General features: G+C 42.8%; 55 protein-coding genes and 4 pseudogenes (2 of these 59 cut by a window edge). 48 read left to right on the forward strand and 11 right to left on the reverse strand.

The window, feature by feature from the left end; translation table 11 throughout:
• The 6 genes from STO1_RS01230 to STO1_RS01255 all read left to right on the forward strand — a co-directional run.
• Window positions 1-215: the end of a nucleotidyltransferase family protein gene (locus STO1_RS01230; protein ID WP_096421619.1), read on the forward strand. Its footprint begins 370 nt before the window's first position; 215 of the gene's 585 nt are visible here — the last part of the coding sequence; the start codon falls outside the window, past its left edge; the stop codon is at window positions 213-215.
• Between the two features lie 207 nt (window positions 216-422).
• Complete coding sequence (locus STO1_RS01235; protein ID WP_096421621.1) at window positions 423-1,181, forward strand: undecaprenyl pyrophosphate synthase; 759 nt, start codon at window positions 423-425, stop codon at window positions 1,179-1,181.
• Window positions 1,182-1,189: 8 nt separating this feature from the next.
• Window positions 1,190-1,993 (forward strand): phosphatidate cytidylyltransferase, encoded by an 804-nt coding sequence (locus tag STO1_RS01240; RefSeq protein WP_000159111.1) that lies wholly within the window; start codon window positions 1,190-1,192, stop codon window positions 1,991-1,993.
• A 15-nt stretch (window positions 1,994-2,008) separates the two neighbouring features.
• The gene (gene rseP / locus STO1_RS01245) at window positions 2,009-3,265 is read left to right on the forward strand and encodes an RIP metalloprotease RseP (RefSeq protein WP_096421623.1); all 1,257 of its coding nucleotides are present in this window, start codon (window positions 2,009-2,011) and stop codon (window positions 3,263-3,265) included.
• Between the two features lie 16 nt (window positions 3,266-3,281).
• Window positions 3,282-5,135, forward strand: a complete 1,854-nt coding sequence (locus STO1_RS01250) for a proline--tRNA ligase (protein ID WP_084939377.1) — start codon at window positions 3,282-3,284, stop codon at window positions 5,133-5,135.
• A 98-nt stretch (window positions 5,136-5,233) separates the two neighbouring features.
• Window positions 5,234-6,613, forward strand: a complete 1,380-nt coding sequence (locus STO1_RS01255; protein ID WP_084939376.1) for a glycoside hydrolase family 1 protein — start codon at window positions 5,234-5,236, stop codon at window positions 6,611-6,613.
• A 38-nt stretch (window positions 6,614-6,651) separates the two neighbouring features.
• Here the strand turns inward: STO1_RS01255 and STO1_RS01260 are convergent, their stop codons facing one another.
• The gene (locus tag STO1_RS01260; RefSeq protein ID WP_000264207.1) at window positions 6,652-7,065 is read right to left on the reverse strand and encodes an EamA family transporter; all 414 of its coding nucleotides are present in this window, start codon (window positions 7,063-7,065) and stop codon (window positions 6,652-6,654) included.
• 215 nt (window positions 7,066-7,280) lie between these two features.
• On the opposite strand from STO1_RS01260, the gene glmS reads away from it, so the two are divergent.
• A complete protein-coding gene (glmS, locus tag STO1_RS01265; protein WP_096421625.1) occupies window positions 7,281-9,089 on the forward strand; it encodes a glutamine--fructose-6-phosphate transaminase (isomerizing) in 1,809 nt (602 codons plus the stop codon).
• Window positions 9,090-9,199: 110 nt separating this feature from the next.
• Window positions 9,200-10,252 (forward strand): LLM class flavin-dependent oxidoreductase, encoded by a 1,053-nt coding sequence (locus STO1_RS01270; RefSeq protein WP_096421627.1) that lies wholly within the window; start codon window positions 9,200-9,202, stop codon window positions 10,250-10,252.
• A 229-nt stretch (window positions 10,253-10,481) separates the two neighbouring features.
• Here the strand turns inward: STO1_RS01270 and STO1_RS01275 are convergent, their stop codons facing one another.
• From STO1_RS01275 to STO1_RS09845, 7 genes and pseudogenes are all read right to left on the reverse strand, one after another.
• Window positions 10,482-11,339 (reverse strand): 5'-nucleotidase, lipoprotein e(P4) family, encoded by an 858-nt coding sequence (locus STO1_RS01275; RefSeq protein ID WP_000703383.1) that lies wholly within the window; start codon window positions 11,337-11,339, stop codon window positions 10,482-10,484.
• A gap of 388 nt (window positions 11,340-11,727) precedes the next feature.
• Window positions 11,728-11,955: pseudogene (locus STO1_RS01280) on the reverse strand (adenylate kinase); the annotation flags it as partial.
• A gap of 160 nt (window positions 11,956-12,115) precedes the next feature.
• Window positions 12,116-12,685, reverse strand: a complete 570-nt coding sequence (locus STO1_RS01285; protein ID WP_096421629.1) for a methyltransferase family protein — start codon at window positions 12,683-12,685, stop codon at window positions 12,116-12,118.
• 103 nt (window positions 12,686-12,788) lie between these two features.
• Entirely contained in the window at window positions 12,789-12,932 is a 144-nt protein-coding gene (locus tag STO1_RS01290; protein ID WP_080619106.1) for a phosphotransferase, read from the reverse strand.
• 3 nt (window positions 12,933-12,935) lie between these two features.
• Entirely contained in the window at window positions 12,936-13,100 is a 165-nt protein-coding gene (locus STO1_RS09675) for a hypothetical protein (RefSeq protein WP_021164627.1), read from the reverse strand.
• Window positions 13,101-13,198: 98 nt separating this feature from the next.
• Window positions 13,199-13,546, reverse strand: a complete 348-nt coding sequence (locus STO1_RS09840) for a GNAT family N-acetyltransferase (RefSeq protein WP_331712430.1) — start codon at window positions 13,544-13,546, stop codon at window positions 13,199-13,201.
• A complete protein-coding gene (locus STO1_RS09845) occupies window positions 13,528-13,686 on the reverse strand; it encodes a hypothetical protein (protein ID WP_231870002.1) in 159 nt (52 codons plus the stop codon). Before STO1_RS09845 ends, STO1_RS09840 begins: the two co-directional genes overlap by 19 nt.
• Window positions 13,687-13,894: 208 nt before the next feature.
• On the opposite strand from STO1_RS09845, the pseudogene STO1_RS01300 reads away from it, so the two are divergent.
• Window positions 13,895-14,323 (forward strand): annotated as a pseudogene (locus STO1_RS01300) (IS30 family transposase); the annotation flags it as partial.
• 75 nt (window positions 14,324-14,398) lie between these two features.
• Here the strand turns inward: STO1_RS01300 and STO1_RS01305 are convergent.
• Window positions 14,399-18,298 (reverse strand): pullulanase, encoded by a 3,900-nt coding sequence (locus STO1_RS01305; RefSeq protein ID WP_096421631.1) that lies wholly within the window; start codon window positions 18,296-18,298, stop codon window positions 14,399-14,401.
• 441 nt (window positions 18,299-18,739) lie between these two features.
• Between STO1_RS01305 and rpoB the strand changes: the two genes are divergently transcribed.
• The 9 genes from rpoB to recA all read left to right on the forward strand — a co-directional run bounded on the left by rpoB (window position 18,740) and on the right by recA (window position 31,958).
• Window positions 18,740-22,351 (forward strand): DNA-directed RNA polymerase subunit beta, encoded by a 3,612-nt coding sequence (gene rpoB, locus STO1_RS01310; RefSeq protein WP_096421633.1) that lies wholly within the window; start codon window positions 18,740-18,742, stop codon window positions 22,349-22,351.
• Between the two features lie 32 nt (window positions 22,352-22,383).
• Window positions 22,384-26,049 (forward strand): DNA-directed RNA polymerase subunit beta', encoded by a 3,666-nt coding sequence (gene rpoC, locus STO1_RS01315; protein ID WP_007520751.1) that lies wholly within the window; start codon window positions 22,384-22,386, stop codon window positions 26,047-26,049.
• A gap of 108 nt (window positions 26,050-26,157) precedes the next feature.
• Complete coding sequence (ndk, locus tag STO1_RS01320; RefSeq protein WP_007520750.1) at window positions 26,158-26,577, forward strand: nucleoside-diphosphate kinase; 420 nt, start codon at window positions 26,158-26,160, stop codon at window positions 26,575-26,577.
• Between the two features lie 136 nt (window positions 26,578-26,713).
• The gene (locus STO1_RS01325) at window positions 26,714-27,337 is read left to right on the forward strand and encodes a hypothetical protein (RefSeq protein WP_007520749.1); all 624 of its coding nucleotides are present in this window, start codon (window positions 26,714-26,716) and stop codon (window positions 27,335-27,337) included.
• Window positions 27,338-27,422: 85 nt separating this feature from the next.
• The gene (gene tsaE / locus STO1_RS01330; protein ID WP_007520747.1) at window positions 27,423-27,866 is read left to right on the forward strand and encodes a tRNA (adenosine(37)-N6)-threonylcarbamoyltransferase complex ATPase subunit type 1 TsaE; all 444 of its coding nucleotides are present in this window, start codon (window positions 27,423-27,425) and stop codon (window positions 27,864-27,866) included.
• Entirely contained in the window at window positions 27,856-28,377 is a 522-nt protein-coding gene (locus STO1_RS01335; RefSeq protein WP_021164629.1) for a GNAT family N-acetyltransferase, read from the forward strand. Before tsaE ends, STO1_RS01335 begins: the two co-directional genes overlap by 11 nt.
• Before the next feature lie 4 nt (window positions 28,378-28,381).
• A complete protein-coding gene (brpA, locus tag STO1_RS01340; RefSeq protein ID WP_061588622.1) occupies window positions 28,382-29,422 on the forward strand; it encodes a glycopolymer--peptidoglycan transferase LytR in 1,041 nt (346 codons plus the stop codon).
• A gap of 73 nt (window positions 29,423-29,495) precedes the next feature.
• Entirely contained in the window at window positions 29,496-30,752 is a 1,257-nt protein-coding gene (locus tag STO1_RS01345) for a competence/damage-inducible protein A (protein WP_096421635.1), read from the forward strand.
• 54 nt (window positions 30,753-30,806) lie between these two features.
• Window positions 30,807-31,958, forward strand: a complete 1,152-nt coding sequence (gene recA / locus STO1_RS01350; protein ID WP_096421637.1) for a recombinase RecA — start codon at window positions 30,807-30,809, stop codon at window positions 31,956-31,958.
• Between the two features lie 119 nt (window positions 31,959-32,077).
• Here the strand turns inward: recA and STO1_RS01355 are convergent, their stop codons facing one another.
• A complete protein-coding gene (locus STO1_RS01355) occupies window positions 32,078-32,632 on the reverse strand; it encodes a GNAT family N-acetyltransferase (RefSeq protein WP_000060287.1) in 555 nt (184 codons plus the stop codon).
• A 109-nt stretch (window positions 32,633-32,741) separates the two neighbouring features.
• Here STO1_RS01355 and STO1_RS01360 point away from each other — a divergent pair, with 109 nt between their 5' ends.
• Window positions 32,742-34,112: an MATE family efflux transporter gene (locus tag STO1_RS01360; RefSeq protein WP_061588624.1), complete on the forward strand. Its 1,371-nt coding sequence runs from the start codon at window positions 32,742-32,744 to the stop codon at window positions 34,110-34,112.
• Window positions 34,113-34,207: 95 nt separating this feature from the next.
• Window positions 34,208-34,924 carry a YebC/PmpR family DNA-binding transcriptional regulator gene (locus STO1_RS01365; protein ID WP_000532898.1) on the forward strand — a complete coding sequence of 239 codons (717 nt, stop codon included), beginning with the start codon at window positions 34,208-34,210 and terminating at the stop codon, window positions 34,922-34,924.
• A gap of 47 nt (window positions 34,925-34,971) precedes the next feature.
• Here STO1_RS01365 and STO1_RS01370 read toward each other — a convergent pair whose 3' ends face one another.
• The gene (locus STO1_RS01370) at window positions 34,972-35,658 is read right to left on the reverse strand and encodes a DUF308 domain-containing protein (RefSeq protein ID WP_045617726.1); all 687 of its coding nucleotides are present in this window, start codon (window positions 35,656-35,658) and stop codon (window positions 34,972-34,974) included.
• A gap of 193 nt (window positions 35,659-35,851) precedes the next feature.
• Between STO1_RS01370 and STO1_RS01375 the strand changes: the two genes are divergently transcribed.
• From STO1_RS01375 to rpsL, 28 genes and pseudogenes are all read left to right on the forward strand, one after another.
• Entirely contained in the window at window positions 35,852-36,313 is a 462-nt protein-coding gene (locus tag STO1_RS01375; protein WP_096421639.1) for a MarR family winged helix-turn-helix transcriptional regulator, read from the forward strand.
• Window positions 36,297-36,654: pseudogene (locus tag STO1_RS09850) on the forward strand (ABC transporter ATP-binding protein); the annotation flags it as partial. The gene STO1_RS01375 and the pseudogene STO1_RS09850, both read left to right, overlap by 17 nt.
• Before the next feature lie 14 nt (window positions 36,655-36,668).
• A pseudogene (locus tag STO1_RS09855) lies at window positions 36,669-36,932 on the forward strand (single-stranded DNA-binding protein); the annotation flags it as partial.
• A 276-nt stretch (window positions 36,933-37,208) separates the two neighbouring features.
• Complete coding sequence (locus STO1_RS01385) at window positions 37,209-38,195, forward strand: substrate-binding domain-containing protein (protein ID WP_007520714.1); 987 nt, start codon at window positions 37,209-37,211, stop codon at window positions 38,193-38,195.
• Window positions 38,195-39,511, forward strand: a complete 1,317-nt coding sequence (locus STO1_RS01390) for a sensor histidine kinase (protein WP_007520713.1) — start codon at window positions 38,195-38,197, stop codon at window positions 39,509-39,511. The genes STO1_RS01385 and STO1_RS01390 overlap by 1 nt, the downstream gene beginning before the upstream one ends.
• The gene (locus STO1_RS01395) at window positions 39,504-40,187 is read left to right on the forward strand and encodes a response regulator transcription factor (protein WP_007520712.1); all 684 of its coding nucleotides are present in this window, start codon (window positions 39,504-39,506) and stop codon (window positions 40,185-40,187) included. The genes STO1_RS01390 and STO1_RS01395 overlap by 8 nt, the downstream gene beginning before the upstream one ends.
• The gene (locus STO1_RS01400) at window positions 40,184-41,467 is read left to right on the forward strand and encodes an ABC transporter substrate-binding protein (RefSeq protein ID WP_084939357.1); all 1,284 of its coding nucleotides are present in this window, start codon (window positions 40,184-40,186) and stop codon (window positions 41,465-41,467) included. The genes STO1_RS01395 and STO1_RS01400 overlap by 4 nt, the downstream gene beginning before the upstream one ends.
• 220 nt (window positions 41,468-41,687) lie before the next feature.
• Complete coding sequence (locus tag STO1_RS01405) at window positions 41,688-42,125, forward strand: PTS sugar transporter subunit IIA (protein WP_007520708.1); 438 nt, start codon at window positions 41,688-41,690, stop codon at window positions 42,123-42,125.
• A gap of 43 nt (window positions 42,126-42,168) precedes the next feature.
• Complete coding sequence (locus STO1_RS01410) at window positions 42,169-42,663, forward strand: PTS sugar transporter subunit IIB (protein ID WP_004193690.1); 495 nt, start codon at window positions 42,169-42,171, stop codon at window positions 42,661-42,663.
• A 27-nt stretch (window positions 42,664-42,690) separates the two neighbouring features.
• Window positions 42,691-43,536, forward strand: a complete 846-nt coding sequence (locus tag STO1_RS01415) for a PTS mannose/fructose/sorbose/N-acetylgalactosamine transporter subunit IIC (RefSeq protein WP_007520706.1) — start codon at window positions 42,691-42,693, stop codon at window positions 43,534-43,536.
• On the forward strand, window positions 43,520-44,374 hold the full coding sequence (locus STO1_RS01420; RefSeq protein WP_025172565.1) for a PTS system mannose/fructose/sorbose family transporter subunit IID: 855 nt from the start codon (window positions 43,520-43,522) through the stop codon (window positions 44,372-44,374). Before STO1_RS01415 ends, STO1_RS01420 begins: the two co-directional genes overlap by 17 nt.
• Window positions 44,375-44,464: 90 nt before the next feature.
• On the forward strand, window positions 44,465-44,755 hold the full coding sequence (locus tag STO1_RS01425; protein ID WP_007520704.1) for a hypothetical protein: 291 nt from the start codon (window positions 44,465-44,467) through the stop codon (window positions 44,753-44,755).
• A 177-nt stretch (window positions 44,756-44,932) separates the two neighbouring features.
• Complete coding sequence (locus STO1_RS01430; protein WP_007520703.1) at window positions 44,933-45,394, forward strand: MarR family winged helix-turn-helix transcriptional regulator; 462 nt, start codon at window positions 44,933-44,935, stop codon at window positions 45,392-45,394.
• Window positions 45,378-47,147, forward strand: coding sequence for an ABC transporter ATP-binding protein (locus STO1_RS01435; protein ID WP_096421641.1), 1,770 nt, complete (start codon window positions 45,378-45,380; stop codon window positions 47,145-47,147). Before STO1_RS01430 ends, STO1_RS01435 begins: the two co-directional genes overlap by 17 nt.
• Entirely contained in the window at window positions 47,137-48,897 is a 1,761-nt protein-coding gene (locus STO1_RS01440) for an ABC transporter ATP-binding protein (RefSeq protein WP_096421643.1), read from the forward strand. Before STO1_RS01435 ends, STO1_RS01440 begins: the two co-directional genes overlap by 11 nt.
• A 97-nt stretch (window positions 48,898-48,994) precedes the next feature.
• The gene (locus STO1_RS01445; RefSeq protein ID WP_061588719.1) at window positions 48,995-49,498 is read left to right on the forward strand and encodes a phosphatase PAP2 family protein; all 504 of its coding nucleotides are present in this window, start codon (window positions 48,995-48,997) and stop codon (window positions 49,496-49,498) included.
• A 113-nt stretch (window positions 49,499-49,611) separates the two neighbouring features.
• Complete coding sequence (locus STO1_RS01450; protein ID WP_000776591.1) at window positions 49,612-50,058, forward strand: LytTR family DNA-binding domain-containing protein; 447 nt, start codon at window positions 49,612-49,614, stop codon at window positions 50,056-50,058.
• Window positions 50,059-50,063: 5 nt separating this feature from the next.
• Window positions 50,064-50,738 carry a LiaF transmembrane domain-containing protein gene (locus tag STO1_RS01455; RefSeq protein WP_045617716.1) on the forward strand — a complete coding sequence of 225 codons (675 nt, stop codon included), beginning with the start codon at window positions 50,064-50,066 and terminating at the stop codon, window positions 50,736-50,738.
• Window positions 50,739-50,844: 106 nt separating this feature from the next.
• Window positions 50,845-51,033: a 50S ribosomal protein L28 gene (gene rpmB / locus STO1_RS01460; RefSeq protein ID WP_001140948.1), complete on the forward strand. Its 189-nt coding sequence runs from the start codon at window positions 50,845-50,847 to the stop codon at window positions 51,031-51,033.
• A gap of 152 nt (window positions 51,034-51,185) precedes the next feature.
• The gene (locus tag STO1_RS01465; RefSeq protein WP_000216435.1) at window positions 51,186-51,551 is read left to right on the forward strand and encodes an Asp23/Gls24 family envelope stress response protein; all 366 of its coding nucleotides are present in this window, start codon (window positions 51,186-51,188) and stop codon (window positions 51,549-51,551) included.
• A gap of 2 nt (window positions 51,552-51,553) precedes the next feature.
• Window positions 51,554-53,221 carry a DAK2 domain-containing protein gene (locus STO1_RS01470; protein WP_061598053.1) on the forward strand — a complete coding sequence of 556 codons (1,668 nt, stop codon included), beginning with the start codon at window positions 51,554-51,556 and terminating at the stop codon, window positions 53,219-53,221.
• 124 nt (window positions 53,222-53,345) lie between these two features.
• On the forward strand, window positions 53,346-53,552 hold the full coding sequence (locus tag STO1_RS01475; RefSeq protein ID WP_000390701.1) for a hypothetical protein: 207 nt from the start codon (window positions 53,346-53,348) through the stop codon (window positions 53,550-53,552).
• Window positions 53,549-53,743, forward strand: a complete 195-nt coding sequence (locus STO1_RS01480; RefSeq protein WP_007520695.1) for a hypothetical protein — start codon at window positions 53,549-53,551, stop codon at window positions 53,741-53,743. Before STO1_RS01475 ends, STO1_RS01480 begins: the two co-directional genes overlap by 4 nt.
• Window positions 53,730-54,605, forward strand: a complete 876-nt coding sequence (locus tag STO1_RS01485) for an ABC transporter ATP-binding protein (RefSeq protein WP_045617712.1) — start codon at window positions 53,730-53,732, stop codon at window positions 54,603-54,605. The genes STO1_RS01480 and STO1_RS01485 overlap by 14 nt, the downstream gene beginning before the upstream one ends.
• A gap of 12 nt (window positions 54,606-54,617) precedes the next feature.
• On the forward strand, window positions 54,618-55,352 hold the full coding sequence (locus STO1_RS01490; RefSeq protein ID WP_061598051.1) for an ABC transporter permease: 735 nt from the start codon (window positions 54,618-54,620) through the stop codon (window positions 55,350-55,352).
• Between the two features lie 4 nt (window positions 55,353-55,356).
• On the forward strand, window positions 55,357-56,454 hold the full coding sequence (locus STO1_RS01495) for a sensor histidine kinase (RefSeq protein ID WP_096421645.1): 1,098 nt from the start codon (window positions 55,357-55,359) through the stop codon (window positions 56,452-56,454).
• A gap of 1 nt (window position 56,455) precedes the next feature.
• A complete protein-coding gene (locus tag STO1_RS01500) occupies window positions 56,456-57,055 on the forward strand; it encodes a response regulator transcription factor (protein WP_045617710.1) in 600 nt (199 codons plus the stop codon).
• Between the two features lie 316 nt (window positions 57,056-57,371).
• A protein-coding gene (rpsL, locus tag STO1_RS01510; protein ID WP_001142332.1) for a 30S ribosomal protein S12 crosses the window boundary here: on the forward strand, window positions 57,372-57,671 show its 5' portion. The gene runs 114 nt beyond the window's last position; the window shows 300 of its 414 coding nt (coding positions 1-300); it begins with the start codon at window positions 57,372-57,374; its stop codon lies off the right edge, out of view.

A 57,671-nucleotide genomic window follows, 5' to 3' on the forward strand; every position in this document is an offset into this window, starting at 1 on the left:
GTACGGCGATAGGGCTTCGCTTGCATGCCGACGCAACTTTAGAGCTCTTTGCGCCCTATGGTTTAGAGGATATTTTAAAGTTTCAAGTTTCCCCAACTCCTCATTTCTTAGAGAATGAGGACCGAATGAAGCTCTATCAAGAGCGGTTGCTCAAGAAAAATTGGCAAGAAAAATGGAAAAATCTGGCTTTCTCAAAAAACTTAAGAAAAATTTAAGTTAGGGGCGGTATACTAAATCCATAAGTTAAGAGAAACTTAACTTAAACTCCTAAAACTTTTTCATAATAATCTCCCTATAAAATAAAGTCGCCCAATCAGGCGGCTTATTTTTTTACTTACAAGTAATGATAGTAACTTAGCAATAGAAGAAAATAGGGAAGTATGGTATAATAAAACGATAGATTTTTGAATAGGAATAAGAACATGTTTGGATTTTTTAAGAAAGATAAAGCTGTAGAAGTTGAGGTTCCAACACAGGTTCCTGCTCATATTGGCATCATCATGGATGGGAATGGTCGCTGGGCTAAAAAACGGATGCAACCACGGGTTTTTGGTCATAAGGCGGGGATGGAAGCCCTCCAAAAGGTAACCAAGGCAGCTAACAAGATGGGGGTCAAGGTCATCACGGTTTATGCCTTTTCAACGGAAAATTGGACGCGCCCAGATCAAGAGGTCAAGTTTATCATGAACTTGCCAGTCGAGTTTTATGATAACTATGTCCCTGAATTGCACGCAAATAACGTTAAGATTCAGATGATTGGGGAGACAGACCGTCTGCCTAAGCCAACTTTTGAAGCTTTGAAAAAAGCAGAGGAATTGACCAAGAACAATACGGGCTTGATTCTCAATTTTGCGCTCAATTATGGTGGTCGTGCTGAAATTACGCAGGCTCTTAAGGGCTTGGCTCAAGATGTTTTAGATGCTAAAATCAACCCTGGTGATATCACAGAAGATATGATTGGGGACTATCTTTTCACGCAACACCTGCCAAAGGATTTGCGAGATCCTGATTTGATTATCCGCACGAGTGGTGAGTTGCGTTTAAGCAATTTCTTGCCATGGCAAGCAGCCTATAGCGAGCTTTATTTTACGGATACCTTGTGGCCTGATTTTGATGAAGCCTCCTTGCAGGAAGCTATTGCTGCCTTTAATCATCGCAATCGCCGTTTTGGAGGAGTTTAGGAGAAGATATGACCAAGGATTTACAAGAGAGAACACTTTTTGCTGGACTGGCTCTGGTTATCTTCCTTCCCGTCTTGTTTGTTGGCGGGCTCCTGTTGCAGATAGGAATTGGCTTGTTAGCAATGCTAGGCGTCCATGAGCTCCTGCACATGAAGGGACTAAAGACCATGACCATTGAGGGCACCTTGACCCTCCTTGCAACCTTTGCACTTACAATCCCCTTAGAAAATTACCTAACTTTTTTGCCGGTTGATGGCAATGTGGTTGCCTACAGTGTTTTGATTACAATTATGTTAGGGACGACTGTTTTCAGTAAAAGCTATACGATTGAAGATGCTGCCTTTCCAATTGCTGTGAGTTTTTATGTTGGTTTTGGTTTCAATGCCTTACTAGATGCTCGTATAGCTGGATTTGATAAGGTTCTTCTGGCTCTCTTTATCGTTTGGGCGACAGATAGTGCAGCTTATCTGACGGGGGTGAATTTTGGTAAGCATAAGTTAGCCCCGAGGGTTTCTCCTAATAAGAGTATTGAGGGCTTTGTTGGGGGTATTCTAGGTGCGGTACTGATAACAGTACTCTTCATGCTAGTGGACAGTACAGTTGCTCTTCCCTATGGAATTTATAGGATGAGTCTTTTTGCCGCCTTCTTCAGTGTGGCAGGTCAGTTTGGTGACTTGATTGAGAGTGCTATGAAACGCCATTTCGGTGTCAAGGATTCTGGGAAGTTTATCCCGGGGCATGGTGGAGTGTTGGATCGTTTTGACAGTATGTTAGTTGTCTTTCCTATCATGCACTTGTTTGGCCTCTTCTAAAGAAAGGAATATTGAATGATTGGATTGCTAACCTTTATCCTCGTTTTTGGGATTATCGTGGTGGTGCATGAGTTTGGACATTTTTATTTTGCCAAGAAATCAGGCATTTTAGTTCGTGAGTTTGCTATTGGTATGGGCCCTAAGATTTTTGCCCATATCGGTAAGGACGGCACTGCTTATACTATTCGGATCCTTCCTTTAGGAGGGTATGTTCGTATGGCTGGTTGGGGTGACGATGCGACGGAGATTAAGACAGGAACTCCAGTCAGTTTAACACTTGCAGAGGATGGTAAGGTCAAACGGATCAATCTATCTGGGAAGAAACTGGATCAAACAGCTCTCCCTATGCAGGTAACCCAGTTTGACTTTGAAGACAAGCTCTTCATTAAAGGCTTGGTCTTGGAAGAAGAAAAGACCTTTGCAGTAGATCACGATGCAACAGTTGTTGAGGCAGACGGAACCGAAGTGCGCATTGCCCCTCTAGATGTACAGTACCAAAATGCTTCTATCTGGGGCAAACTCATTACCAACTTTGCAGGTCCCATGAATAACTTTATCTTAGGTGTTGTTGTTTTTTGGATCCTGATCTTTTTGCAAGGTGGTGTTAGAGACACTCAGACCAATCTCTTTCATGTCATGCCAGAGGGAGCTTTGGCTAAGGTAGGCGTAGCTGAGACAGCTCAAATCACCAAGGTAGGCTTGCATGAAGTTAAGAATTGGCAAGACTTGATTCAGGCTGTGGAAGCAGATACCAAGGATAAGACCGCTCCGACCTTAGATGTGACCATTTCTGAAAATGGGAGTAAAAAACAAGTCACTGTTACTCCAGAAGAGAATCAAGGACGTTATATTCTCGGGGTTCAACCAGGGGTTAAGTCAGACTTTCTATCCATGTTTGTTGGTGGATTTACAACCGCTGCTGACTCGGGACTCCGTATCCTTTCGGCTCTGAAAAACTTGATTTTCCATCCAGATTTGAATAAACTCGGTGGTCCCGTTGCCATTTTTAAGGCAAGTAGCGATGCTGCTAAAAATGGAATTGAGAATGTCCTCTACTTCCTAGCTATGATTTCCATCAATATCGGAATTTTTAACTTGATTCCTATCCCAGCTTTGGATGGTGGAAAGATTGTGCTCAATATCCTAGAGGCTATCCGTCGTAAACCCCTTAAACAAGAAATTGAAACCTATGTCACCATGGCTGGTGTAGTTATCATGGTTGTCTTGATGCTAGCTGTGACCTGGAATGACATTATGCGACTCTTCTTTTAGATAATCGAGGAATATTATGAAACAAAGTAAAATGCTAATCCCAACGCTTCGCGAAATGCCAAGCGATGCTCAAGTTATCAGCCACGCCCTTATGTTGCGTGCTGGTTATGTTCGTCAAGTTTCTGCTGGTGTTTATTCTTACCTACCACTCGCTAACCGTGTGATTGAAAAGGCTAAGAATATCATGCGCCAAGAGTTTGATAAGATTGGTGCTGTTGAGATGTTGGCTCCTGCCCTTCTCAGTGCCGATCTCTGGCGCGAATCAGGTCGTTATGAAACCTATGGTGAAGACCTTTATAAACTGAAAAATCGTGAAAAGTCAGACTTTATCCTAGGTCCGACACACGAAGAAACTTTTACAGCTATTGTTCGTGACTCTGTGAAATCTTACAAGCAATTGCCACTTAACCTTTACCAAATCCAACCGAAATACCGTGATGAAAAACGTCCACGTAACGGACTTCTCCGTACACGTGAGTTTATCATGAAAGATGGTTATAGTTTCCATGCTAATTACGATAGTTTGGATGTGACTTATGATGAGTACAAGGCAGCCTACGAACGTATTTTCACTCGTAGTGGCTTGGACTTCAAGGCCATCATCGGTGATGGTGGCGCCATGGGTGGTAAGGATAGCCAAGAATTTATGGCCATCACACCAGCCCGTACAGACCTCGACCGCTGGGTTGTTTTAGACAAATCAGTTGCCTCATTTGATGAAATTCCTGCAGAAGTGCAAGAAGAAATCAAGTCAGAATTGCTCAAATGGATGGTTTCTGGTGAAGACACCATTGCCTACTCAAGTGAGTCTGGATATGCAGCTAACTTAGAAATGGCAACAAACGAGTACAAACCAAGCAACCGTGTTGTTACCGAAGAAGAAGTGACTCGTGTTGCAACACCAGATGTTAAATCAATCGATGAAGTGGCAGCCTTCCTTAACGTGCCAGAAGAGCAAACCATCAAAACCCTCTTCTACATGGCAGATGGGGAGCTTGTTGCAGCCCTTCTAGTTGGAAATGACCAGCTTAACGAAGTCAAGTTGAAAAATCACTTGGGAGCAGATTTCTTTGACGCTGCTAGCGAGGAAGAAGTCGCAAGTGTCGTCCCAGCAGACTTTGGTTCACTAGGACCAGTTGGTTTGCCAGAAAATGTGAAAATCATTGCAGACCGCAAGGTGCAAGATGTTCGCAATGCTGTTGTGGGGGCTAACGAAGATGGTTACCACTTGACGGGTGTGAACCCAGGTCGTGACTTTACTGCAGAATATGTAGACATTCGCGAAGTTCGTGAGGGTGAAATTTCACCAGACGGACAAGGTGTTCTTAACTTTGCGCGTGGTATCGAAATTGGGCACATCTTCAAACTCGGAACTCGTTACTCAGCAAGCATGGGAGCAGATGTCTTGGATGAAAATGGTCGTGCTGTGCCAATCATCATGGGATGTTACGGTATTGGTGTTAGCCGTCTCCTCTCAGCCGTTATAGAGCAACACGCTCGCCTCTTTGTTAACAAAACGCCAAAAGGTGAATACCGTTACGCTTGGGGGGTTAACTTCCCTAAAGAATTGGCACCATTTGATGTGCACTTGATCACTGTCAATGTCAAAGATGAAGAAGCGCAAGCCTTGACAGAAAAACTTGAATCCAACTTGATGGAAGCTGGTTACGAAGTCTTGACAGATGACCGTAACGAACGTGTCGGAGTGAAGTTTAGCGACAGCGACTTGATTGGGTTGCCGATTCGCATTACTGTTGGGAAGAAAGCAGCCGATGGCATTGTAGAAGTTAAGATTAAGGCGACTGGTGACACCATCGAAGTTCACGCAGACAACTTGCTCGAAACGCTTGAAATCCTTAGTAAGAAATAAAAACTATAATCAGAAGAAAAACAAGGCAAAAATGTAACTAGTTTTTACCTTGTTTTTTCTGTATAATGGGAAAAATGAGTAAACGAAGAGGTATAACAATGCTAAAATTTCCAAAGGATTTTGTTTGGGGTTCCTCCACTTCTGGACCACAGACAGAAGGACGAGTGCCAGATGATGGCAAGGGAGATAATCTCTGGGATTATTGGTATCAGGTGGAGCCAAACCGCTACTACAATGGGATTGGACCCGACAAAACATCGACTTTCTATGAAAACTGGGAAAAGGATATTGAGCTTCTGGTAGAGACTGGTCACACAGCCTTCCGAACTTCTATCCAGTGGTCTCGCATTTTCCCACAAGGCCGTGGAGAGGTCAATCCACAAGGGGTGGCTTTTTATCGTCAGGTCTTTGAAGCCATTAAGGCCAAGGGAATTCGTCTCTTAGTCAATCTCTATCACTTTGACCTGCCTTTTGCCCTCCAAGAAGATGGGGATGGTTGGGAAAATAAGACAACCGTCAAGGCTTATGAAGACTATGCTCGTTTTTGTTTTGAGACTTATGGTGACTTGGTGGACCAATGGATTACCTTCAATGAACCCATCGTTCCTGTAGAATTTGGTTATTTTTATGATGCCCATTATCCTCACAAGGTAGATGCTAAGGCGGCGGTTAAGGTTGCTTATCATACGCAATTGGCTAGCAGTCTTGCGGTTAAGGCCTGTCATGAGATTTTGCCTGATCCTAAGATTGGGATTGTCCTTAACTTGACACCAGCTTACCCACGTAGCCAGCACCCCGCGGATGTCAAGGCTGCTCGCATTGCGGATCTCTTCCAAGCACAATCTTTCCTAGACCCGTCTGTCTTGGGAGCTTATCCAGAAGAGTTAGTAGAGATTTTAGCAGAGCAAGATTTGCTGCCGGATTCTACAGCTGAAGAGTTGGAGCTCATTCGCGATCATACTGTGGACTTCCTTGGAGTCAACTACTACCAACCTTTGCGTGTTATGGCGCCGCGTTTTGCTAAACATCCAGACAGCCCTCTTTTGCCAGAGCATTTCTACGAACCTTATGTCATGCCGGGACGTAAAATTAATCCTCACCGCGGTTGGGAAATCTACGAGCAGGGGATTTATGATATCGCTCAAAATATCAAGAAAAATTATGGTAATATTGAGTGGATGCTGACCGAAAATGGCATGGGTGTTGAAGGGGAAGAAAAATTCCGTCAAGATGGGATGATTCAAGATGACTATCGTATTGACTTTATAAAAGGACATCTGCGTGAACTACATCGTGCGATTGAAGATGGTGCCAACTGTAAAGGCTACTTGATCTGGACTTTTATCGATTGCTGGTCATGGCTCAACAGCTATAAAAATCGCTATGGTCTGGTTGAGCTTGACTTGGAAACACAGGAACGTCGCCTGAAGAAATCAGGCCACTGGTTCAAAGAACTTAGCGACCATAATGGATTTTAAGAATAAAAAAAGTGAGATGGTGTTCATCTCACTTTTTATTACAATATCATCACCAAGGTTCCGATCGTAATCAGGATACAGCCAACAATTGTTTTAAACGTCAGGATATCTTGTAGAAAGAAAAAGGCTAGAACAAGGGTAATGACGAGACTGAATTTATCGACAGCAGATACCTCAGTCGCATTGCCCATCTGTAGGGCCTTGTAGTAGCAGAGCCAAGAGGCGCCAGTGGCTAAACCAGATAAGATGAGAAAGAGCCAACTTTTTCTACTGATGTTGACAATTTCGGTCTGACTGTTGGTCAAGAAAACCATGGCCCAGGCCATAAGAATGACGACGACTGTACGAATAGCAGTTGCTAGATTGGATGGAACTCCCTCAATCCCAATCTTAGCTAAAATTGACGTTAAGGCTGCAAAGATAGCTGATAAAAGTGCGAAGAAAAACCACATGGCAAATACCTCCTCTTTTTATTATAAGTAATTGATGCTGACTTGTCAGGTATTAAGTGAAATCTTGATAAAACACCAGATAGAAAAACTATACCAATTTTTATCCTTGACAAGTAAGAAAAACAAGTATATACTGTTTTTGCTGATTCCGTAAAGCGAGAATTAGACTATACCAATTTAAGGAGAAAGCACAGCTGGTCTGTGTCGTATATACTATGTGTGGAATTGTTGGTGTTGTTGGAAACACAAATGCAACTGATATTTTGATTCAAGGGCTTGAAAAGCTCGAATACCGTGGCTATGATTCTGCGGGGATTTTTGTCCTAGGTGGTGTTGAAAATCATCTAGTCAAGGCTGTCGGTCGTATCGCAGAATTGTCTGCTAAGACGGCTGGTGTTGAGGGAACAACAGGTATCGGACATACGCGTTGGGCGACTCACGGGAAACCAACGGAAGACAATGCTCACCCACACCGCTCTGAGACTGGACGTTTTGTCTTGGTCCACAATGGGGTCATTGAAAACTACCTTGAAATCAAGGAAGAATACCTTGCAGGTCACCACTTCAAGGGACAAACAGATACAGAAATCGCTGTTCACTTGATTGGGAAATTTGCGGAACAAGATGGACTCCCAGTTCTTGAAGCTTTCAAAAAAGCTCTTCACATCATCCGTGGTTCTTATGCCTTTGCCTTGATTGACTCTGAAAATCCAGATGTCATCTACGTGGCTAAGAATAAATCACCACTTTTGATTGGTCTTGGACAAGGCTACAACATGGTTTGCTCAGACGCAATGGCTATGATTCGTGAGACCAACCAATACATGGAAATCCATGACCAAGAGTTGGTAATTGTCAAGGCGGATAGTGTCGAAGTTCAAGACTATGATGGCAATCGCCGTGAACGTGCTAGCTATACTGCGGAGCTAGACTTGTCAGATATCGGCAAGGGAACTTACCCTTACTACATGCTCAAGGAAATTGATGAGCAACCAACGGTTATGCGGAAACTCATCCAAGCCTACACAGATGAGGCTGGTCAAGTAGTGGTTGCCCCTACTATCATCAAGGCTGTTCAAGATGCAGACCGCATCTACATCCTTGCAGCTGGGACATCTTACCACGCAGGATTTGCTTCTAAGAAGATGCTGGAAGAGTTGACAGATACACCTGTTGAACTTGGAATCTCATCTGAGTGGGGCTACGGTATGCCACTTCTCAGCAAGAAACCACTCTTCATCTTTATCAGTCAGTCTGGTGAAACAGCTGATAGCCGTCAGGTTTTAGTCAAGGCTAATGAAATGGGCATTCCAAGCTTGACAGTGACAAACGTCCCAGGTTCAACTCTTTCTCGTGAAGCCAACCATACCATGCTTCTTCACGCGGGTCCTGAAATTGCTGTGGCCTCAACCAAGGCCTATACAGCGCAGATCGCAGCTCTTGCATTCTTGGCAAAAGCAGTCGGAGAAGCAAACGGCAATGCCAAAGCGCAAGCCTTTGACCTGGTTCATGAGTTGTCAATCGTAGCTCAGTCTATCGAATCAACCCTTTCAGAAAAAGAAACCATTGATGCTAAAGTTCGTGAACTTCTTGAAACAACTCGCAACGCTTTTTACATCGGACGTGGTCAAGACTACTATGTAGCCATGGAAGCCAGTCTCAAACTCAAAGAGATTTCTTACATCCAATGTGAAGGTTTTGCGGCAGGAGAACTCAAGCACGGAACCATTGCCTTGATCGAAGAAGGAACACCAGTCTTGGCCCTCTTGTCAGATCCAGTCCTTGCTAACCACACTCGTGGAAATATCCAAGAGGTTGCAGCACGTGGTGCTAAGGTTCTCACTATCGCGGAAGAAAATGTTGCTAAAGAGACAGACGATATCGTCCTTACGACCGTCCACCCTTACCTTTCACCAATCTCAATGGTCGTACCAACACAATTGGTCGCTTACTTCGCAACCCTCCACCGTGGTCTTGACGTGGACAAACCACGTAACCTTGCAAAGTCAGTAACAGTAGAATAAACAAAGAAAGTCTAGTTGATCTAGGCTTTTTCTAATGAGCAAATTTATTGAAAATAAAACTAATTAGTGATAAAATGCCCTAAAACTAAAAGAGATAGCGAGGAAACAGGATGGTAGAATTAGGAATTTCAACATTTGGTGAAACAACAGCCCTGGAGGTGACTGGGCAGATTTACAGTCGTGATGAACGCATTCGTCAGTTGGTGGCAGAGATAGAGCTGGCTGATAAGGTTGGTTTGGATGTGTACGGGATTGGGGAGCATCATCGGGAGGACTTTGCGGTATCGGCGCCAGAGATTGTTCTTGCAGCTGGTGCAGTCAATACCAAGAAGATTCGTTTGACTAGTGCGGTCAGCATTCTCTCGAGTATGGATCCAATTCGTTTGTTCCAACAGTATGCCACTATCGATGCTTTGTCAAATGGCCGTGCAGAGATTATGGCAGGGCGTGGTTCATTCACCGAATCTTTCCCACTGTTTGGCTATGACTTGAAAGACTATGAAGCTCTCTTTGATGAGAAATTAGACATGCTCCAGTTAGTCAATGAAAAGACCGAGATAGACTGGCAAGGTCAATTGAACCAAAACATTGCTGGAAAAGAAGTTTATCCCCGTCCAGTTCAGGACAAATTGCCATTGTGGGTGGCGACAGGTGGCCATGTCGAATCAACAGTGAAGATTGCTCAGGCGGGGCTGCCGATTGTATATGCTATTATCGGTGGCAATCCGCGTTATTTTAAAAAGTTGATTCAAGCTTATCGTGAAATTGGTAGGGAAGCCGATCATGCGGATAAAGACCTGAAAGTAGGCGCTCATTCTTGGGGCTGGATTGCTGAAGATGGCGAGCAGGCTGTCAAAGATTATTTCCATCCGACCAAGCAAGTGGTGGATGCTATTTCCAAGGACCGTCCACACTGGCAAGAGTTGACCTATGAGCAATATTTGGTGCAAATTGGTCCAAATGGTACCATGTTTGTGGGAAATCCTGACCAGGTCGCAGAAAAATTGATTCACATGATTGAGGATTTAGACTTGGACCGTTTCATGCTCCATCTACCGCTTGGTTCCATGCCTCATGATCAAGTTCTGAGAGCTATTGAGCTCTTTGGCACGCAAGTGACGCCCAAAGTACGTGCTTACTTTGCCATAAAAGAGAGGATATAAAAAAATTCAATCAGTTGAGTCGATTGGTGAGGAACACCCATGGATTCAGCAACAGGTGGAAGTGGTACAAGGGGTAGAGCATACTATCTAGTGGAATATATACCAGTTTATACCAAGTACAAGATAAAATAGCAAAAAAGACGATTTCCGCTTGGAAGTCGTCTTTTTTGATATTCTCACAAATACGATATCTTATGGTTGGTGTAAACTGGTATATAGCTCTCTTATTTTATTTATCAAAACCTTGTAAGTTTTTTTGGCGCTCTTCAGTTTGACCCTTGGCATCCAATTTATTACCATTGTAAACAGTGCTTTCCCATGATCCGTACATTGGGTTAGGGAAAATGATGAATTTCTCACCAAACTCTTTTTGTAATTCCTCTAATTTTTGGTCGCGCTCAGTTTCAGAGGTCTTTGAAAACTCTGCAAAGTCCACAAGATTGTCTCCTAGTAGCATGACTAAGTTGGTTTTTTCTTGGACTGCTTGTCTACGACCTTCTTTAGATTTGACGCCTTTTTCTAAGAACATGAGATGATCGCGGCTTTGTACAGGAATTCCTTCATTCTCTAGGTTTTTGATCGTATCATCTACCTGATCTATCGTGCGGTCAGATACATAGTAAATTTGGACACCGTTTTGGTCTGCAAATTGGAGAAAGTCTTTAGCACCTGGTACAGCCTTGGCTGCGGCTTTTTTTACCCAGACATCCCAGTTTTCTGGGGTAAATGCTGTTCCATCTTTGACATTTTGCGCTTGATAAGGGCTATTGTCTAATACAGTTTCGTCCAAGTCCAAAACGATAGAGTAGGGTTTATCTGTCTGTGTTTTTAGTAGTTCTTTCAAACGATCAGTAGCGACATTGTAACCTTGTAGATAGAGTGCCTTGGTTTCAGCTGCTTTTTGATACCAAAGAGTTGACATAGTGTTCTCTCTTGAACGCAACTGATCATAGGTCATTGTAACCTGATTGTCAGATGTACTACTTTGTGTTGTCTGTGAATTTGCCGAATTTGTGCCACAGCCAGTCAGTAAAATGACGGAAGCAAGTGTAGAAGCAATTGTAATAGTAACTTTGGATATTTTCATAATCCGATCCCCCTAATAATAGTCTATTAACATTGTAGCGTTTTCATGGGATTTGTGCAAGGAAATATCGAGAAAAAATAAATTTTTCAGTAGTAATTTGGTATTAGGATAAAATTATGTACTTAATTTGGGAATGAAGATGGATATAAAAAAACTCAATCGGCTTGATAGAAAATCTATATCAGCTTCTTTTTGGAAAATAGATGAAAATAAAGTGAATCTTTGAAAGGCTAGTAACATCAAGCTTTTCAGGGATTTTTTCTTTATAGATCCCAATTTGTAAAATTAAGCTAGACAGAAAAAGCCATCTATGTTAGGTTCAGATAAACACCATACCAAGTTTTTCTGAGTTACATGAAAAATCTAACTTAATTTGACAATTTGGGTTTTCAAAAATCAAATGCTGCCGATTTTCAAGCGCTGTCTTGATGATTTCTTTGACAATAGACCACAAGTAATCGGTCAGTAAGTCGCTATCTGCCGCTGTCAGCTCCGTTTGCCCGCTTCTAATCAAACCCATTTTCAGCAAACCCACTGATAAATAAGGATAACCAAACTCTTCTAGTATTTTCTGCGCCAAAAGCGTCTTCCCCGTGTGAGAAGCCCCAATTATCAGGAAATCATTTGTTGAAAACCCTTTCTTCCCTACATTATAGAACTTTCTGATAACTATTCACATCTTATTATGAGAAAAAATCCGCTAGAATATCTAGCGAATCTCTCATTCAATCATTCTTTTCTATTCGTCTCATAAGATGTTGTATTCTGATATTGTCCTACCAAATAAAAGGGAAAATTCGATATTTAACCTTGCTACAATAATCTTGATAGGCTTGCCCGAAATGCTCTCCTAGGACCTTCTCCTCAACTCGTAAGCGAATAGCGTAGCCAACAACCAAAACTAAGAGAGACAAGAGAAAACTGTAGAGATTCAGTGTGATGAGAGACAAACCTAGCAGGGACAAGATGCTGCCTGTATAGGTAGGATTTCTCACAATCGCATAAGGTCCGCTATCTACCAGCTTTTGCTGGTCTGTCGTCTGCACCGCTAAGGTAAAAGCCTTGCCCAGGTAGTTGACCGCATACAGACGCAAGGCTATGGCAAAGATAGCCAAAGGAAAACCTAGAAAAAGAAAAATGCTTGGTAGTTCCACACGAAAAACTGCTAGATTGTCAAGATTAACCGATAGCAAGGACAAGACGACGCTAGCGATAATCACATAGCGTGTTCCGTCATCAGCTGAATGTTCAGCCTTATTCTTTTTAGTGTGATGTTTAATATATATTTCTGATAGCACAATAAGAACAAATATAAGATAGATAAAAATTGTTTGTATTGTAGACATTTTTTGACCTCCTCCCTCATTCTACTCTTTTCAACTGGGAAAATCTAGTGAAAGTCTAAAGAATTTTCAAAAAAAGCTCCTTTCCTAAGAAAAGAGTGTGAACTTAAAATTCAATGATACCAGGCTCCACTGCCGTATCGTGGTTGGCAATGACTTGCAGGCAGTTGGGGTCTTGGCTTTCTTCCTTGGCCCACTTGAGCGAGGTCATCTGCTTGTCCTTATCCAAGGAAATTCCCGGTAAAATCAAGCCCTACCATGATTTTTTAGCATAGCTAGCATCTGAGGCAAGAAGGACGAATTTCCCGTCAGCAATGTCGCTCAGGAAAGATGCCGCACGATCACTATACAAAAATTCATCAACAGTCGAAAAAGCCTGATAATCATTAAAATAAGGTGCATCAAAATCTTTCCACATAGGCTTCTCCTGACAAAAACCAAGTTGTCAGAGTGGTAGTAAATCATTTTTGTCTAAGCTTTTTAGCTGTATACTCATTTTATTACCTACTTTGCTAATTAGAATATTTCATTGATTTTCGCCATGACATACTCATCTCTATATTGCCCTTTAACCAACATTGTTTTAGTTTTTCTTCCCTCAACTTCAAAGTCATTCTTTTGATATAGATGAATAGCCACATCATTATTTGTTTCTATGCTCAACTCTAAACGGACTATTTTATTTTCTTGCACCCAAAAATCTAAACGTTTGAAAAATTCTGTTCCGATACCTTGTCCGCGATAATCTTTTAACACGCCTAGCACAATATAAGCCAAGTGGGCGGTACGATTAACCTTCTCTTTCTCAGCTGAAATATGGACAATGATTCTGTGATTGTCAATAGCTACCAGTTTATTAGCCAGCTTGCTATTTTCTCTTTACCAACTTTCAACTCTCGCTCTTTGGGCTCAAACATCATAAAATCAGTTTCAGTGTCCAACTGATTTAAGTAATCATAGTAATCGTCTATGTATTTTGAATATAATCTTCTATAAACAATCATGTACTTTCTACCCTTTACTAGCCAAATGCTTCGCAAGTGGCCACTACTCTTAGCATTTTGTACTGCACTCCAAAAGTTAGACAGAAAAGGCCATCTATGTTAGGCTCAGATAAACCACCACATTTGTCTGAAAGGAACTAACATAAATGACCTATACTCATCTTACTACAAACGAGCTTGTAATGATAGAGGCTTACTATCAAGAAAACACAGAAGAGCAATCATTACCTTAGTAGAATGCCTCTCAAAAGCCATCATCACACTGAAAACTGAGGGACAAAAAGCAAGTGATATTGAGGCCTCCATCAATCAATGGTTGTCTCAAGTTCCCAGTCATCTCTTTAAGTCGATAACTTTTGATTGTGGGAAATAATTTTCTAATTGGAAATCTATTTCGAATGCACATGATATTGATATTTTCTTTGCGGATTCAGGATGTCCTGGTCAACGAGGTCTCAATGAACATTCTAATGGCTTATTAAGACGAAATGGACTTCCGAAACAAATGGATTTTACGAATATTTCTCAAAATTATTTATCAGCTATAGCTGATAAAAGAAATAGAATTCCTAGGAAATCATTGAATTATCAATCACCATACCAAGTTTTTCTGAGTTACTTGAAAAGTCTAACTTAATTTGACAACCTAGGATATAAAAAATCAATCCCCCGTGCGTTAAGGCTCGGGGGATTTTTCTATAGGAGGGCTAGTTTAGTTTTCTTTTTTGTTTTTTAGTAAGAAACCGAGGCCAAGGAGCGCAAGGAGGCTGATTCCTGAAAACAGGAGTCTGTTATCGTTTTTGATTCCTGTATTTGGAAGTCCAGCTTGTTTAGCTGGGGTTGCAGGTATATTCTCTTTGCTGGAGTTTTCTACTGCTCCGTTTTGAAGAGCTTCTTTTACAGATGCTTCTTGTGCTAGTTGTGTAGCTTGTGAATCAGTTGTAGCTTGGCTAGGTTTATCTTTTGCATCAGCTACTTTTTTATCTAGTTTAGTAGAATCAGGTCTAGCTTGTGGAGCTGGATCTTGATGTTCAGGTTTGACTACTCGGTTTGAAATATTGTCTTGGTCATTATTGTGACCTTGTTCTTGTTTTAAGCTAGAAAGATCAAATTCTGGTTTTTCTTCCACAGCTGGGGCAACGATGGCACCACCTTGAGACAAGCGGAGAACAACGGCAGTGAGAGCGTTCAATTGCAACCCTTTTTCAGTCCATTTAAGACCTTGAGGTTTAGCAATTCCTACTGGTCCTGCTTGGTTTTCATCTGCCAGGACTTCAGCCTTTCTCAAGTGAGCAAATGCCGTTCCTAGAGTAAATTCGCGAGCTTTTTCATTCGCATTGACAAAGACTGCGTAGACATCGCCGTTTGGAGCTGTGATTTGGTAGCCGATGATCACATCTTCTTTTTCAACACCATTTTGTCCTGGGACAGTGATGAGGCGGACGCGTTCTTTGATGTCTTGAAGACTCTTGAGTCGGAAGGCATCTGTAGATTGACGAAGAGCAATCAGACCTTTCATGTAGTCACGGCTCTTGACGTTTTCAGGGAAAGCTTTACCATCTGTAGCCTTGGTCCAATCGAACTTGTTGACAGCATCACTAGAGTCGTAAGAGTCATGGATAAAGTAAGGATAGACAAATGGCTTGCCGTCCTTATCACGCAACAAGTGAGACTTGTTTGGCACCTTATCCTCTGAGACAGGAGTCTTGTAGGCTGGATCAAGGAATTGTTTGGTACGTCCGTATTCCTGACCAGAGTGGATAAACGGAGTTCCTTGAGCAGTCAAGACCATGAGGTTTCCAAGTCGCAAACGGCGATGGATTTCAGCATAGTTCTCAGCCTTGCTTGGATCTTTTTTGATAGACTGGGCAATGATGTCAAAGAGGGTCAAGTTATCATGGGCTGCGATATACTGGATAACATCTCCAGGATTGTCAGCCTCAAAGTTAGTTGGTTGGGCAATGAGATTTTTAAAGATGGTATTGATATCGCGTTTGCCACCTGTGATAAAGGCAGGCTGGCCTTCGTTTGGATAGCCAGACTTGAGGTTGTTGCGGATGTCGTCTGAAAAGACAGCGACAGTATCTGTTTTCTTCATCCAATCTTGGTCAGCAGGTTGTACAGGCGTATTTTCATCACCAGTATAGGTTCTCCAGCCTTCACCTAGCATGATAAGATTTGGATTGAGGGCGCGGGCAGCTTTGTACGCTTCTTCGATAGAAGCCGCATCGTGGTCACCCATCATATCAAAGCGGAAACCATCTACTTTGTAAGTTTCAACCAGATACTTGATAGAGTCTACCAAGACGCGTTTAGACATGTAGTGGGTAGTTCCCAAACGACCGCCACCAAAGCTAGTACGTGGAGTTCCGTCTGCGTCCATAAAGTGATAGTAGTTTGGCTCAATATCCTCAAAAATATCAACATTGGCAGTATGGTTGTAGACCACGTCCAGGATAGCCCCCATGCCACGTTTGTGGATTTCGTTGATGAGGTTTTTGAATTCGGCAATACGTTTTTCTGGATTCTTAGGATCGCTTGAGTACATACCAGTCAAGGAGAAGTAGTTTTGAGGGTCATATCCCCAGTTGTAATTGCTGTTGCTTGAAGCGTAGGCAGACAAACGCTCATGGTTTTTCAATTCATTGACAAAGTAGTAAGACAAGACTGGAAGGAGCTGGATGTGGGTCACACCCAAGTCCTTGAGATAGTCTAGTTTTTCGATAAAGGCTTCAAAGGTACCAAATGGCTTGGTCAAGTCTTTTGCGATGGCAGGATCCGAAGTGAAGTCACGCACATGAGCTTCATATATAACGGCATCTTCACGCGATTTGAAGTTACGAATCTTCCCATAGGTCAAGTCTTGCGGACCTAGTTTGGATGGATCAACAAAGGCAGCCTTAGCGACCTTATGAGCGGCATCTGTTTTTGCTAGGTCACTGTTCCAAGCCGCTAATGATTTGGCATAAGGGTCAAGAACGAGGACAGTTTTACCTTGGCGCTCGATTTGGTAGTGGTAGTAATAGCCAGTGTAGTTGCTGATACCGAGACCAGAGTTTGCATCCAGAGTTTGTTTCCAGGTTCCTTTTTCTCCTTTTTCAAGGGCGACAGTTCCAACTACTTTTTCAGGGTCTTTCTTGTCATAGACAACAACGGAAACCTTATCAGCACTTGGAGACCAGAGGGTGAGATCAACCCGCTTGCCATCTTCTTTTAGAGTTGCGCCGAGTGGACCATCGTAACTGTAGGACTCATCCTTGAGGCGCCAGCTTGAACGTGTGGTAAAGCGGTCTGAATTGTAGCTGACAGTGTAAGGGTGTTGAGTGTCAGAGAAGTCGCCGATGTAAGTCACTTTTTTACCTGCCTCATCTACTTCCACGTCTGTGATAGCCACTTTATTTCCTTGGTAATCAGTGATGCTGGAGTGTTTGAGGATGTCGTCTTTCTTAGCTCCAACTAGGGTAGAAAAACTGCTTTCGATACGAGATTTAGCCACGTGTTGGGCACCAGTCATGCGGATATCGTGCACATAGTAGGGGTTGGTGTAGATGGTTTCGTCATCATCTTTGAGGAAAATCTGACTGTGATTTTTTAGATCAGTGAATTTATAATCCTCTTTTCTGATTTTCACATCATCGCCTTTCTTGCTTTCGTCTAGTAATAAAAATCCAAATTCTCTCGCAGCTTCATTGAGTGGGATATCAATGTAGCGACCATATTTTCCAGTTGCGGTAAAGTCAGTACCGTCAGGCCATTCTCCACTGCTTGGAGTCTTGACATCGCCCCAATACCAGAGAGATTTTTTGTCATAGTTGCCATCGGTGCGGTAGTAGTTGACACGAATAGTTCCTGCTGGTTGAGGTCGATAATTGTATACCTTGTAGTTTTCATCTAGCCAGGCCTCGTTCATTTTTGGAGAGAGGCGCTCTACAGAACGGTCCCCTGTCAGGTTATCCCCCTTGGTATTGTTGATAAGGAAGCTGACTTTCTTGGCATGCTCATTTTTGAGTTTGACATCTAGGTAATAGCCGTAGTCATCTTGCTTGGCATCCTTGAAGGAATTGGCTCCATTGGGCCAGTTTTCAGACGGCTTTTCAACATCGTCCCAAGTCCAAAGACCTTGAGAATCTTTGTTTTCTTCAGGGAGTTTTTTTACGTGGATGCGGAAGTGGTTGTCTGCGATGGGTTCTTCAGAGGATGTGTCAGCTTGTGGCTTTTGATCAGAAGTTGGCGCCAAAGTGCTGGCATCTACTTTCTCTTCCTTGCTGTTAGCTTGGCTTGTAGTAGCATTTTCTGTTTTAGGTGTTTCTGGTGCTGTAGTAGTTTCCGCAGCTGGAGCTTCCTTTTTAGAATCAAGGGAAGCGTTTGCATTCTTTTGTTCAGAAATAGGCGTTTCCTTTTGAGTTTGACTCGTTTCAGTCTCAGTAGGGGCCTTGGTCACAGCGCTAGTATTTTCCTGAGTTTGAGGTAGATTTTCGTTAGCTGAAATAGTTGGCATTGCAGCAGAAAGTAGGACAATACTGGCACCAATAAGGACAGAACCAGTTCCGTTTTTCAAAGAACGAATACCATAAATCATTTTTTTCTCAGTTTGAGATGGGATCTTTTTCATCACAATTCTCCTTGTGTAGTTGTTTCCTATCAGTATAGCACGAGGTAAACATTAGTGCAAGCGTTTTCCTAACTTTTAAGAGAAAATGTAATGCTTCATTCTCTTGAAATTTTAAAATAATATATAGGAAAAGATTGTTTAAAAAATAGTAAAAAAACCTTGAAAAATCTAGCTAAATAAGGTATAATATGAATAATCATTTGTCGTAGGTTTTGTCTGAAATATTGTCCAGACAAGGCTCACAGCAGTTAAATCTTCTGAAAAAGTCAGATTTAGCTGCTCTTTTTGTGCTTTTTTTCAGGTTTTCGAGTGCTTGTAACAAAGATTTAAAGATTCTGAAAATTCGTCAAAGGGACACGGTGATAGGGTTTTTAAAACCATATGACGATTAGAAAAGCCTGATTGACAAGGCTTGGAATTTATTTACAAAGGAGAATCATCTTGGCAGGACATGACGTTCAATACGGGAAACATCGTACCCGTCGTAGTTTTTCAAGAATCAAAGAAGTTCTTGACTTACCAAATTTGATTGAAATTCAAACGGATTCATTCAAAGATTTCCTAGATCACGGTCTTAAGGAAGTATTTGAAGATGTATTGCCAATTTCAAACTTCACAGACACAATGGAGTTGGAATTTGTTGGATATGAAATCAAGGAACCAAAATACACGCTAGAAGAAGCTCGTATCCACGATGCTAGCTACTCAGCACCAATTTTTGTAACCTTCCGCTTGATTAATAAAGAAACAGGCGAAATCAAGACCCAAGAAGTCTTCTTTGGTGATTTCCCAATCATGACCGAAATGGGTACTTTCATCATCAATGGTGGTGAACGTATTATCGTTTCTCAGTTGGTCCGCTCACCAGGTGTTTACTTTAACGACAAAGTAGACAAGAACGGTAAAGTGGGATATGGTTCTACTGTTATCCCTAACCGTGGAGCTTGGTTGGAACTTGAAAGCGACTCAAAAGACATCGCTTATACTCGTATCGACCGTACTCGTAAGATTCCATTTACAACCTTGGTTCGTGCGCTTGGTTTCTCAGGTGATGATGAAATCTTTGATATCTTTGGTGATAGTGAATTGGTTCGAAACACCGTTGAAAAAGACATCCACAAGAATCCAATGGACTCTCGTACAGACGAAGCCTTGAAAGAAATCTACGAACGCCTTCGCCCAGGTGAGCCTAAGACGGCTGAAAGCTCACGTAGCTTACTTGTGGCTCGTTTCTTTGACCCACGTCGCTACGATTTGGCAGCAGTTGGTCGTTACAAGATCAATAAAAAACTCAACGTTAAAACACGCTTGCTCAACCAAACCATCGCTGAGCCATTGGTAGATCCTGAAACTGGTGAAATCTTGGTAGAAGCTGGTACCGTTATGACTCGTAGCGTGATTGAAAGTATCGAGAGTCACTTGGATGGAGACTTGAACAAGATCGTTTATATTCCAAACGATGCAGCTGTTTTGACAGAACCAGTTGTGCTTCAAAAATTCAAGGTTGTTGCTCCAACGGATCCAGACCGTGTTGTAACCATCATCGGAAATGCCAATCCAGACGACAAGGTTCGTGTTGTAACTCCTGCGGATATCCTTGCAGAGATGAGCTACTTCCTTAACTTGGCAGAAGGTATCGGACGTGTGGATGATATCGACCACCTTGGAAACCGTCGTATCCGTGCAGTTGGTGAATTGCTTGCCAACCAAGTACGTCTTGGACTTTCTCGTATGGAACGTAATGTCCGTGAACGCATGTCTGTTCAGGACAATGAAGTTTTAACACCACAACAAATTATCAACATCCGTCCTGTAACAGCTGCAGTTAAAGAATTCTTTGGTTCATCACAGTTGTCACAGTTCATGGACCAACACAACCCGCTTTCTGAGTTGTCTCACAAACGTCGTTTGTCAGCCTTAGGACCTGGTGGTTTGACACGTGACCGTGCAGGATATGAAGTACGTGACGTGCACTATACTCACTATGGTCGTATGTGTCCAATCGAGACACCTGAAGGACCTAACATCGGTTTGATCAATAACTTGTCATCTTACGGACACTTGAATAAGTATGGATTTGTTCAAACACCATACCGTAAGGTTGACCGTGAAACAGGTGTAGTCACAAACGAAATCGTTTGGTTGACAGCCGATGAAGAAGATGAATTTACTGTAGCGCAGGCTAATTCAAAATTGAACGAAGATGGTACTTTTGCTGAGAAAGTTGTCATGGGACGTCACCAAGGGGTCAACCAAGAGTATCCAGCAGAAGTGGTTGATTACATGGACGTGTCACCAAAACAGGTAGTTGCCGTTGCGACTGCATGTATTCCTTTCTTGGAAAACGATGACTCCAACCGTGCCCTCATGGGTGCCAACATGCAACGTCAGGCTGTGCCATTGATTGATCCAAAAGCACCTTACGTTGGTACTGGTATGGAATACCAAGCAGCTCACGACTCTGGAGCTGCGGTTATTGCTCAGCATGACGGTAAAGTTACCTACGCAGATGCGGACAAGGTAGAAGTTCGCCGTGAAGATGGTTCCCTAGATGTCTACCATGTTCAAAAATTCCGTCGTTCAAACTCAGGCACTGCCTACAACCAACGTACCCTTGTTAAAGTTGGGGACATCGTTGAAAAAGGCGACTTTATCGCTGACGGACCTTCTATGGAAAAAGGGGAAATGGCGCTTGGACAAAACCCAATCGTTGCCTACATGACTTGGGAAGGTTACAACTTCGAGGATGCCGTTATCATGAGCGAACGCTTGGTGAAAGACGATGTCTACACATCTGTCCACCTCGAAGAATACGAATCAGAAACGCGTGATACAAAGCTTGGGCCTGAAGAAATTACTCGTGAAATTCCAAACGTTGGAGAAGATGCCCTTAAAAACCTTGACGAAATGGGAATTATCCGTATTGGTGCCGAGGTTAAAGAAGGGGACATCCTTGTAGGTAAAGTCACACCTAAGGGTGAAAAGGACCTTTCAGCTGAAGAACGTCTCTTGCACGCTATCTTTGGAGACAAGTCTCGTGAAGTGCGTGATACTTCTCTTCGTGTACCACACGGTGCCGATGGTGTCGTTCGTGATGTCAAGATCTTTACACGTGCAAATGGAGATGAGTTGCAATCAGGCGTTAACATGCTAGTTCGCGTCTACATTGCTCAAAAACGTAAGATCAAGGTCGGAGATAAGATGGCCGGACGTCACGGAAACAAGGGGGTTGTCTCTCGTATCGTTCCTGTAGAAGACATGCCTTACCTTCCAGATGGAACTCCAGTCGATATCATGTTGAACCCACTTGGGGTGCCATCACGTATGAATATCGGTCAGGTTATGGAGCTCCACCTTGGTATGGCAGCACGTACTCTTGGTATCCACATCGCAACACCAGTCTTTGACGGAGCAAGTTCGGAAGACCTTTGGGACACTGTCAAAGAAGCAGGTATGGATAGCGATGCCAAGACTATCCTTTATGATGGACGTACTGGTGAACCATTTGACAACCGTGTATCAGTTGGTGTCATGTACATGATCAAACTCCACCACATGGTTGATGATAAATTGCATGCGCGTTCAGTCGGGCCTTACTCAACCGTTACTCAACAGCCACTTGGAGGTAAAGCTCAGTTTGGTGGACAACGTTTCGGTGAGATGGAGGTTTGGGCTCTTGAAGCCTACGGTGCGTCAAATGTTCTTCAAGAAATCTTGACTTACAAGTCTGACGATATTAACGGACGTTTGAGAGCTTATGAAGCTATCACAAAAGGAAAACCAATTCCAAAACCAGGTGTTCCAGAATCATTCCGAGTTCTTGTGAAAGAATTGCAATCTCTTGGTCTTGACATGCGTGTCCTTGACGAAGATGACCAAGAAGTGGAACTTCGCGACTTGGATGAAGGAATGGACGAAGATGTCATCCACGTAGATGACCTTGAAAAAGCCCGCGAAAAAGCAGCCCAAGAGGCTAAAGCAGCCTTTGAAGCTGAAGAAGCAGAGAAAGCAACAAAAGCGGAAGCAACAGAAGAAACTGCTGAACAAGAATAAGCAGTTCACTTAGAATAGAAAGGGAAGAAATAGTGGTTGATGTAAATCGTTTTAAAAGTATGCAAATCACCCTAGCTTCTCCAAGCAAAGTCCGTTCATGGTCTTATGGAGAAGTCAAAAAACCTGAAACAATTAATTACCGTACGTTGAAACCAGAACGTGAAGGACTCTTTGACGAAGTCATCTTTGGTCCTACAAAAGACTGGGAATGTGCTTGTGGTAAGTATAAACGCATTCGTTACAGAGGGATTGTTTGTGACCGTTGTGGGGTTGAAGTAACGCGTACAAAAGTTCGTCGTGAGCGTATGGGACACATCGAGTTGAAAGCTCCTGTATCTCACATCTGGTATTTCAAGGGGATTCCAAGCCGTATGGGGTTGACCCTTGATATGAGCCCTCGTGCCCTCGAGGAAGTGATCTACTTTGCGGCTTATGTGGTGATTGATCCTAAGGATACACCACTTGAGCACAAGTCTATCATGACAGAGCGCGAATACCGTGAGCGCTTGCGTGAATATGGTTATGGATCATTCGTTGCCAAGATGGGTGCCGAAGCCATCCAAGACCTTTTGAAACAAGTAGATCTTGAAAAAGAAATTGCTGAACTCAAAGAAGAGTTGAAAACAGCTACTGGACAAAAACGTGTCAAAGCCATCCGTCGTTTGGATGTTTTGGATGCCTTTTACAAGTCTGGAAACAAACCTGAATGGATGGTTCTCAACATCCTTCCAGTTATTCCACCAGATCTTCGTCCAATGTTGCAGTTGGATGGTGGCCGTTTTGCCTCATCTGACTTGAACGACCTTTACCGCCGTGTTATCAACCGTAACAACCGTTTGGCTCGTTTGCTTGAGTTGAATGCACCAGGTATCATCGTTCAGAATGAGAAGCGTATGCTTCAAGAAGCGGTTGATGCTTTGATTGACAATGGTCGTCGTGGTCGTCCGATCACAGGACCAGGTAGCCGTCCATTGAAATCATTGAGCCACATGCTTAAAGGGAAACAAGGACGCTTCCGTCAAAACTTGCTCGGTAAACGTGTTGACTTCTCAGGACGTTCCGTTATCGCCGTTGGTCCAACTCTTAAGATGTACCAATGTGGTGTGCCACGTGAAATGGCTATTGAGCTCTTTAAACCATTCGTCATGCGTGAAATCGTCGCTCGTGATATCGTGCAAAACGTCAAAGCAGCTAAACGCTTGGTGGAACGCGGAGACGAACGTATCTGGGATATCCTTGAAGAAGTAATCAAAGAACACCCAGTGCTTTTGAACCGCGCACCGACCCTTCACCGTTTGGGTATCCAAGCTTTCGAGCCAGTCTTGATTGATGGTAAGGCCCTCCGCTTGCACCCACTTGTCTGTGAAGCCTACAATGCCGACTTTGACGGGGACCAAATGGCCATCCACGTACCGCTTTCAGAAGAAGCTCAAGCAGAAGCTCGTATCTTGATGCTTGCTGCTGAGCACATCTTGAATCCGAAAGATGGTAAACCAGTTGTTACTCCATCTCAGGATATGGTTTTGGGGAACTACTACTTGACCATGGAAGAAGCTGGTCGTGAAGGTGAAGGAATGGTTTTCAAAGACCGTGATGAAGCTGTTATGGCTTACCGTAATGGTTATGTTCACCTCCACTCACGTGTTGGTATCGCGACAGACAGCCTCAACAAACCATGGACAGAAGAGCAAAAACACAAGGTCTTGCTGACAACAGTTGGTAAAATCCTCTTCAACGACATCATGCCAGAGGGTCTGCCTTACTTGCAAGAACCGAATAATGCGAACTTGACAGAAGGACTCCCAGCTAAGTACTTCTTGCCACTAGGTGGCGATATCAAGGAAGCAATTCGCAACCTTGAACTCAATCCTCCATTCAAGAAGAAAAACCTTGGAAATATCATCGCTGAGATTTTCAAACGTTTCCGTACAACAGAAACCTCTGCATTCTTGGACCGATTGAAAAACTTAGGTTACCATCATTCAACACTTGCTGGATTGACAGTGGGGATTGCTGATATCCCAGTGGTTGAAGACAAGGCTGAAATCATCGAAGAATCTCATAAGCGTGTAGAGCAAATCACAAAACAGTTCCGTCGTGGTTTGATCACTGATGATGAACGTTACAATGCCGTTACAGCTGAATGGCGTGCAGCTCGTGAGAAATTGGAAAAACGCTTGGTCGACAACCAAGATCCGAAGAATCCAATCGTTATGATGATGGACTCAGGAGCCCGTGGTAACATCTCGAACTTCTCACAACTTGCCGGTATGCGTGGTCTGATGGCCGCTCCGAACGGACGTATCATGGAATTGCCAATCCTTTCAAACTTCCGCGAAGGTTTGTCAGTACTCGAAATGTTCTTCTCAACTCACGGTGCCCGTAAAGGTATGACCGATACGGCCCTTAAGACAGCCGACTCAGGTTATCTTACTCGTCGTTTGGTCGACGTTGCCCAAGATGTTATCATCCGTGAGGACGACTGTGGAACAGACCGTGGTCTCTTAATCCGCTCTATCGCAGAAGGAAAAGAGATGATCGAGTCACTCGAAGAACGTCTCAACGGTCGTTACACGAAGAAAACTGTTAAACACCCAGAAACTGGCGAAGTTATCATTGGTCCAAATGAGTTAATCACAGAAGACAAGGCGCGCGAGATTGTCAATGCTGGTGTGGAAGAGGTGACTATCCGTTCCGTATTTACATGTAACACTCGTCATGGAGTCTGCCGTCACTGTTACGGTATCAACTTGGCGACTGGTGATGCGGTTGAAGTTGGGGAAGCAGTTGGTACAATCGCTGCCCAATCTATCGGGGAACCTGGGACACAGCTTACCATGCGTACTTTCCACACGGGTGGGGTTGCCTCAAATACCGATATCACTCAAGGTCTTCCTCGTGTCCAAGAAATCTTTGAAGCCCGCAATCCAAAAGGGGAAGCGGTTATTACAGAGGTCAAAGGACAAGTTACAGCCATCGAAGAAGACGCGTCAACTCGTACGAAGAAAGTCTTTGTTAAGGGTGAAACTGGCGAAGGAGAATATGTCGTTCCATTTACAGCACGTATGCGTGTTGAAGTTGGAGACCAAGTTTCTCGTGGTGCAGCATTGACAGAGGGTTCTATCCAACCAAAACATCTCCTTGCTGTTCGTGATGTCTTGTCAGTTGAAACTTACCTTCTCGGTGAAGTCCAAAAAGTTTACCGTAGCCAAGGGGTAGAAATCGGTGACAAACACATCGAGGTTATGGTTCGTCAAATGATCCGTAAAGTCCGTGTCATGGATCCAGGTGATACAGATCTTCTCATGGGTACCCTTTTAGACATCAACGATTTTACAGATGCGAACAAAGATGTCCTTATCGCCGGTGGAGTCCCAGCGACAGGTCGCCCAGTCCTTATGGGAATCACCAAAGCCTCGCTTGAGACAAACAGTTTCTTGTCAGCGGCTTCCTTCCAGGAAACAACTCGTGTCCTTACAGATGCAGCCATCCGTGGTAAGAAAGACCATCTCCTTGGACTTAAGGAAAATGTTATCATCGGTAAGATCATCCCAGCAGGTACTGGTATGGCTCGCTACCGTAACCTTGAACCACAGGCAATCAATGACGCAGAATATCTGGCTCCTGAACAAGAAGAGGCAGAACTTACTCCAGTAGATGAAACTGTGGAAATCCAATCTGAAGAAACTGTAGAATAAAAGCAAATAAGAGAACCTCCGGGTTCTCTTTTCTTTGTTTCAGAAAATTTTCCAATTTTTCCATAAAGTGTGGTAGAATAGAAGAACTAAAATGACAAGGGGATTTATATGGAACAAACATTCTTTATCATTAAGCCAGATGGTGTGAAGAGAGGTCTAGTTGGCGAGGTTTTGAAAAGAATTGAGCGACGTGGTTTCAAACTCAAAAAATTAGAGTTACGTTCAACAGTTTCAGAAGATTTGATTGACCAACACTATCGCGACTTAGTTGAAAAAAGTTTTTATCCTCCTATCCGTCAATTTATGACCTCAGGCCCAATAATTGTTGGAATCATTTCAGGTCCCAAGGTAATTGAAAGCTGGCGTGACATGATGGGGGCCACTCGTCCAGAAGAGGCACTACCAGGAACCATCCGGGGAGATTTTGCTAAGGCGGCAGGAGAAAATCAAGCCATTCAAAACGTGGTACATGGATCAGATTCAGAAGAGTCAGCTAAACGAGAAATCGCTCTCTGGTTTAGGGATTAGATTAGAAGAGAACAGTTCTGTGAATGACGGAACTGTTTTTTGTACCGTTCAGCGTCGGAATGTGACATTTTGGAAGTCATTTATCATTTTCTAATCCTGTCAGAGTATAATTTCTTATACGGAGGAAGAAAAGGAAATGATGAAATCAATTCGTGTTTTATTATTATTAGCTGTCGCTCAAATTTTATTTGGAAGTTGTTTATTGTGGAAGGAATCATTTTTATCTTTAAGAGAAGGAAATGTCTATTTTTTAATTCTCATAGTGGGAGTTTCAGGCTTTTGTGCCGGGATTAATTACTTCCATACCTTGGGTCAGAAAAGTCATAGTATTTTGCGTGTTCAAAAGAAAGTAAGCCTTGTTTATAGCCTTCTTTTAGTAGTCAATCTTCTGGCAACCTGTCTGGTTCTCACAGAAAGCATCCAAACTACTAGCAAATTGCAGCAGGATCTGGTTGACCTCTTTTTGCCTTCATTCTTTTTCTTGCTGGGAGTAGATCTATGGATTTTCTTACCTTTTGATAAATATATTCGGGATATGGACAACCATCTGAACAAGAAGAGAACGGTTGTGATTTCCGTTTTAGGCACGATTATTTTCTTGAGAAATCCCGTAACAATCTCCTCCATTCTCCTTTATATCGGTCTCGGTTTTTTATGTGCGCGTTTCCTCTTTCCAAAATCCGTGCAAAGGGAAATTTCATTTTATGGACATGTGATTCGCGATGTTTTATTTGTTATTTGTATTTTTACCTTTTTCTAAGAAAGGCAAGGAAAACTGTAAATTTAGCATAGTAAGTCTATAAAGAAAATTCACACAAAAGGAAACTTTTTGGTATAATAGTAGCATGTACACAAAAAATGAAAAAGAGCTTCTAGCTCTCGGAGAAAGATTAGGTCATTTGCTTCAAAAAGACGATGTTCTGATCTTGACGGGAGAGTTGGGTGCGGGTAAAACAACCTTTACAAAAGGCCTTGCTAAGGGTTTGGATATCCGTCAGATGATTAAAAGTCCAACTTATACTATCGTGAGAGAGTATGAAGGGCGTCTGCCACTTTACCATTTGGATGTCTACCGTATCGAAGGGGATGCTGATTCTATTGACTTGGATGAGTTTCTCTTTGGTGGCGGTGTGACTGTTATTGAGTGGGGGCATCTTTTGGGTGAGGATTTACCAGATTCCTATTTGGAATTGGAAATTTTGAAAGAAGCAGAGGGTCGTTGTCTTCATTTTACGGCTCATGGCCCTCGGGCTGAACAACTCATCAAGGAGCTTCATGATGGAGTATGAGTTGTGCATTCGTGAGGCAGAGACTTCAGATGCTACAGCTTTGATTGCATTTTTAGATTGTGTCGGTCAAGAAACAGACCTCACTAGCCTAGATGAAAATGGTATCATGATGACAGCGTCTGAAATGGCTCTTTTTATCGAAAAACAAGTTGCATCGGAGAATCAAATTACTCTTCTCGCCTTACTGAATGATGAGATTGCAGGTATCTTAAATATCACATCGGATCAACATTTAAGAGTTCGGCATATTGGAGATGTTTTTCTAGCAGTTCGCAAGAAATTTTGGAACCAAGGCTTGGCTACAATACTTCTAGAAGAAGGCATCGAGTGGGCTAAAGCCAGTGGTGTCTTGCGCCGCTTGCAACTCAGTGTACAAAAACGAAACGAGGCTGCTATCCACCTCTATTCAAAAATGGGATTTATCACAGAAGGCTTGCAAGAAAGAGGAGCCTATTTAGCAGAAGGGATATTTTTAGATGTTTGTCTGATGGGCAAATTGATAGATAAATAACGAGATGATCAAAAAATTAATTGGAATGGTGCTAGGTTTCCTGGCCGTAACAGTTGTAGGTGTAGGAATTTATGCCTACACAATCTATCAGCAGGGAACTGCAACCCTGAGTCAAAAAACTTACAAAAAAATCGGTGAAGAAACCAACGTTATCGAAGCAACTGAGCCTCTAACGATTCTCCTAATGGGGGTAGATACGGGAAATTCGGAACGTACAGATCCGTGGGCAGGGAATAGTGATTCCATGATTCTCTTGACGGTTAATCCAAAAACAAAGAAAACCACTATGATGAGTTTGGAACGGGATATTCTGACCAAGATCGAGAGTGGAAATGGCCAAGTTCAGGAAGCCAAACTCAATGCGGCCTATGCCAATGGCGGTGCGGAGCTTGCAATTTCTACTATTCAAAAGATGATGAATATCCACATTGACCGCTATGTAATGGTCAACATGCAAGGCCTTCAACAATTGGTGGATGCAGTTGGTGGAATCACCGTCAACAATACACTTGGTTTCCCAATTTCCATAACTGACCAAGAAGAGTTTAATAAGATCTCCATCGGTGTTGGAGAACAAACCTTGAATGGTGAGGAAGCGTTGGTTTATTCACGGATGCGTTACCAAGACCCTGAAGGAGACTATGGTCGTCAAAAACGTCAACGTGAAGTCATTCAAAAAATCGTTGAGAAAGTTTTGAGCCTAAACAGTGTGAGCCACTATCAAGGCATCCTCAAAGCATTGAGCAACAATATGCAGACCAACGTAGATCTTTCAGCCAAGAGTATTCCACAATTGCTCGGCTATCAAGATTCTTTCAAGAATATCGAAACGCATCAATTGCGTGGGGAAGATGCTGAGCTACAGGGAATTTCTTATCAGATTGTCACTTCAGAACATATGCTCGAGATGCAAAATCTCTTGCGTCGTTCACTAGGTAAAGAGCCAGTGACAGAATTGGAAACCAATGCGGTACTGTACGAAACAGCCTTTGGTCGGACAGCGCCTTCAACCAGTACTAACGCTTCAAACGAAGAAGCAGAATAAGAAAAGAATCAAATCGTGGGAAATTTCCTGCGATTTTTTCAAAAAGAATTCGAATAGATAAGTAGGAGGAAATATGAAAGCAGAAATTATTGCTGTTGGAACAGAAATTTTAACAGGGCAAATCGTCAATACCAATGCTCAGTTTTTATCAGAGAAGCTAGCCGAAATTGGGGTAGATGTCTACTTCCAAACAGCTGTCGGAGACAATGAAGCTCGTCTTTTGTCCTTGCTTGAGATTGCGAGCCAACGTAGTAATCTTGTGATTTTGACAGGGGGCTTGGGACCAACTGAGGATGATTTGACCAAACAAACTCTAGCTAAATTTTTAGGGAAAGAATTAGCCTTCGATCCTCAGTCGCAGGCAAAGTTGGATGTCTTTTTTGCTCAGAGACCAGACTATGCGAGAACACCAAATAATGAAAGACAAGCTCAACTTGTAGCAGGGTCGACTCCACTACCAAACGAAACAGGATTGGCTGTTGGAGGAATCTTAGAAGTGGATGGCGTAGCCTACGTGGTCCTTCCGGGACCGCCAAGTGAGTTGAAACCCATGGTCTTAAATCAACTTTTACCCAAGCTGATGACAGGCACCAAACTATATTCCCGAGTGCTTCGTTTCTTTGGAATTGGTGAGAGTCAGTTGGTGACCATTTTGGCGGACTTGATTGACCAGCAAACGGATCCGACCTTGGCTCCTTATGCCAAGACGGGAGAAGTGACTTTGCGCCTGTCTACAAAAGCAGTTAGTCAAGAAAAGGCTGATCAAGTACTGGATATCTTAGAAAATCAAATCTTGGATCGCCAGACTTTTGAGGGAATTTCTCTGCGCGACATCTGTTATGGATATGGGGAAGAAACCAGCCTCGCAAGTGTCGTTGTAGAAGAGCTAAAGAAGAGACAGAAAAGCATTACTGCGGCAGAAAGCTTGACGGCAGGTCTCTTTCAGGCTACTTTAGCAGACTTTTCAGGTGTTTCAGCTATCTTTAATGGAGGGTTTGTCACCTACAGCCTAGAAGAAAAGTCCAAGATGTTGGATATTTCCGAGCAAGAGCTAAAAGAACACGGGGTCGTTTCTGAGTTTACGGCTCGAAAAATGGCAGAGCAGGCACGGCTCAAGACTCAGTCTGATTATGGAGTCAGTCTGACAGGTGTAGCTGGGCCAGATAGCCTAGAGGGGCATCCCGCCGGCACAGTTTTTATTGGACTGGCACATGCAAAAGGGACAGAGGTTATCAAGGCTAATATTGCAGGACGGAGTCGAGCAGATGTTCGACATATTGCGGTCATGCATGCCTTTAACCTAGTTCGCAAGGCTTTATTAAGTGACTAAATTTTGGTATAATGAAAGATAGGTCGAAGGACCAGTAGAATATAGGAGAACAAAATGGCGAAAAAACCAACAAAAAAATTAGATGAAATTGGGAAAAAATTTGGAGCTGACCGTGAAAAAGCCTTGAACGATGCTCTTAAATTGATTGAGAAAGACTTTGGTAAGGGATCAATCATGCGTTTGGGTGAGCGCGCGGAGCAAAAAGTGCAAGTCATGAGTTCAGGGTCCTTGGCTCTTGACATTGCTCTTGGTTCAGGTGGTTATCCTAAGGGACGCATCATCGAAATCTATGGACCAGAGTCTTCTGGTAAGACAACGGTTGCCCTTCATGCTGTCGCGCAAGCACAGAAAGAAGGTGGTATTGCAGCCTTTATCGATGCGGAACATGCTCTTGACCCAGCCTATGCTGCAGCCCTTGGTGTGAACATTGACGAATTGCTCTTGTCACAACCAGACTCAGGAGAGCAAGGTCTTGAAATTGCTGGAAAATTGATTGACTCAGGTGCAGTTGACCTTGTCGTTATCGACTCAGTTGCGGCCCTTGTACCTCGTGCAGAAATTGATGGGGATATTGGAGATAGCCACGTTGGTTTGCAGGCTCGTATGATGAGCCAGGCCATGCGTAAACTTGGTGCTTCTATCAATAAAACCAAAACAATTGCCATCTTTATCAACCAGTTGCGTGAAAAAGTTGGGGTTATGTTTGGAAATCCAGAAACAACACCTGGTGGACGTGCTCTGAAATTCTACGCTTCAGTCCGTTTGGATGTTCGTGGAAGCACACAAATCAAAGGAACTGGTGACCAAAAAGATACCAATGTCGGTAAAGAAACCAAGATCAAGGTCGTGAAAAACAAGGTGGCTCCACCATTTAAGGAAGCCTTCGTTGAAATCATGTACGGAGAAGGGATTTCTAAGACTGGTGAACTCTTGAAGATCGCAAGTGATCTCGATATCATCCAAAAAGCAGGAGCATGGTACTCTTACAAGGGTGAAAAAATCGGGCAAGGATCGGAGAATGCTAAGAAATACTTGGCAGATCACCCAGAGATTTTTGATGAGATTGACCATCAGGTTCGTGTTCAATATGGTTTGATTGAAGATGAAGAGGGATCCACTCCTACTTCTGTCGCTGAAGATTTGGCACCTAACCAAGAAGTGACGCTTGACCTAGGTGATGGACTTGAAATCGAAATTGAAGATTAAAGATAAAACTAGGGAAAGTTTTCAAAATCATAAAAACGCATAATATCAGGTATTCAGAACCTTGGTATTATGCGTTTTTATCGTGAGAAAACTCTCTAGATTTCTCTTCCTTGAAACAACTAATGATCACTAAAGCGCCTGTATTTGATGTGAAAGTCAAAATAATGTTCATCTTGTAATTTTTGGAAGATGTCGCGATAGGCTTCCTCGTCGAAATGGTCACCGCGGTAGAGAATTTCAAAACTCAAGCCATCATACTCTAGAAAAGCGTTAGCTGTTTTGAAGCCATTTTGTTGATAGAAGCTCATACGAGCTTTTCTTTGTTCCAAGTTATCGCATTCTTCATCCAGTCGCTCTACTTCAAGCAACATGGTTCGCTGGTAAAAATCAGTTAGTTTGTCGATAATTTCCTTCCCATACCCATGACTTCTTAAGTGAGGCATGATGGCAAAAAAGCTAATATAGAAGGCCTTTTGGTTGGAGATGGCAAAAGCAAAGCCAACAAATTCTTCTTCGTTATAAAAAGCAAAAAAGTGGGCGTCATCTCGGTCCTGATAGCGCAAAAACTCAGAAAGGGGGACCCGTTCTTCCTCGGGGAAAGCTTCGTTATTTAGCTTTTCAACTTTATCAAGATCTGGAAACACATCGGTTATTAATTGACTGGTCAAACTCATAAATGACCTCCTTTTCTTGATTATAGCAAATTGTCTCTCTGTAAGCAATTGATTTCGGTATTCGTTAAAGAATCTTGTCGGTCCTCTGGAAAGCTGATATAATATCTTTATGAATAAAAAACAAACAGTGGACCTGATTCATGGCCCCATTCTTCCCTCACTTTTGAGCTTTGCCCTTCCAATTCTGTTGTCCAATATCTTTCAACAACTATATAATACAGCTGACGTCTTGATTGTAGGGCGGTTCCTTGGACAAGAATCCTTAGCAGCAGTAGGAGCGACAACGGCCGTTTTTGACTTGATTATAGGCTTTACGCTTGGTGTTGGCAATGGCATGGGGATTGTCATTGCTCGCTATTATGGGGCTCGTAATTTTGCTAAGATTAAAGAGGCTGTTGCGGCAACTTGGCTTCTGGGTGCCATCCTGAGTGCTCTTGTCATGCTGATGGGCTTCTTCGGCCTGTATCCACTCTTGCAATATTTAGAGACACCTGTAGAAATCCTTCCTCAATCCTACGAGTATATCTCCATGATTGTTACCTGTGTAGGCGTCAGCTTCGCCTACAATCTTTTTGCAGGCTTACTGCGCTCGATTGGCGATAGCCTTGCGGCTCTTGCTTTTCTTATCTTTTCAGCTATCGTTAATGTGATCTTGGATTTGTATTTTATTACGCAACTGCATCTGGGAGTTCAGTCTGCGGGTCTTGCAACCATTATCTCGCAGGGTTTGTCAGCAATCCTCTGTTATTTTTATATTCGTAAGAGTGTTCCAGAGCTTCTTCCGGGTCTCAAACATTTTAAATGGAATAAGGCTCTCTATGTGGATCTCTTGGAGCAGGGACTAGCCATGGGTCTGATGGGGTCGATCGTCTCTATCGGGAGTGTCATTTTACAATCCTCTGTCAATAGTTTTGGTGCAGTCATTATCAGTGCTCAAACGGCAGCACGGCGAATCATGGCCTTTGCCTTGCTGCCAATGACAGCTATTTCAGCATCAATGACGACTTTTATCTCTCAAAACTTTGGTGCAAAACGTCCCGAACGTATTGTCCAAGGTCTTCGTTTAGGGAGCTATTTGAGTATGTCTTGGGCAGCCTTTGCCTGTATTTTCCTATTTTTTGCCAGTCCTAGCCTAGTCTCTTTCTTGGCGAGTTCGACAGACAGCTATTTGGTAGAAAACGGGACCTTGTACTTACGTATCAGTTCTGTATTTTATCCATTTTTAAGTCTTTTATTGATTTATAGAAATAGCTTGCAGGGACTAGGCCAAAAACTTTTGCCACTTATATCTAGCTTTATAGAATTGTTTGGGAAAATTATTTTCGTAGCTTGGATTATTCCTTGGACAGGCTATACAGGTGTTATTCTCTGTGAACCGCTACTCTGGGTTGTGATGACTGTCCAACTTTACTTCTCCCTTTCCCGACATCCTTGGATAAAAGAAGGCAAGAAAATCGTGGCAGTCGGAGGGAAAGCCTAGCTTGCTTTGCAAAAGAAAATCCATTTCCTCTAGTGAAAATCGAAAAGACTTGTGTTATAATAAGAAAGATTAAAATGTGAAAAAGGAGATTCCTAATGGGACGTAAATGGGCCAATATCGTAGCCAAGAAAACGGCTAAAGATGGAGCTAACTCTAAAGTATATGCAAAATTTGGTGTAGAAATCTATGTAGCAGCTAAAAAAGGGGAACCAGATCCAGAATCAAACACTGCTTTGAAATTCGTTATCGATCGTGCCAAACAAGCGCAAGTGCCGAAACACGTTATTGATAAGGCTATCGATAAGGCAAAAGGAAACACAGACGAAACCTTTACAGAAGGACGTTACGAAGGATTTGGACCAAATGGTTCTATGCTGATTGTGGATACCTTGACTTCAAACGTCAACCGTACAGCTGCGAACGTTCGTGCTGCTTTTGGTAAAAATGGCGGAAACATGGGTGCTTCAGGTTCTGTTTCTTACCTCTTTGACAACAAGGGTGTTATCGTATTTGCTGGTGATGATGCGGATGCTATCTTTGAATTGTTGCTTGAAGCAGATATTGATGTGGATGATGTAGAAGCGGAAGAAGGAACAATCACTGTTTACACAGCTCCAACAGACCTTCATAAGGCTATCGTTGCCCTTCGTGAGTCTGGTATCGAAGAATTCCAAGTTACTGAACTGGAAATGATTCCTCAGTCAGAAGTTGAGTTGTCAGGTGAAGACCTTGAAACCTTTGAAAAACTTTACAGCGTTCTTGAAGATGATGAGGACGTCCAAAAGATCTACACAAATGTCGATGGATTCTAATAAAAAAGCGAACAGACTTGCTAGCTGTTCGCTTTTTATATTTGAGATTAGACTCTGATTCCAGAATCTCTTTGCTGCTGTCTTTCTCCTAGGCCTACAGCTATTTTATGAACTAGTAAGAGTTGACCATCATCCTGTTTTACAAAGGTCAGAGTAACGGTCTTGATTTTATCATCAATGCCAATATAGGTAATTTTCTTGGTGTCGTAGCCCTCAATGATTGAATCAAACTCGGAATCTGGTAGTCCATGCTTTTTGATAATATCCTTGTAGTTGGTACCACCTTTTCCTTTGTTGTCAAGGTCACCTTCGATTAAGGCGTCGAACTCTTTTTGGGTCCAAGTGAAGGAATCCTCTTCCTCCTCTTCAGGGAGTGAATCAATGGTATCATCTGTCAAGTCGCGTTCCATTGAGGAACTGGCTTCTCTATAGGAACGGTTAAACTCTCTGACAAACTCTTTGTAGACATTAGCATACAACATTTGGGTCGTAAGGAAGAGTATAATAGAAGCAATTGACAAGGATGTTCCGATAATGGCCATTGTTTTCCGTTTTTTGAGATTGGCAATAAGTCCGATAATACCTAATATCAAAGCGACAATAGCGATGAAAAACGATAGATAATTAATAAACGGGATCCAAGATCCTAAAAGTGCGATGGATCCAAAAATGGTTGCTAAAATCCCTAAAACTTTTTGTTCTTCTGGTTTCATTTGAAAGTCTTCTCCCTTCATCGAGTGAATGGATTCCTATCCATGGTAGCTAGTGCTTATTATAGAGAAAATATTCTCCAATGTCAATTTAGACTAGAATAGTTCTCTAGGAAACTTTTTTCTTGACATCTCCTCTGAAAGTGATAAAATAGTTCTCATGGAAACTTAATTAGTTCTCCTGAGAACTATATTCAATCGTGAGAAAGGAGCAATCATGGACAAGCCGATGTTGATTTTTAAACGCTTTGGGCACCAGGTTCACCTGATGGTACAGAAAGAAGCCAAGCGTTGCGGTATTGAATTTATGGGGGGACCGCAAGGACAGGTCCTGCAGTTTTTAGATCGTCGTGAGCATGATCAGGAATTAACGCTTATCAAGGATATTGAGACAGAACTCAATATCACCAAGTCAGTTGCAAGCAACTTGGTCAAGCGTATGGTACAAAATGATTTAGTCGAGTTAGAGGCCAGTCCAAGTGATAAACGAGCAAAACTTGTTCGTTTGACCGATAAATCACGATCTCAGATGCAAGAAGTTAAGGCGCTTTTTGATCGGATTGCCAGTGGTCTACTGGAAGGAATTTCAAAGGAAAAGCTAGCCGTTTTTGAAGAAGTTCTCGGACAACCACAGGCTAATGTAGAAAGAATAGGAGGAGAGAATGAAGAAACTTGCTAAACGTATTACAGGAAAAGAGTGGGGGATGATCCTACTAGCCATTCTCTTCACCTGCTTTTCGGTTTATCTGGAGTTGGAAGTACCGACCTATATCTCGAAAATCACAAATTTGTTGGGAATTAAAGAAACTAATTTAGATGAGTTATGGCAACCAGTAGGTATGATGGTGGGAATGTCTTTTCTGGCCTTCTTGTCCGCAGTTGCAGTTGGATTTTTTACGTCCAGAGTGGCTGCTTCTTATACTAGTAGGCTAAGAAGTGATATTTTTAACCGAGTTTTAGACTACTCGCAGACAGAGATTAAGAAATTCTCTATTCCCAGTCTTAACTCGTACCACCAATCTCAGAGCGGTTAGCGTGAAGCGGATTTTGTAAATGTGGTTGTCTGGGACGCCTAGCTGAGACTTTAGCCAGCTATGCAAGTAAGGGCAGCTTGATTTCCCTGAATGGTGAGTTGCGGACTCGTCGCTACGAGAAGGAGGGGCGACTCATTATGTGACAGAGGTGCTCTGTCATAGCTTCCATCTCCTGGAAGTCGCGCCCAGCGTGCTCTGCGTGAAAATGACAGCGGAGGTGATTTGGCAGATTTAGTGTTGGAAGAAGAGGAACTTCCCTTTTAAGCAAGAAGCAAAGAGTGGGAAATGACCTAGCTCTAAAAAATCAGCATTCAGTTTTGTAAGATGCAAGATCTGTTTGACTGAATTCTATTTCTCTCAAGCTTTTAAAAGTTTAATTATGATTGCCGAGGTGGGATCAAGAATCAAAAATCAATGAATTTTTAGATTCTGTCTCGCTTTTTTTATGATAGTCATTTTGGAAAGATTTTGCTTTTTGGCGGTTTTGTAATATAATAATCCTATATGTTTCATAAAGGCGCTTACGGCATAGGGGGGGAAATGGTAGCAGCTAATGTCAAAAAACGGGTTCAGCATTATCAGAAGAAGGCTCTCTGGCCGCTTTTCATTCTGCTTATTTTTGCTTTGTTTTTTGTTTATTTCAAGGGCGTTATGCCAGGTGAGAAGCAGGTCAAGATTGGGGCAACCTACATGACCATGAATAATGATTTTTATAAGACATTAAATGCGGAGCTGGAGAAGAAAACCAACCAGCAGGGCAGCCGGCTTTACGTGCGGGATCCTGAGTTGGATGAGGGCAAGCAGAGCCAGCAGATTGACTTTTTTGTCCGAGAAAAGGTTGATGTCATTGTTATCAATCCGGTAAAAAGCAATAGTCCAAGCATTATTTCCTCTCTTCAAAAGGCCAAGAAATCTGGGATTAAAATCATCGTAGTGGATGCGCCTATCAGTCAGGATGTAAAAGTGGATACGACTATTGTGTCGGATAACTACCAAGCAGGCGTCCTGATTGCCCAGGACATGATGAAGCGCTTGCCTTCTGCTAATATTCTCCTTCTAGAGCACCGCAATGCCGTCTCTGCCATGGACCGGATTCAGGGATTTATTGATACGATTGAAAAACAGCCTAGCTACAAGATTATTTCCCAGAAAGAAACATTGGGTCAGACAGAGGAAAGCATGCCGCAAGTAAAAAGTGCCTTAGACGAAGGTTTGGACTTTAATGTAGTCATGGCGCTCAATGATCGGGCAGCTATCGGCGCCTTAGCAGCTATTAAAAATCAAGGTCTTGATAAGAAAATCTCCATCTACGGCGTGGATGGATCGCCTGATATCAAAAACTTTTTGGCTACGACTAGTGATATAGAGGGAACCGTGGCTCAATCGCCCATTCAGATGGGACGCAAGGTGGCGCAAGTAATTGAGCTGATGCAGGAGGGGAAATCCTACGACAGCCAATACCTGATTCCTGTTCATCTGGTTAATAGAGATAATATCAGTCAATACACAGTTACAGGGTGGCAATAATGAGACCTCAAAAAAGTATCTTTTACAGCAAAATAGCCCTAATGGTCATCAATCTGCTTGCCATTGTCTATAATGCATCCATCTATCTCTTTGCGACCAACTATGTAGCGGCTAAGGGCTTCAGTCACTCGCTTTTGGAGCGTTTGGATGCCATTCCGGGCTCTCCTAGCCTAATCTTCTGGGTATCTATTAGTCTGTATGCCTGTCTGCTTTTAGTCATGTACTATCGGGAGCGTCACCCCAATCAGCTGTCCGTCTATGACAAGGTGACCATTATTGAAATCCTGCTCATGCTGGTCATCTTTTCCGTCTTGCACTCGTCCTACAATGGCTTGATTCTCTTGGTGTTTGCGGATATTTTCTATGGCTCTAAGGAGTTCAATGCTTCCAAGGACAAAAAGTACTGGTTTTCTTTCATTATTTTGAGCTTTGGCATGCTGCTCTTGTCCAACTATAACCTCATGTCGCTCTTTATCAATCTGCCGTCTTTGGATACCTATATTCGTTTTTATCCTGAGTCTGTACGCTTTCTGCTCTTATTTGGCAAGAACTTTCTCTACTCGCTTAATATTGTCGTTTTTATGATTTCCTTGCTATTCTATATCTTGTCGGCTATTACGGAGCGCCATCGTATTGAGGAAGAGCTTCGCATGGCTTTTCAAGCCAATCGCGAGCTGAACTCTTACCTGGCTTTGTCTGAGAAAATAGCAGAAGATCGAGAGCGGAAGCGGATTGCCAGAGAGATTCACGATACATTGGGCCATGCCCTGACAGGAATTTCAGCGGGTATTGATGCGGTCAAGGTATTGGTTGATATTGATACCAATCGGGCTAAGGAGCAGCTTAATAATGTCTCAGTCGTCGTTCGAGATGGTATCCGTGACGTCCGAGGCTCGCTCAATAAGATGCGCCCGGGAGCTCTGGAAAATAACACTTTGAAGGAAGCTCTGATTAAGATTACCCGTGAGTATGAAGCCATCTCCAACTTGGAGATTCATCTCCTCTACAAATGGGATAATATTGACTTGGATATTGCCAAGGAAGACATTGTCTTCCGAGTGATCCAGGAGTCGATTACCAACTCTGTCCGCCATGGGCATGCCAAGACTATCTGGATTGAGCTACTAGAGGAAGAAGAAGCTTATGTAATGACCATTCAGGATGATGGTGTTGGCTTTGATGAACTCCACTATGGCTATGGCCTCAAGCAGATGCAGGAGCGCCTAATGATTATTGGCGGAAGCGTCCGCTTTGAAAATCAGGACGGTTTCTACACGCATATCGAAATTCCAAAAATAGGAGGAAGACATGATTAAGGTTTTAATAGCAGACGATCAGGCCTTGATTCGCGAGTCTCTGCAAATCATTCTGTCTGCCCACGCAGATATTGAGGTAGTCGGGACGGTCGGAGACGGCAAGGAAGTGATGGAAAAGCTTCATCGGGTGCGCCCAGATGTGATTTTGATGGATATTCGCATGCCAGTCATGGACGGTGTTCTCTGTACCAAGGCTGTCAAGGAGCAGTATCCAGATGTCAAGATTATCATCCTAACGACCTTTGACGATGATGAATTTATCTTCTCAGCTCTCAAATACGGTGCTTCTGGTTATATTCTTAAAGGGGTTTCGACAGAAGAGCTTCATGAAGCTATTCAAACAGTCTATCGAGGCGGAGCTATGATCAATCCCAATATTGCCACCAAGGTCTTCAAAATCTTTTCACAGATGGCCCAGTCCAACTTTGCCATCACAGTGACAGAGGAAAATGTGGAGGACATGAACCGGACGGAGTGGAAGATTATCCAGCAGATTGGCTTTGGGATTTCGAATAAGGAAATTGCAGCCAAACTCTTTCTATCAGAAGGGACAGTCCGTAATTATCTGTCGGGTATCCTAGCCAAGCTCAACCTGCGTGACCGGACCCAACTGGCTATCTGGGCCGTACAGACTGGAGTCACCCAGAGAGATTTTAGTAAGGAAAGCGACAAATGAAGTGGAGATTGAGAAATTTGTCCCTGCTGGTTGTCTTGATTATATCTGTTGCTCTGGCTTTTGTATTTTGGGATTCAGCTCAGGAAAAAGTCCTGCGTATCGGGATCTATGCTGGCTCTAGCTGGGATGTGCCTAACAGCCGCGAAAACAAGGTCTTGGACAGCCTGATTAAAAAATTTGAAAAGACGCATCCTCATGTCAAGGTCGTCTACGAAAGCGGTATTCCCAAGGATGATTATGCTGACTGGCTGGCAGAGGAAGTCTTGAAAGGCAAGCAGCCAGATCTCTTTATGGTACCAGAAAACGACTTTAGTATGTTGGCTTCGACTGGCGCGCTTAAATCCTTGGATACCCTCCTAACGGATGATGAGCGAAAGGCTTTTTATCCAGTGGCTTATGAGGCTGGGCAATATCAGGGAGTCAGCTATGCCCTTCCAGTTGAGAGCAATCCTATTATGATGTGTGTCAATAAAGACCTGCTTGAAAAAGAAGGAATTAGCATTCCTGAGTCGGGCTGGACCCTGGTGGATTTCTATGAGATTTGCAAGAAAGTAACCAAGGATACCAATGGCGATGGTGTGGTGGATCAGTACGGTATAACAGATTACACTTGGCAGCAGGCTCTGGTAGCTTACGGCGGCCATCTTATCGATAAATCCGGTATCAATGTAGACAGCGCAGAGATGCACCAAGCCTTGACCTTTATGAGCAAGCTAGATATGCTCAGCCAACACTATAAGGTGACTTCTAATGACTTTGATGAGGGACGGGTGGCCTTCTATCCTATGAGTCTGGCCCAGTATCGGACCTACAAGCCTTACCCTTACCATGTTGCCAAATATTCCAGCTTTTCTTGGACCTGTATCCCGATGCCGACAGCCAATAGTCAGGTGATGGGAACACAGGTCAAGACCTCGCTTTTTGCCATGTCTTCCAATACCAAGCAAGAGAAGCTGGCTTGGGAATTTATGCTCTTGCTGTCACAGGATAAAGAAAGCCAGCAGGCTTTGTTTGAAAAATCGCAGGGGACCTCAGTCTTACCATCTGTGGTGAAAAGTCAACAGGCCAGAGAAATCTTACAGGCAGATGATTTTGGCCTGGATTCCTTGACTTCTGAGAGGTTAGACCACATGATGAATCGCTCCATCATTGACATCAGTCTTGAAGTAGACCGTCATACCATGGACAGGATGGACTATCTGATTCAAAATGCTATACAGAATCAAGAGATTGACAGTGCCTTGCCGAGCATTCAAAGAGAAATAGAAAGCGGAAAATAATCTGCTTTCTTTTTTATTTCTAATTAAGTCAGAAAAAAGCACAGCTGCCTAGACCAATATGACAAATGTCATATTTTTCCTAACAAATGTCATCTGGGCAAAATGACATTTGACAATATGAAATCGGTTTCAAAATTTGTAAAATAAAATCATCAATAAATCCTTCATCATTTAAAGCCTTACTTGGCTAAGAGCTAGAAGGAAAAAGGAGGCAGGAAAGATGAAATACCTTGTACTGGTCAGCCATGGGGGACTGGCTGCAGGCGTGCAGAGTTCCTTAAAGATGTTTGCCGGAGACAAGACGGATCAGGTCATTGCGGTTGGTCTTCAGGAAGGCGAGTCAGTTGATGATTTTGCAGTTAATTTTACTCAGGCCTTGGCTGGCTTAAGCGCTGATGACAGTGTCTTAGTTCTGGCTGATATTGTAGGAGGCAGTCCTCTGACGACAGCAGCTAGTGTCTTAGCTGACATGGGTAAGCTCGACTCAGCAGTTATCTTGGGTGGTTTGAACCTGACCATGGGATTGACTGGTTTGGTTATGAAAGACATATTAGACGGAAAAGAGCTAGCTCAGGCTATCCTTTCTGAGGCTACAGCTGCTTTGCAGGAATTTGAAGTCGTAAGTGATGCAGCTGACGAAGATGAAGACGACATTTAGTACTTCCGCCATACATTCTAAAAGATAAAAGGAGATTTTAAAGATGACAGTATCATTTGTACGGATTGACGACCGCATGATCCACGGTCAAACAGTCACTCGCTGGGCCAAGGAATACCCTTGTGATGGCTTGATTGCAGTAAATAATGCTGCAGCAGGAAACAAGGTTTTGATTCAGGCCTACAAGGGAGCTTCTGACAAGAAGACTTTTGTTTGGACCAAGGAAGCTTTCAAGGAAAAATCAGGCAAGGTCACAGAGTCAGACAGCCGCTATTTCCTCATTACGAAAAATCCTGTGGACATGAAAGAAATCCTAGTGGACCAAGGCTTTGTACCTGGTGATGTTAAGGAAATCATCATTGGCCCTGCTAATGACCGTCCTGGAGCTATTAAGCTGGGGAATAACCAGTCCATTACCCAGGAAGAGGCAGAAGCGATTGAGGCGATCGAAAAAGCAGGCTACAAAGTCAAATTCCAGCTTCTACCAGATGTTTCCATAGGTTATTGGAGCGATTTCAAGTCTAAATTTGGTTTTTAATTATAATAATAAAAAGGAGAGTCTATTATGACAATTTCTTGGCTGCAAGCCGCTTTACTGGGTCTTTTCGCTAGTTTAGCTTCTATGCCTGGTATGGGTGGTTCTAGTATTGGTAACTACACTTTGGGACGTCCTCTGGTCGGGGGCTTGATTAGCGGGCTGATTCTCGGAGACTTACAAACAGGGATTATGGTTGGGGTAGCCCTTCAGGTTCTCTACATCGCTCTAGTAACACCAGGTGGTACAGTTTCTGCTGATGTGCGGGCGATTTCTTACATTGGGATTCCTCTCGCAATCTTATTTGTTCATTCTAAAGGAATCACGTCTGAATCTGCTATCGCTGCAGCAGCTGCACCAATCGGAGCAGCAGTTGGTACTATCGGTACAGTTCTCTTCTATGGAACAGCCACTACAAACCTGATATGGCAGCACATTGGTTGGAAAGCCGTTGAAAAAGGCGAATTTAAAAAGCTTTACGCTGTTGACTGGGTTTATCCTTGGATTTCCCACTTTGTCTTCTCTTTCCTTCCAACAATGCTTATCACTAAGTTTGGCCCCGATATGGTTGAGCTGATGAAGACTCACCTGCCAATGGATGGCTTCATCATGAAATCCCTCTTTACAGTCGGAGCTCTTCTCCCATGTGTAGGTATTGCCATTCTCTTGAAACAAATCGTTACCAAGGCTGCTGACTTTATCCCATTCTTTGTGGGCTTCACCTTGGCTAAGTCACTTGGTCTTAATTTGGTTGCCAGTGCAGTTGTTTCATTGATTTTTGCAGTAATTTACTATGAATTGGAAGTAATCAAATCAGCTCGTGTGACCGCGCCGGCTGGTGGGGCTGACTTTGATGACGATGAGGAGGATATCTAAGATGGCTGAAAGAAAGAAAATAACTAAAAAGACTTTAGCGAAATCATTCCACCATTGGTACTATGGTCATTTGACTTGCTTCTCCCAAGAGCACATGCAGACTTTTGGTTACTTGACCTCTATGCTACCAATTGTGGAAGAACTCTACAAAGACAAAGCAGAGCAGAAAGAAGCTATGCAGACCTATACAGCTTTCTTCAACACAGAACCTCAGCTCGGAGCTTTAGTAGTGGGGATTACAGCTGGTTTGGAAGAAGCGCGTGCCAATGGTGATGCAGTTGATGGAGAAACTATTAATGGTATGCGTGCTGGTCTCATGGGGCCTATCGCAGGTATCGGTGACTCTTTGGTTGTCGGAACTTTAATTCCAGTTCTGCTGGGGATTGCCCTTGGCCTCTCGAAAGGTGGAAATCCTATCGGGGCTCTCTTCTATATCCTTGTTTGGAATGTTCTCATCTATGGCGGGATGCGCTTTGCCTACTTCAAAGGCTATGAATTAGGGGACAAGGCGGTAGAATTCCTTGTAGGACCTAAAGGACAGGCCCTTCGTAAGGCAATCAGTGTCATTGGTGGTATGGTTATCGGGGCAGTTGCTGCAACTTGGGTATCTGTAACGACTTCATTTGAGCTGAAAAATGCGGATGGCGAAGCCTTCTTGAAGCTACAAGAAAAGATTGACGGTGTTTATCCAGGTCTCTTAACAGCTGGCTTTATCACCCTTTGCTGGTGGCTGATGGCCAAGAAAAAAGTATCACCAAACCTTGTTATGCTCCTCTTGGTTGTCATTGCTTTGATTGGTGTAGCACTGGGCATCTTTGATCCTCAACTGAAATACTAATTCCTACTCAAGTTTCAGACTGGCAGTAAGTCCGATATGCTGCTAGTCTAGTATCAATTTGTTTGACTAAAATAAAGAATGGAGAAAATCATGACAGAACAAGAATTGATTCAAGGTTATGAAACAGAAATTCACTACCAGAAGCATATGATTGAAAATCTAGGACGCTGGTTTAGTCTCTTCTTTGTCATTGCCAGTATCGGTCTTGTTCTAATTTACTTCTTTCATGAGACTAATCTATTAGCACTGATTGCAGGAATTGTCCTAGCCCTTCTGGGTGTCTTAGCCATGCTCTTGTTTGGTTATGGCATCTACAGAGGCAGGCTCAATCTGCAAAAGGTGATCAATGATTTTGAAGCAAAACTAAAACTTGCAAGATAGACATTTAATCTAGAAAACATAATCCTAAGTGAGAAGCTCACTTGGGATTTTTTATCAAAAAATAGTTCTCTAGGAAACTTTTTTCTTGACATCTCCTCCGAAAGTGATAAAATAGTTCTCATGAAAACTAAATTAGTTCTCCAGAAAACTATATAAAATCATGAGAAGGGAGCAATCATGGACAAATCGTTGTTGATTTTTAAACGTTTTGGGTACCAGATCCACCTGATGTTGCAGAAAGAAGCCAAACGTTGCGGTATTGAATTTATGGGGGGACCGCAAGGACAGGTCCTGCAGTTTTTAGATCGTCGTGAGCATGATCAGGAATTAACGCTTATCAAGGATATTGAGACAGAACTCAATATCACCAAGTCAGTTGCAAGCAACTTGGTCAAGCGTATGGTACAAAATGATTTAGTCGAGTTAGAGGCCAGTCCAAGTGATAAACGAGCAAAACTTGTTCGTTTGACCGATAAATCACGATCTCAGATGCAAGAAGTTAAGGCGCTTTTTGATCGGATTGCCAGTGGTCTACTGGAAGGAATTTCAAAGGAAAAGCTAGCCGTTTTTGAAGAAGTTCTCGGACAACTACAGGCTAATGTAGAAAGAATAGGAGGAGAGAATGAAGAAACTTGCTAAACGTATTACAGGAAAAGAGTGGGGGATGATCCTACTCACTGTTCTTTTCACTTGTTTCTCGGTCTATCTCGAGTTAGAAGTGCCGACCTATATTTCAGAAATAACAGAATTGATTGGAACACCGGGTACGGAGTTAGGACAACTATGGTCTCCTGCTGCTAAGATGATGGGCTTATCTCTCCTAGCCTTTCTGTCTTCTGTAACAGTTGGATTTTTTGCTTCTCGTGTTGCAGCGTCTTACACGACTCACTTGCGAAGAGATATTTTTAATCGTGTTCTAGATTTTTCGCAAACGGAAATCAAACGTTTTTCAATCCCCAGTCTTTTGACTCGAACGACCAATGATATTACGCAGGTTCAGATGCTCTTTACTATGGGCTTACAGGTAGTGACTCGTGGGCCTATCATGGCCATCTGGGCCATTGGAAAAATCCTTGGGAAGTCGGAATACTGGCTCTGGGCAGTAGTGGTGGCCGTCATTGTCAATGTCTTGATGACCACTGTTCTCATTACTCTAGCTTTTCCAAAACAATCTGTCATTCAAAAATTGACAGATAAACTCAATAGCATCACTCGCGAAAGTTTGACTGGGATTCGGGTTGTTCGTGCTTATAATGCCGAGGATTACCAAGATAAGAAATTTGAAGAAGCCAATGATGAGGTGACTCGTCTCAATCTCTTTGTCAATCGATTGATGGCGATTATGAACCCTATTATGATGGCGATTTCCAGCGGTTTGACCTTAGCCATTTACTGGATTGGTGCCTATATCATCAACGATGCAAGTTTGGCAGAACGTCTGCCACTCTTTAGTGATATGGTGGTCTTCATGTCCTATGCTATGCAGGTCGTGATGGGCTTCCTTCTCATGGGAGCACTCTTTATCGTTCTTCCTCGTACCTTGGTTTCTGCAGGACGTATCAATCAAGTATTGGATTTGCATTCTTCTATTGAAAATCCTAGTCATGCACAGACAGCGGACCCTTCAGTTCAAGGACAAGTGGAATTTCGTGATGTGACTTTCCGCTACTCTAAAAACTCTGAAGCAGTCGTGGAACATGTCACTTTCAAAGCAGAAGCGGGTCAAACTGTGGCCTTTATCGGTTCAACTGGTTCTGGTAAATCTACTCTGGTCAACCTACTACCTCGTTTTTACGATGTATCCGCGGGAGAAATTCTAGTAGATGGTGTTAATGTGCAAGATTACGACTTGGTAGACTTGCGCAATAAGGTTGGCTATATTCCGCAGAAAGCAGTCCTCTTCTCAGGAGATGTTAAGGACAATCTAGATTTTGGTAAGAGCAAAGAAACTCCTCTAGGCGAAGCTGCTATGTGGCAAGCTCTGGAATTAGCCCAGTCTAAAAACTTTATCGAGGATAAGGAAGCAGGTCTGGCCTCTGAAGTAGCCCAAGGCGGAACCAACTTCTCAGGAGGTCAAAGACAGCGTTTGGCCATTGCGCGTGCCTTGGCTCGTAAGCCAGAGATTCTTATCTTTGATGACTCTTTCTCAGCCTTGGACTACAAGACAGACCGGATCTTGCGCCAAGAGCTAGCAGAGAAAACAAAATCTATGACCAAGCTCATCGTAGCACAGCGGATTTCTACCATCATGGATGCCGACCTGATCTTAGTATTGGATCAAGGTAAAGTCGTGGGGCAAGGCACCCACAAGGAACTTCTAGCTACCAATGAAGTCTACCAAGAAATTGCCTACTCACAACTATCGAAGGAGGAATTGGAACATGGAAAATAAGAAAATGTCTTTTTGGAAACACTCTAAACCTTTTCTAGCAGGTCTCCAACTTCCCCTACTAGTAGCGGTTGTAGCAGCTGTATGTTCAAGCATCATCACGGTTTATGGACCGACTAAGATAAAAGAAATCACCAACTTAATCTCAGATGGTTTGATGACGGGAATTGACCTAGAGGCTGTTTCAAGTATTGCTAGCTTTTTAGTGATTCTCTATGTACTTGGTGCTATCCTTAACTATACACAGGCCTATATCTTTTCAACAAGTATCCAACATTTTTCAAAACGCTTGCGGACGGCAATTGCTGAAAAAATCAATCGTTTGCCCCTTGGCTATTTTGATCGTCATTCTCAAGGAGATACCCTTTCGCGCGTGACCAATGACGTTGATACGGCCGCTCAATCTCTCAATCAAAGTTTGGGAACAGTACTCTCAGCTAGCTTCTTGTTGATTGCTGTTTTGGTGACCATGTTTAGCATGAACTGGATTTTAGCTCTGGTAACGGTTGTTTCTACGCTTGTTGGTTTTGCGGCAGTTTCCGTAATTATGGCTAAGTCACAAGGGTACTTTAGAGCTCAGCAAAACAACTTGGCGGCTGTCAATGGTTATGTAGAAGAAATGTATTCGGGACACAATGTTGTAACGAGCTACAACGCAGTAGACACCTCTAAAGCGAAATTTGCAGGTTTGAATCAGAACTTGCACGACAGCATCTGGAAATCTCAGTTTATCTCTGGTATCATGATGCCAGCCATGTTCTTTGTTGGGAATTTTAGCTATGTTTTGGTCATCATTGTTGGGGCCGCGCTTGCTCTAGAAGGGCATATCACTATAGGGATTATTGTAGCCTTTATGGTTTACGTACGGACCTTCTCCCAACCCCTGTCACAGATTGCCCAAGGGATTACGAGCTTACAACAAGCGAGTGCAGCCATGGGACGTGTCTTTGAATTTCTAGGTGAAGCTGAGATGCAGGATGAATCCCATAAGGAAAGACAATTGACTGGCATGAGAGGAGAAGTGGTCTTTGATCGCGTATCCTTTGGTTATACACCAGAACGCACCATCATCCATGACTTTTCTGCGACAGCTCATGCAGGCCAGAAGGTCGCTATCGTTGGGCCTACTGGAGCTGGTAAGACAACCATTGTCAATCTTTTGATGAAGTTCTATGAGATTGATAAGGGAAGTATCCGTATCGATGGAGTCGATACCAAGAATATGAAGCGCTCAGAAGTACATGATGCCTTTTCAATGGTCTTACAAGATACTTGGCTCTTTGAAGGAACCATTCGGGAAAATCTCATCTACAATCAGACAGGTATCAGCGATGAGCGGATGATGGAAGCCAGCAAGGCTGTGGGAATTCACCACTTTATCATGACTTTGCCAGATGGCTACGATACTGTTTTGGATGACACTGTGACCTTGTCTGTTGGACAGAAACAGCTTTTGACTATCGCTCGTGCTTTGTTGAAAGATGCACCGCTCTTGATTTTGGATGAAGCGACATCCTCAGTTGACACACGTACAGAGGAATTGATTCAGAAAGCCATGGACCGTTTGATGGAAGGCAGAACTTCCTTTGTCATCGCCCATCGCTTGTCAACTATTCGTAATGCTGATTTGATTCTTGTTATGAAAGATGGTAATATTATTGAGCAAGGCAATCACGAGGAGCTGATGGCGCAAGGTGGCTTCTATGCGGATCTCTACAATAGTCAATTTACAGAAGACGAAGCAGAAGAATAAATCTAAAGAAGGCTTGACGGCCTTCTTTTTCTGCACTATACTAGAAGACAAACGTCTCACCTGTAGACGAAAACAAGGTAATGAATGAGAAGTATAAATGAAAAATTATCAAGAATGGTATAGAAATATCAGCTCCAGACTCACTAGTTATCCAACCCTTTTATTTCTGTTACGGAGTTTCAATCGTTTGATGACAGTCGCCATGCCCCTGGTCTATCTGATCTTGCTAGTCACCACTTGCCTGAAACTAGAACTTGGTCAGCAAGTTGGGGTTTATGTGCTTATTCCTGCATCAGGATTTGTGGTCTTGTCCCTGTTTCGTAAGAAAATCAATCACCCGCGACCTTATGAAACTTGGGATATCAGTCCCCTGCTTGAAAAAGATAGTTCGGGAAAGTCTATGCCTAGTCGCCATGTCTTTTCGGCAACCATCATCTCCATGGCCTGTCTGCATGCTAGTCTACCTGTTGGCTTAGCATGCTTGCTCTTCTCAGCTTTGCTGGGCTTGGTGAGGGTTTTAGGTGGTGTTCATTATCCCAAGGATGTCTTGGTTGGCTATGCTTGTGGTCTCATGTGGGGGCTCCTTTTCTTCCTATTCTGATATGTAAGTTAATCTAGTCCTACAACCACTTACTGCTTCAAAATGACCACTTGCTTTTTTGCCCTTGTTTTCCTCATTTAGCTTTGATATAGTAGAGTCAGAAAGGAGATGTGATGAAGTTACGAATTGAGATTGACGGCAATTTAGAGGAGACTGAAATTGTCATCAAGACCCCCACTTTGACAGATGAAATTGCAGATTTGCAACGGCTCTTGCAAGAGTCAAAGGCTCCGAGGTTGACTTTTTACAAGGGGACAGGTGAATATTATCTAGACCTTTCAGAAATTCTCTTCTTTGAAACAGAAGGGAGCAAGATCTACGCTCATAACCAGAAGGAAGCCTATGAAGTACGTCTCAAACTCTATGAGTTGGAGTCCATCTTGCCTCGCTATTTTAGTCGAGTATCCAAGTCAACTATTGCAAACATCCGTCAGATTTACTCAGTGGACAAGTCCTTTTCAGGAACGGGCACCATTTCCTTTTATCAGACGCACAAGGAGGTTCATGTGTCACGACATTACCAGTCCCTCCTAAAAGAAAATCTAAGAAACATGAGGTAAAAGACATGAAAAAGAAAGCATTTGGTATTATTTTATTGGTTTTAGCAGCCTGGATCTTGCTGCAAGGAAATTTTGGCATTCCTTCTTTGGATGGTAAGATATGGCCTTTGCTAGGAATTGTTTTTTTTGCTTATAAGTCCATTGAGTCCATCCTTAGACGCCATCTAACTTCGGCAGTTTTTACAGGTTTACTGGCGCTCATCATTGCAAATTACGCTTATGAGTTGTTGCCAGTTACAAATCATTCTCTCATCTGGGCTAGCATCTTAGTAGTACTCGGTGTTGGTTATCTGACACATTCAAGTAAGTTCTGGCATGAGAAAAAATGGTGGTACAACGGTGAACGAACAGTCATCACAGATAAGGAAGTCACTTTTGGCAGTGGAACCTTCTATAAACAAGATCAAGATATTGTAGACGACCAAGTGGAAGTCGCTTTTGGGGACGCTAAAATCTACTATGACAATGCAGAGATGTTAGGTGATTTTGCGACTTTAAATATTGAAGTGGCCTTCGGAAATGCAACAGTCTATGTCCCACAACACTGGCGAGTCGATCTGAAAGTAGAAACATCCTTTGGTGCAGCTAAGGCAGATGCTCCTGTAGCACCAACAAACAAAACCTTGATTATTCGTGGGGAAGTTGCTTTTGGTAAACTTGGAGTTGTTTACGTTAAATAAAAAAAGTCTTCGAATTTCCTTGCCAAAATAGAGAAAGTGTGATAACATAGTACGGTATGTGGTGCTAGCACATCCGCTATATTAGATCTAATAGGAGGAAAACACAATGGCTAAAGTATGTTACTTTACAGGTCGTAAGACTGTATCTGGAAACAACCGTTCACACGCGATGAACCAAACAAAACGTGCCGTAAAACCAAACCTTCAAAAAGTTACTGTTCTTATCGATGGTAAACCTAAAAAAGTTTGGGCTTCAGCTCGTGCTTTGAAATCAGGTAAAGTTGAACGCGTTTAATAAAAATGAAAAGACCGCTTAGGTCTTTTTCTTTTGCTCTAGAGATAAAACCATTTGAAAAATAGAGTAAATATCCGCCGATACAGCATTCTGCTTTTACACTTGGGCTGAAATATGATAAAATAGAGTATCAACTAGTTGAGGTAAAAAAAATGACTGTAAAAATTAATACAAAAGATGGTCAAATCGAACTGACAGATGAAGTGATTGCAACCGTAGTAGGTGGTGCCGCAACTGAGATTTTTGGTGTGGTCGGTATGGCTAGTAAAAATGCCCTCAAAGACAATTTCCAAGCCCTCCTTGGTAAGGAAAATTATTCTAAGGGTGTTGTCGTGAAGGCAGCCGAAGATGGTAGCATCGCAGTTGATGTTTATACCGTGTTGAGCTACGGAATAAAGATAAGCGAAGTGTCAAAAAACATTCAAGAGCGTGTTCGTTTTAGTCTAGAAAATCAACTAGGAATTACTGCTCAGACTGTGAATGTCTACATTCAAAATATCAAAGTTGTAGGAGAATAATCGTGTCAAAAATTACTACCAGTTTATTCCAAGAGATGGTGCAAGCTGCATCAACTCGTTTGAATAAGCAAGCAGAATATGTCAATTCATTGAATGTCTTTCCGGTTCCAGATGGAGATACTGGGACAAATATGGGAATGACCATTGAAAATGGTGCGAAAGAAGTAGCAGACAAGCCTGCTTCTACAGTTGGAGAAGTAGCGAGCATTCTTGCCAAAGGGCTCTTGATGGGTGCGCGTGGGAACTCAGGGGTTATCACTTCTCAGCTCTTCCGTGGCTTCTCCCAAGCTATCAAGGAAAAGGATGAGTTAACAGGTCAAGACTTGGCTCTTGCCTTCCAATCTGGTGTCGAAGTAGCTTATAAAGCGGTTATGAAACCAGTTGAAGGAACCATTTTGACTGTTTCTCGTGGAGCGGCTATTGGGGCTAAGAAAAAAGCCGAGGAGACAGATGATGCTGTTGAGGTCATGCGTGCAGCCTTGGAAGGTGCAAAAGCAGCTTTGGCTAAGACACCAGAAATGCTTCCAGTCCTTAAGGAAGTTGGTGTGGTAGACTCAGGTGGTCAAGGTTTGGTCTTCATCTACGAAGGATTCCTTTCAGCTCTTACTGGTGAATACAGTGCTTCTGAAGACTTTGTAGCGACTCCTGCAAACATGAGTGAAATGATCAATGCAGAGCACCACAAGTCTGTGGCAGGGCATGTGGCAACTGAGGATATTACCTTCGGTTACTGTACGGAAATCATGGTAGCCCTCAAACAAGGTCCAACTTATTCTAAGGACTTTGACTACGATGAATTCCGTAACTACTTGAATGAACTCGGAGACTCTCTACTTGTTGTCAACGATGATGAGATCGTCAAAGTTCACGTCCATACAGAAGATCCAGGTCTTGTCATGCAAGAAGGTCTTAAATATGGTAGCTTGATCAAGGTCAAAGTGGACAACATGCGTAATCAACACGAGGCGCAAGTTGAAAAAGAAGCGACTCAAGGAAATAAGCCCGCTGAAACAAAAGAGTACGCCCTTATCGCAGTAGTAGCAGGTCAAGGCTTGGCAGATATCTTCCGTGCCCAAGGTGTGGATTATGTCATCGAAGGTGGTCAGACGATGAATCCTTCAACAGAAGACTTTATCAAGGCTGTTGAACAGGTCAATGCTCGCAACATCATCTTCTTGCCGAACAACAAAAATATCTTTATGGCAGCTCAGTCTGCGGCTGAAGTGCTTGAACAACCTGCTGTTGTGGTAGAAGCACGTACAATTCCTCAAGGATTGACGAGTCTTCTTGCATTTGACCCAAGTAAATCAATCGAAGAAAATAAAGAACGCATGACTGCAGCCCTTGGCGATGTCGTAAGCGGAAGTGTAACAACAGCCGTTCGTGATACAACTATCGATGGATTAGCAATTCATGAAAATGACAATCTTGGTATGGTCGATGGAAAAATCCTTGTGTCAAATCCTGACATGCATCAAACCTTGACTGAAACCTTGAAGCACATGATAGACGAAGATAGTGAAATCGTAACTTTCTATGTCGGTGAAGATGGAAGTGAAGAATTAGCCAACCAAATCGCCCAAGAAATTGCAGAAGAATTCGAAGACGTTGAAGTCGAAATCCACCAAGGTCAACAACCTGTATACCCATATCTTTTCAGTGTGGAATAAAAATTTAATCGATTAAAAAGAAAGTTGATTTTGCAACTTTCTTTTTTTATGACATTTGTCATATTTCCTAGTGACAGAAGCATCTAGCTCCGCCAACTTCAAAAGTCTATAATTGAAGTATGAAATGGAGGAAGAAGAAATGAAAAATAAAATGATTGTCGCAGTGAGTTTAGTAGCAGCAGGAGTTATGACCTATCTCATGTTTTCAGGATTGGACGAGGGTTTCTACCATTTTCCTTGGGAGCTCTTTGCTGGCTTTGGAATGATGTCTTGGCTTGTCAGAGAAGGTTTGAAATTGGTCAGAGATGTGAAAAAGGAGTTTGAGGAATGAAAAAAGCAATCATCTATTTCTTTATCGGCCTGTCACTCTTGGTATGGTTAGTGGAAATGTTTACTGGTTGGTTTGACCAAACCTTGTTTCGCCAATTTATTCGTGGTGCCTGGGGTTTTGGATTTATGATTTTCGTCGTTTTCCCTATGGGAATGAAGTGGTTGAAAGGAGAATCTCATGACTGTGATTAAAGTTGAGAAATTAAGTAAGAAGATAAAAGACAAGGAGATCTTGCGGAACATCTCCTTTGAAATCAACGATGGTGAATGTGTCGCCTTGATCGGGCCTAACGGAGCAGGAAAAACAACCTTGATTGATTGTCTCTTGGGCGACAAGTTCATGAGCTCAGGTCAGGTCGCCATTCAAGGATTTGCGCCAACAGATCCTCGATTAAAGCAGCTTATTTCTGTCTTGCCTCAAGAAAATACGGTGGTTCAAGACTTGAAAGTGAAAGAACTCTTATCCTTCTTTCAATCAATCTATCCAAACAGTCTTTCAGACAAAGAAATTGATGACTTGCTAAGATTCTCAGACAAGCAGAAAAATCAGTTAGCGGGCAAGCTGTCTGGTGGGCAAAAACGTTTGTTCTCTTTTGTGTTGTCTTTAATAGGTCGTCCAAAAATTCTATTTTTAGATGAGCCGACTGCTGCAATGGATACCTCTACACGTCAGCATTTTTGGGAAATTGTCAATCAGTTAAAGCAAAATGGTGTCACCATTGTCTATTCTTCTCACTATATCGAAGAGGTAGAGCATACGGCTGACCGCATTTTGGTCCTTCACAAGGGTGAATTGATTCGCGATACGACGCCTTATGCTATGCGTGGTGAAGAACAAGAAAAACACTTTACGGTACCACTAACTTATCAGGAAGTTATCAGCACTTTGGACCAGATTCAAGAGCTTGAAATCAAGCAAAATGCTCTTTCCTTCACAACCAAAGAAGCCAGCCAGGTATGGAAAGTCTTGCAAGAACAGGGCTGCATGATCGAAGAAATTGAAGTTCGCAATCGAACTCTCTTAGACAGTATCTTCGAAACGACTCAAGACTAAAGGAGATTGACGATGAAAAATATGACAAGTCTCATGAAAGTGGAAATCATTCTGATGAAACGGCAAGCAGTCTACTACTTGCTATCCATCGGACTTCCAAGTGTGTTTTACCTTATCTTTTCTGGTATGATGTTAGGGTCAGATATTCCAGAAATTGCTCTTCAAGCCTATCTTTTTGCCATGACGCTCTTTAGTATCATGTCAAGTGCTTTTTTCAGTATCCCAAGCACACTCGAGTCTGATAAGACGAACAACTGGCAAAAATTGATTCAACATTCTCCTGTTTCTATGGTAGAATATTATGTATCAAAACTGTTCAGCACTCTGCTAACTTTCTTGTTATCAATTATAGTTGTCTTTTCAGTAGGTCATTTTGTCCGCGGGGTTACTCTACCTTGGCTTGACTGGTTGGTGATTGGAGTTATGTTGCTGGTCGGAAGCGTGGTCTTTATCAGCATGGGGGTCTTGGTGAGCTTGCTTCCTAGTGCTCAATTGATGACGGTTATTGGAAATATTGCCTATATTGCTTTGGCTGTCCTAGGTGGACTCTGGTTCCCTTTGAGTTCCTTCCCAGAATGGCTCCAATCCATTGGAAAACTGACCCCAACCTATCAACTGATGCAGGTTGTCTCTACTTATTTGGAGCACCACGAATTTAATATTCTTGCTGCCTTGGTTGTACTAGGTTATACAGTTTTCTTTGGTGTACTGGTAATCCAGCTGAAAAAACGGATTGAGGTAAAATAAATCTATGTTGGAAAAATTTAAAAACATTCATTATATGTTTCATATTTCAATTGTGTTTATCATCTTTCCTATAGCGGGTGTTATCGTTGGAGATTACCCGCTTTTAACCTTGCTATGGACCCTACTATTTGTACTTGCCTTCTATTCGGTTTTAGCCAGTCAGAGTCGCACTGTGCTGTGGATGGCTTGGTGGATCATGCTTGCCTACATTTTTTATACATCGGTTTGGCTGAGTTCGGGTTTCACCTGGTTTATCTTCTATTTATCCAATCTCCTTATTTATGAGCTGGATGAGATTTCTTTTCACTCTTGGCGTTTTGTCAGTTTTGTTGTCTTGCAACCGTTCATTCTGACCGGAATCTATATGGTCAGTCATGTTAGTCCCTGGGACCTCCTCTTTTTCTTGGTGACCTTTATCTTTTCCGATGCACTGACCTTTGGTCTTTATCGAATTCGAGTGTCGGAGGAAATAAAAGAAGAAAAGATGAAACAAAATGCTAAGCTTAATCTTTTCTTGGCTGAAAATGAACGCAATCGTATCGGTCAGGATCTCCATGATAGTCTAGGTCATACCTTTGCTATGTTGAGTGTGAAGACGGACCTTGCCCTCCAACTTCTTCAGATGCAGGCTTATCCACAGGTGGAAAAGGAATTAAGAGAAATACAGCAAATTAGCAAAGAATCAATGCGTGAAGTTCGAACCATTGTGGAAAATCTTAAGTCTAGAACTTTGACATCAGAACTAGAGACTGTGAAAAAGATGTTAGAAATTGCTGGAATTGGGGTGGAAATAGCTAATCAACTAGATACAGCTAGCTTAACTCAGGAATTGGAGTCAATGGCTTCCATGATTTTACTTGAGTTAGTGACCAATGTCATCAAACATGCTAAAGCGTCTAAAGTCTACTTAAAATTAGAACGGACAGAGAAAGAACTCATTCTAACAGTGAGAGATGATGGCTGTGGCTTTCCTTCTATAAAGGGGGATGAGCTCCATACAGTTCGAGATCGTGTTCTTCCATTTTTGGGAGATGTAAAGGTGATCAGTCAGAAGTGTCCAACAGAAGTGCAAGTACGACTACCTTATAAGGAGAGAAACTAAGATGAAACTACTTGTTGCAGAAGACCAAAGTATGTTGCGAGATGCCATGTGCCAGTTGCTTGCCTTTCAAGCGGATGTGGAGTCTGTCTTACAAGCCAAGGATGGGCAAGAAGCAATCCAACTCCTAGAAAAGGAGTCTGTCGATATCGCCATCCTTGACGTAGAAATGCCTGCTAAGACTGGCCTCGAAGTCTTGGAGTGGATACGAGCAGAAAAGTTAGAAACAAAGGTGGTTGTGGTGACAACCTTCAAGCGCCCTGGCTATTTTGAACGCGCGATTAAGGTTGGAGTGGATGCCTATGTCTTGAAAGAAAGAAGCATTGCAGACCTCATGCAAACCTTGCACACTGTCCTCGAAGGGCGCAAGGAGTATTCGCCTGAATTGATGGAAGTGGTGATGACGCATCCCAATCCGTTGACAGAACAAGAGGTTGCTGTCTTAAAGGGAATCGCTCAGGGTTTATCCAACCAAGAAATTGCAGACCAACTCTATCTATCAAACGGAACCGTCCGAAACTATGTCACTAATATTCTTTCGAAACTAGATGCAGGCAATCGTACAGAGGCAGCCAACATCGCAAACGAATCAGGTTGGCTTTGATAAGAATGCTAAAAACATCTCAAACGAATGTTTAATTGAAGGAAAACCATACTAGAAAGGAGGAGGCCAATTGCCTCCTTTTCTGGTTTAGAAAAGGGGTGAAAGCTAGTGTCAAAGAGTGAAAAGATCAGAATAAAAATGAAAAATATCTTGACAATGAAGGAAAAATTGTGTTACAATAATAGACGGTACTTTTTACTTTTGGTCTCTCAAAAGTGTACAGGGACGTGCTGACAAATGTTGCAAAAGTACACACAGATGGTAGCTGTCACCAAGTGTATCATCACCAAAAATAAAAAAACACAGGAGAATGTAGATGCCTACAATTAACCAATTGGTTCGCAAACCGCGTAAATCAAAAGTAGAAAAATCTAAATCACCAGCTTTGAACGTTGGTTACAACAGTCATAAAAAAGTTCAAACAAACGTTTCTTCACCACAAAAACGTGGTGTTGCAACTCGTGTGGGAACAATGACACCTAAAAAACCTAACTCTGCCCTTCGTAAATTTGCTCGTGTACGTTTGAGCAACCTTATCGAAGTTACTGCCTACATCCCAGGTATCGGACACAACTTGCAAGAGCACAGCGTGGTGCTTCTTCGTGGTGGACGTGTA

The organism is Streptococcus oralis subsp. tigurinus, assembly GCF_002356415.1.
Classification (GTDB): Bacteria; Bacillota; Bacilli; order Lactobacillales; family Streptococcaceae; genus Streptococcus; species Streptococcus oralis_F.

Coding starts and splice junctions, on each gene's coding strand:
- STO1_RS01235 (WP_096421621.1), top strand. CDS start 423: ATGTTTGGATTTTTTAAGAAAGATAAAGCTGTAGAAGTTGAGGTTCCA.
- STO1_RS01240 (WP_000159111.1), top strand. CDS start 1,190: ATGACCAAGGATTTACAAGAGAGAACACTTTTTGCTGGACTGGCTCTG.
- rseP (WP_096421623.1), top strand. CDS start 2,009: ATGATTGGATTGCTAACCTTTATCCTCGTTTTTGGGATTATCGTGGTG.
- STO1_RS01250 (WP_084939377.1), top strand. CDS start 3,282: ATGAAACAAAGTAAAATGCTAATCCCAACGCTTCGCGAAATGCCAAGC.
- STO1_RS01255 (WP_084939376.1), top strand. CDS start 5,234: ATGCTAAAATTTCCAAAGGATTTTGTTTGGGGTTCCTCCACTTCTGGA.
- STO1_RS01260 (WP_000264207.1), bottom strand. CDS start 7,065: ATGTGGTTTTTCTTCGCACTTTTATCAGCTATCTTTGCAGCCTTAACG.
- glmS (WP_096421625.1), top strand. CDS start 7,281: ATGTGTGGAATTGTTGGTGTTGTTGGAAACACAAATGCAACTGATATT.
- STO1_RS01270 (WP_096421627.1), top strand. CDS start 9,200: ATGGTAGAATTAGGAATTTCAACATTTGGTGAAACAACAGCCCTGGAG.
- STO1_RS01275 (WP_000703383.1), bottom strand. CDS start 11,339: ATGAAAATATCCAAAGTTACTATTACAATTGCTTCTACACTTGCTTCC.
- STO1_RS01285 (WP_096421629.1), bottom strand. CDS start 12,685: ATGTCTACAATACAAACAATTTTTATCTATCTTATATTTGTTCTTATT.
- STO1_RS09675 (WP_021164627.1), bottom strand. CDS start 13,100: ATGTGGAAAGATTTTGATGCACCTTATTTTAATGATTATCAGGCTTTT.
- STO1_RS09845 (WP_231870002.1), bottom strand. CDS start 13,686: ATGATTGTTTATAGAAGATTATATTCAAAATACATAGACGATTACTAT.
- STO1_RS01305 (WP_096421631.1), bottom strand. CDS start 18,298: ATGAAAAAGATCCCATCTCAAACTGAGAAAAAAATGATTTATGGTATT.
- ndk (WP_007520750.1), top strand. CDS start 26,158: ATGGAACAAACATTCTTTATCATTAAGCCAGATGGTGTGAAGAGAGGT.
- STO1_RS01325 (WP_007520749.1), top strand. CDS start 26,714: ATGATGAAATCAATTCGTGTTTTATTATTATTAGCTGTCGCTCAAATT.
- tsaE (WP_007520747.1), top strand. CDS start 27,423: ATGTACACAAAAAATGAAAAAGAGCTTCTAGCTCTCGGAGAAAGATTA.
- STO1_RS01335 (WP_021164629.1), top strand. CDS start 27,856: ATGGAGTATGAGTTGTGCATTCGTGAGGCAGAGACTTCAGATGCTACA.
- brpA (WP_061588622.1), top strand. CDS start 28,382: ATGATCAAAAAATTAATTGGAATGGTGCTAGGTTTCCTGGCCGTAACA.
- STO1_RS01345 (WP_096421635.1), top strand. CDS start 29,496: ATGAAAGCAGAAATTATTGCTGTTGGAACAGAAATTTTAACAGGGCAA.
- recA (WP_096421637.1), top strand. CDS start 30,807: ATGGCGAAAAAACCAACAAAAAAATTAGATGAAATTGGGAAAAAATTT.
- STO1_RS01355 (WP_000060287.1), bottom strand. CDS start 32,632: ATGAGTTTGACCAGTCAATTAATAACCGATGTGTTTCCAGATCTTGAT.
- STO1_RS01360 (WP_061588624.1), top strand. CDS start 32,742: ATGAATAAAAAACAAACAGTGGACCTGATTCATGGCCCCATTCTTCCC.
- STO1_RS01365 (WP_000532898.1), top strand. CDS start 34,208: ATGGGACGTAAATGGGCCAATATCGTAGCCAAGAAAACGGCTAAAGAT.
- STO1_RS01370 (WP_045617726.1), bottom strand. CDS start 35,658: ATGAAGGGAGAAGACTTTCAAATGAAACCAGAAGAACAAAAAGTTTTA.
- STO1_RS01375 (WP_096421639.1), top strand. CDS start 35,852: ATGGACAAGCCGATGTTGATTTTTAAACGCTTTGGGCACCAGGTTCAC.
- STO1_RS01385 (WP_007520714.1), top strand. CDS start 37,209: ATGGTAGCAGCTAATGTCAAAAAACGGGTTCAGCATTATCAGAAGAAG.
- STO1_RS01390 (WP_007520713.1), top strand. CDS start 38,195: ATGAGACCTCAAAAAAGTATCTTTTACAGCAAAATAGCCCTAATGGTC.
- STO1_RS01395 (WP_007520712.1), top strand. CDS start 39,504: ATGATTAAGGTTTTAATAGCAGACGATCAGGCCTTGATTCGCGAGTCT.
- STO1_RS01400 (WP_084939357.1), top strand. CDS start 40,184: ATGAAGTGGAGATTGAGAAATTTGTCCCTGCTGGTTGTCTTGATTATA.
- STO1_RS01405 (WP_007520708.1), top strand. CDS start 41,688: ATGAAATACCTTGTACTGGTCAGCCATGGGGGACTGGCTGCAGGCGTG.
- STO1_RS01410 (WP_004193690.1), top strand. CDS start 42,169: ATGACAGTATCATTTGTACGGATTGACGACCGCATGATCCACGGTCAA.
- STO1_RS01415 (WP_007520706.1), top strand. CDS start 42,691: ATGACAATTTCTTGGCTGCAAGCCGCTTTACTGGGTCTTTTCGCTAGT.
- STO1_RS01420 (WP_025172565.1), top strand. CDS start 43,520: ATGAGGAGGATATCTAAGATGGCTGAAAGAAAGAAAATAACTAAAAAG.
- STO1_RS01425 (WP_007520704.1), top strand. CDS start 44,465: ATGACAGAACAAGAATTGATTCAAGGTTATGAAACAGAAATTCACTAC.
- STO1_RS01430 (WP_007520703.1), top strand. CDS start 44,933: ATGGACAAATCGTTGTTGATTTTTAAACGTTTTGGGTACCAGATCCAC.
- STO1_RS01435 (WP_096421641.1), top strand. CDS start 45,378: ATGAAGAAACTTGCTAAACGTATTACAGGAAAAGAGTGGGGGATGATC.
- STO1_RS01440 (WP_096421643.1), top strand. CDS start 47,137: ATGGAAAATAAGAAAATGTCTTTTTGGAAACACTCTAAACCTTTTCTA.
- STO1_RS01445 (WP_061588719.1), top strand. CDS start 48,995: ATGAAAAATTATCAAGAATGGTATAGAAATATCAGCTCCAGACTCACT.
- STO1_RS01450 (WP_000776591.1), top strand. CDS start 49,612: ATGAAGTTACGAATTGAGATTGACGGCAATTTAGAGGAGACTGAAATT.
- STO1_RS01455 (WP_045617716.1), top strand. CDS start 50,064: ATGAAAAAGAAAGCATTTGGTATTATTTTATTGGTTTTAGCAGCCTGG.
- rpmB (WP_001140948.1), top strand. CDS start 50,845: ATGGCTAAAGTATGTTACTTTACAGGTCGTAAGACTGTATCTGGAAAC.
- STO1_RS01465 (WP_000216435.1), top strand. CDS start 51,186: ATGACTGTAAAAATTAATACAAAAGATGGTCAAATCGAACTGACAGAT.
- STO1_RS01475 (WP_000390701.1), top strand. CDS start 53,346: ATGGAGGAAGAAGAAATGAAAAATAAAATGATTGTCGCAGTGAGTTTA.
- STO1_RS01480 (WP_007520695.1), top strand. CDS start 53,549: ATGAAAAAAGCAATCATCTATTTCTTTATCGGCCTGTCACTCTTGGTA.
- STO1_RS01485 (WP_045617712.1), top strand. CDS start 53,730: ATGACTGTGATTAAAGTTGAGAAATTAAGTAAGAAGATAAAAGACAAG.
- STO1_RS01490 (WP_061598051.1), top strand. CDS start 54,618: ATGAAAAATATGACAAGTCTCATGAAAGTGGAAATCATTCTGATGAAA.
- STO1_RS01495 (WP_096421645.1), top strand. CDS start 55,357: ATGTTGGAAAAATTTAAAAACATTCATTATATGTTTCATATTTCAATT.
- STO1_RS01500 (WP_045617710.1), top strand. CDS start 56,456: ATGAAACTACTTGTTGCAGAAGACCAAAGTATGTTGCGAGATGCCATG.